This is a genomic window from Nocardia sp. NPDC005978 (genome assembly GCF_040614455.1).
Taxonomy (GTDB): Bacteria; Actinomycetota; Actinomycetes; order Mycobacteriales; family Mycobacteriaceae; genus Nocardia.
Window position 1 is genome coordinate 1 of the sequence record NZ_JBEXUS010000015.1, and the last position, 57671, is coordinate 57671.

Consider the following 57671-nt stretch of genomic DNA (forward strand, 5'->3'; position numbering starts at 1 on the left):
TCGGCGAGGCGCTGCCCGCCGCGGTGGCCCAGCGCTTCCGGCGGGCACATCCGCGCGCGGCGCTGTTCAACCTGTACGGCCCGACCGAGGCCGCGGTCTCGATCACCAATCACCATGTGACCGGGGCGGATCGGGTGTCGGTGCCGATCGGCTCGCCGGAGTGGAACAGCCGGGTCTACGTGCTGGACGCGCGCTTGCGCCCGGTCCCGGCCGGGGTGTCCGGTGAGTTGTACCTGGCCGGTGCGCAGCTGGCGCGCGGTTACTTCGGCCGGGCCGACCTGACCTCGGATCGCTTCGTGGCCAACCCGTTCGAACCGGGGCAGCGCATGTACCGCACCGGCGACCTGGTGGCCTGGCGGACCGACGGCGAGCTGGAGTACCGGGGCCGCACCGACTTCCAGGTGAAGATCCGCGGTTTCCGCATCGAGCTCGGCGAGATCGAGGCGGCGCTGCTGGCACAGCCCGAGATCACCCGGGCCGCGGTGCTGGCCAAGTCGGACGGCGCGGCCGGATCCGATCGCCTGGTGGCGTACGTGGTCGGCGCGACCGAGCAGGACATCGAGCTCGATCCGGCTCGCGTCCGCGCGGCGCTGGCCGAGCGCCTGCCGTCGTACATGGTGCCGTCCGCGTTCGTGGTGCTCGAGGAACTGCCGCTCAACGCCAACGGCAAGCTGGACCGTCCCGCGCTGCCCGAGCCCGAATTCGCGCCCCGCGAATTCCGGGCCCCGGCCGCGGAGCTGGAGGTCGCGGTGTGCGCGGTCTTCGCCGAGGTGCTGGACCGGGATCCGGTCGGGCTCGACGACAACTTCTTCGAGCTCGGCGGCAACTCGCTGATCGCGGTGCGCCTGGCGGCCGAACTGGGCGCCGCCCTGGGACGCAAGATCCCGGTGGTGCTGCTGTTCACCGCTCCGACCCCGGCCGACATCGTCGCCGAATTGTCCAGGAGCACCGGGGATCTCGACGCCGGCGCGGCGTTCGAGGTGTTGTTGCCGCTGCGTCCGCAGGGCGCGGGCGCGCCGCTGTTCTGCATCCATCCGGTGGGCGGTGTCGCCTGGTCCTTCGCCGCGCTGGCCGCCGAGCTGGACGAGGACCGGCCCATCTACGGTCTGCAGTCCCCGACGCTGGGATCGGATGCGCCGCTGCCGGATTCGATCGAGAGCTGGGCTCGCCGGTACGTCGAGGAGATCCGCGCGGTGCAGCCGGAGGGCCCGTACCACCTGCTGGGCTGGTCGCTGGGCGGCGTGCTCGCGCACGCCATGGCGGTCCAGTTGCAGGAGCAGGGTCAGGAGGTCGCGACGCTGGCCATGCTGGACAGCTCGCTGGAAGCGGACGTGCAGGGGCCGGTGCGGCTGCCGGTCGCCGAACTGCTCGGCGGACTGCTCGGTGCGGACTCCGGCGCGGAGTCGGCCGAGCCGGACCCGGTGGCACTGGCCGAACGCCTGTCGGCGCTGCCGGAGCCGTTCGCCTCGGTCACCGCCGAGCGGGTGGAGCGCATCATCGACTCGGGTCTGGCCTCGCTGGGCCTGATCGGCGCCTACGAGCCCCGCAGCTTCAAGGGCAGCCTGCTCTACTTCGCCGCGGCCCTGGACGATCCGAGCGGCGCGCTCGGGGTCTCGGGCTGGCGCGATGTCATCGACGGCATCGTGCACAGCTACGCGGTCGAGGCCACGCACTGGCAGATGGCCTCGCCCGAGGCCCTGGCGCGCGTCGCCCGGGTGCTCAATGCCCTGCGCAGGCAGGTGGATCACCGGTAATTCCACAGTTCGAAGATTCAGGTGCGTCGAACTGACGCCTGATGTACATTCTGAAATGCATCGTTTTCACAGCTTGCTGTGTCGGTGAAGAAAGGCAGTTCGTTGAGCAATCCCTTCGATGATGAGAACGCTCAGTTCTATGTTTTGGTGAACGAGGAGGCCCAGCACTCGCTGTGGCCGGTCTTCGCCGCCATTCCGAGCGGATGGACCATCGCCTTCGGACCCGCACGGCGCGCGGACTCCCTGGAATACGTGGAGTCGCACTGGACCGACATGCGGCCGGCCTCGCTCGTCGAAGCGATGTCGGAATCCGAATAACAACGATTGAAAGGAGACGTCATGGAAGGCGTCGACATCACCGCCGTGCTGGCTCAGATCCTGACGTTCCTCGGAACGGGCTCGAAAATCGGGTACGACCCGAAGCTGGCCTGATCCAGTCCCCTTCTAGAACCTCTGTGCTGTAAAGGAATAACCACATGGACCTCGGAAGCGCCGGCTTCACCAGCCTCCTGCAGGCTATCGCCCACCTGATCAGCTCGGGCTCGGATCTGTCCGTCACCCCGGGCACCCCGCCCGTGACCCCGCCCGTCGTCTAGGCCTCGTCATGACCGGCAGTGCTGTAGACAATTTCCTCGGCGTACTGGCGAAGATGCTGGGTACCGGCTCTACGTTCGAGATCCCGCCGATCACCTTCCCCGCGAACTAGTCGTTCGCGCCGGTCCGATCCCGCGCTCGGGCCGAACCGTCGGGTCAAAGCTTCCAGCCGCCAGGGCATTCCGCCCTGGCGGCTAGGTTCGTTGGCGGGTGACGCCCCGATTTCCCTGGGTAACCGGACGATTCGGACATGGCAATGCGTCCGTCGCCGAAAATTGTTGCGGCGAATCGCCGCAACTCTCGGACAATGTGCAACTCGCCCAGCGCGCTTACTTAGGGGGCGAATGATTGGCAAATATATTGAAGTGGTAGTTGAGCTGTAACCACCGCGAAAGTGCTTGTAGGCGCTGCGGTGTATCTCTTCGCGCACTCGCTGGCCGTTAGCTACGAAGTGGGAAGGAAGAGCAGTGGGGATGAACAGCATGAGCCACGACGAAATGCTCGAGCCGAGCGCCGTAGGTCTGTACTGGGACCGCGACGGTGACATCTGGCAGCGCGAGGACGCCGGTTGGCGACTGATTCTGCAAAGCGGCGTTGCCGTGGACCCGATCTCACTCTGGGATTGGGATAATGGACATGTGTGCGATTACGCGCCCTTCACTCCCGTGTCGGTACTCGCGGCCACTTGAGTTTCCCGGATCGCGGCGCCGCCTGATCGGCTCGAGCCGATCGGGCGGGCGTCACCGCGGCCTCAGGCCCGCCGGCCCGGCACCGCGCCGAAGAGGGTGACCTCCATGAGCCGAATCACGCGCTCCTGCGGGCACACTCGCTGATCGTCACCGAAGACCCGCCCCAGATCGACCACCAGGCCGAATCCGGCGTGCACCAGGATCCTGGCCTCGCCGTCGGACAGTTCGGGCCGGACCGCCACCAGCAGGCGCACCCATTCGGCCACGATGAGCCGCTGGACGTTGCGCAGCATGGTGCGCTCCTCGGCCGAGACGTGCCCGAACTCCGCGTAGTAGACGAAGGTCAGCTCGCGCTCGGCGAAGGAACCCGCGACGTAGAGGTCCACGAGTTTGGTCAGCGCCTCGGCGGGCCCGGCCGAGGAGGCCACCGCGGGGCCGATGGCGCCGGACACCCGATCGGCCGCGCGCCGGAACGCCGCGGCCAGCAGATCGCCCTTGCTGCGGTAGTAGCGGTACACCGCCGAGGCCGCGGACAGATCGGCCGCCGAGGCGATGTCCTCCACGCTCACATTCGGATAACCCCGCTGGTGGAAGAGCTCGACCGCCTTCTTCAGCAGCAGTTCGTGCTTGAACGACTGTGGAATCTCGGTCGCGCGCGGCGCGCTGGTGGTGATGCCGGGCGGCGGCAGTTCCGCGGTCACCAGGGACAGCGCCGTCGAATGCAGCAGCGCGCTCAGCGGTTTCACCGGCAGCGCGGCGTGATGATCCCCGATGCTGCTGACCACGCTGAAGACCGCGACCGCCCGGACCGCGCAGTCGGCGTCGTCGAGATCGGGCCGTATGTCGGCGATGAGCCCGCGCAGGGTGGACAGCGCCGCGGCGAACTGCTCGGCCAGCGTCCGATGATCGGTCTCGTCGAGGTAGCGCTGTTCCCAGCGCACCAGCGTGACGGTGGCGCGGTTGCCGACGGTTTCGGCGATGACCCGGTCCAGTACGACGCTCAGGCGTTCGAGCGGGGTCAGCTCGCCGGTGTCCGGCGGCGGGGTGACCGAATCGACGGTGAGTTGCCCGAGCCGCAGCAACTCCTCGCGGAACAGCGCGTACTTGCTCGGATAGTGCCGATACAGCGCGGCGGAGGAGATCCCCAGGCGTGCGGCGATGTCCTCCATGCTGACCCCGTGATAGCCGAGCGAGCCGAAGGCGGCCGCCGAGGTGGCGGCGATCTGGGCACGCCGATTCTTCGGGCGGCGGCGAATAACGCGCTGCTCCTCGACATTCATATCGGCAATGGTAGTCACCAGGTCTTTTGCAGCCCTGCCGGGTTCGGCCCGACGGCCCCGCCGTGGCCCGCTCGGCAGCGAAAGACCAAGGCGCTCACCCGAATCGAGCCGCCGGATTCGAGTATTCGCAGCGTTTCCTTCGCGGCCGGGCCCCCGGATCCCCTAGGCTGCCCAGAGATCCGAGCAGAGCAGAACGGAGCCGGCATGCGCACGGTCGATGTTGAGCGCACCCTCCGAGCCCCCCTGCCCGACGTTTTCGACTGGATGACCGACGCCACCAATTTCCAGCGCGTCCCGATGTGCCGCCGCGTCACCCTGGTCCGTCCCGGCAACACCAACGGTCACGGCGTCGGCGCGGTGCGTCTCATCGTCACCCCCCTCATCCGTCTCACCGAGGAGATAGTCGAGTACAACCCACCCGAACTCGTGCGCTACCGGCTCCTGAAATCGGTTCCGCCCCTGCGACATCAGGAAGGCTTCATCGCTTTCAAGGCCGTCCCGCACGGCACCCAGGTCCGCTGGTTCTCGACCTTCGAGATAGCGTCGCCGATCCTGCCCGGCCTCTGGACCGCGATGTTCCTGCCGGTCATCCGCACGGGCTTCCACATGGTCCTGCGCACGGCCGAGAGCGAACTCCGCGGTATCTGAGCCGGGCCGGCCGTGTGCGGCGGCAAGGAGCGTTCCGGTGTTCTGCTTCAGCGCATTTCGCGGCGACGCGGGTGGACGCCGCCTATGGCCGCAGCGCGGCCGAGGCCATGCGGCGCAGGATCGGCCGCGCGCGGGTCGCCGGCGGCGCGCTGTGCGGGGTGGAGTTCATCAGGCCGAAAGTGGCGTGGGCCTGGACGCGTGCGGTCGCCTCGGGCAGTTCGGGGTGCAGGTCGCGCAGGACGGCGACCCAGACCTCGACGTACTGGCGCTGGGTGCGGCGTACCTGGCGGCGCGCGCCCTCGGGCAGATTCTCGAGATCGCGATCCTGGATGCGGATCAGCTCGGGCTCCCCGAGGGTGAAGTCGAGGTGGAAGTCGATGAGGGCGTCCAGGGCCGCGGCGGGGGAGTCCGCTGCCGCCGACACCGCGCGGCCGCCCTCCAGCAGGCGCTGACTGATGCCGACCAGGAGTTCGACGAGCAGGGCCTCCTTGTTGGGGAAGTGCCGATAGACCGCCGGCCCGCTGATGCCGGCCGCCGCGCCCAGATCGTCGAGCCGCATGCCGAGGAACCCGCGATCCGCGATCAGGCGCGCGCCCGCCTCCAGCAATTGCTGTCTGCGCTGTGCCTTGAGCTGTTCGCGACGCGTCGGGGCGACGGTATCGCTGCTGGTCACCGCTGCTCCCTTCGCCGGTCCTGGACAACTCAGTTAGTGAAGATTATCTTATTTTCGAGTTAGTGGGGATTAACCGAGCGTCAGGATCAACCCCGTGGAGAGGTACAGCGCATGACGGTCACCGAACAAGTGCGAACCGGTAATCGGGCCGCGCATCTCGCGCTGGTGCGAGAACTGCGGGAACGGCTGGCGGTCAGCGCGCTGGGCGGACCCGAGAAGTCCCGTGAACGCCACCTGGCCCGCGGCAAGCTGCTGCCCCGCCAGCGCGTGGACCAGCTGCTGGATCCGGGATCGCCCTTCCTGGAGCTCTCGCCGCTCGCGGCCAACGGTCTCTACGACGACGAATGCCCGGGTGCGGGCGTCATCGGCGGCATCGGCCGCGTCGCCGGGCGCGAATGCGTGATCATCGCCAACGACGCCACGGTCAAGGGCGGCACCTACTACCCGATGACGGTGAAGAAGCACCTGCGCGCGCAGGAGATCGCGCTGCAGAACAACCTGCCGTGCATCTACCTGGTCGACTCCGGCGGCGCGTTCCTGCCCCGCCAGGACGAGGTCTTCCCCGACCGCGAGCACTTCGGCCGCATCTTCTTCAACCAGGCGAACATGAGCGCCAAGGGCATCGCGCAGATCTCGGCGGTCATGGGCTCGTGCACCGCGGGCGGCGCGTACGTCCCGGCCATGAGCGACGAGACCGTCATCGTGCGCGATCAGGCCACCATCTTCCTGGGCGGCCCGCCGCTGGTGAAGGCCGCCACCGGCGAGGTGGTCACCGCCGAGGAACTCGGCGGCGGTGATCTGCACGCGCGCACCTCCGGCGTGGTCGACCATCTGGCGGACAGCGATCAGGACGCGCTGCGCATCGTGCGCAACATCATCGCCACCCTGGGCCCGAAGACCCCCGTGCCGTGGGACGTGGCGCCCACCGTGGATCCCATCGCACCCCAGGACGAGCTGTACGACGTGGTGCCGGTGGACCTGCGCACCCCGTACGACGTGCGCGAGGTCATCACCCGCGTGGTCGACGGCGGCGAATTCACCGAATTCAAAGCCGAATACGGCCGCACCCTGGTCACCGGCTTCGCGCGCATCCACGGCCATCCGGTCGGCATCGTCGCCAACAACGGCGTGCTGTTCGCCGAATCCGCCATGAAGGGCGCGCATTTCATCGAACTGTGCGACCAGCGCAAGATCCCGCTGCTGTTCCTGCAGAACATCACCGGCTTCATGGTCGGCCGCGACTACGAGGCCGGCGGCATCGCCAAGCACGGCGCGAAGATGGTCACCGCCGTCGCGTGCGCGCGAGTGCCGAAGCTGACCGTGGTCATCGGCGGCTCCTACGGAGCGGGCAACTACTCCATGTGCGGGCGCGCGTATTCCCCGCGCTTCCTGTGGATGTGGCCCAACGCCCGTATCTCGGTCATGGGCGGCGAGCAGGCCGCCTCCGTGCTGGCCACCGTGCGCGGCGACCAGCTCGACGGCAACGGCAAGCCCTGGTCGGAGGCGGATCAGGAGGCCTTCAAGGCCCCCATCCGCGATCAGTACGAGGCGCAGGGCAATCCCTACTACTCCACCGCGCGCCTCTGGGACGACGGCGTCATCGACCCCGCGGATACCAGAACCATTGTCGGCCTGGCGCTTTCGGCGTGTGCGCAAGCACCGCTGGAAGACGTCTCCTACGGCGTCTTCCGGATGTGATCGAGATGATGAACAAAGCCCACCCCGTCGGGTTCGACACGGTGCTGGTCGCCAATCGCGGCGAGATCGCGGTCCGCGTCATTCGCACGCTGCGCACCATGGGAATTCGCTCGGTCGCGGTGTACAGCGACGCCGACGCCGATGCCCGCCACGTGCACGAGGCCGATGTTGCCGTGCGCCTGGGCCCGGCCGCGGCCCGCGAGTCGTACCTGGACATCGCCAAGGTCGTCGACGCCGCCGTGCGCTCGGGCGCGCAGGGCGTGCACCCCGGATACGGCTTCCTGTCCGAGAATTCGGCCTTCGCGGCCGCGCTGGACGAGGCGGGCATCGCCTTCCTCGGACCGCCCGCGCGCGCCATCGAGGTCATGGGCGACAAGATCGCCGCCAAGAACGCCGTCGCGGCCTACGGCGTGCCGGTGGTGCCGGGTATCGCCCGCCCGGGCCTGACGGACGACGAATTGATCGCCGCCGCAACCGATATCGGCTACCCGGTGCTGGTCAAGCCGTCCGCGGGCGGTGGCGGCAAGGGCATGCGCCGCGTCGACGACCCGGCCCTGCTCCCGGACGCGCTGATCAGCGCCCGCCGCGAAGCCGGCGCGGCCTTCGGTGACGACACCCTGTTCCTGGAGCGATTCGTCAACCGCCCCAGGCATATCGAGGTGCAGATCCTGGCCGACGAGTTCGGCCACGTGCTGCACCTGGGCGAACGCGAATGCAGTCTGCAGCGCCGCCACCAGAAGGTGATCGAGGAGGCCCCGTCCCCGCTGCTGGACGCCGAGACCCGGGCCCGCATCGGCGCCGCCGCCTGCAATACCGCGCGCAGCGTGGACTACGTGGGCGCGGGCACCGTCGAATTCATCGTCTCCGCCGACAATCCCGGTGAGTTCTTCTTCATGGAGATGAACACCCGCCTGCAGGTCGAGCACCCGGTCACCGAACTCGTCACCGGCGTGGACCTGGTGGAATGCCAGGTTCGGATCGCCGCCGGGCAGAAGCTGTCCGTGCAGCAGTCCGACATCCGCCTCACCGGCCACGCCGTCGAGGCGCGGGTGTACGCCGAGGATCCGGGCCGCGGCTTCCTGCCCACCGGCGGCACCGTGCTGGACCTGTCCGAGCCCGAAGGCGATGGCGTGCGCGTGGATTCGGGCCTGCGCGTGGGCACCGTGGTCGGCACCGACTACGACCCCATGCTCTCCAAGGTCATCGCCTACGCCCCCGACCGGACCCGGGCGCTGGCGAAACTCGATACCGCGCTGCGGAATACCCGCATCATGGGTGTGCGCGCCAATATCGACTTCCTGCGCTTCCTGATCGCCGACCCCGATGTCCGCGCCGGACATCTGGACACCGGTCTCCTGGACCGCCGCGCGGGCGACTTCACGCCCGCCCCGGTCACCGACGAGCAGTTCATCGCCGCGGCCGTCCGGCTGTGGCTGCGGCGCTGGCCGAGCACCCCGGGCGACCTGTGGGCGACCCCGACCGGCTGGCGGGTCGGCGCACCCGCGCCCACCACCTTCCGGCTGGTCGGCGGCGATCGCACCGAACACGTGCACCTCACCGGCGCCCCCGGCGACGCGCAGGTGTGGCTGGAGGACGGTGCGAAGCGTTCCCTCACCGCCACCTCGACGGACGGCGAGCTGATCCTCACCCTGGACGGTCTGCGCACCCGGGTGGGCGTCGCCGCGCTGGACGAACAGCTCTGGGTCGCCGACGCCACCGGCGTCGCGCTGCTGCGCGAGGTCGCCGAGGCCGATATCCGCAGTGCCGGAGCGCATGTGGGCGATGCCGAGATCACCAGCCCCATGCCCGGATCGGTCATCGCCACCCCGGTCGCCACCGGTGACGAGGTCGCCGCCGGAACCGCCGTCGTCGTGGTCGAAGCCATGAAGATGGAGCACGCGCTCACCGCTCCGGTCGCGGGCCGGGTCGAACTTCTCGTCGCACCGGGTGCGCAGGTCCGCCTGGATCAGCCGCTCGCCCGCATCATCACCGCCGAAAACCAGGAGCACACGCCCTCATGACCGACTTCCTGTCCACCGGCACGCTGCCGGACGAGTACCGCGAACTGGCCCTCACCGTGCGCGATTTCGCCAACCAGGTGGTGGCGCCGGTCGCCGCGAAGCACGATGCCGAGCACAGCTTCCCGTACGAAGTGATCGCGGGCATGGCGGACGTGGGCCTGTTCGGCCTGCCGTTCCCGGAGGAATTCGGCGGCATGGGCGGCGACTACTTCGCCCTGTGCCTGGCGCTCGAGGAACTCGGCAAGGTCGACCAGAGCGTGGCCATCACCCTGGAAGCCGGTGTCTCACTGGGCGCCATGCCGATCTACCGCTTCGGCAACGAGAAGCAGCAGCGGGAATGGCTGCCGCAGTTGACCTCCGGACGTGCCCTGGCCGCCTTCGGCCTCACCGAACCCGGCGCGGGCAGCGACGCGGGCGGCACCCGCACCACCGCGGTGCTGGACGGCGACACCTGGGTCATCAACGGCAGCAAGCAGTTCATCACCAACTCCGGCACCGACATCACCCGCCTGGTGACCGTCACCGCCGTCACCGGAACCACCGACGGCAAGAAGCAGATCTCCACCATCCTGGTCCCCACGGACACACCGGGATTCGTGGCCGAGCCCGCGTACAACAAGGTCGGCTGGAACGCCTCGGACACCCATCCGCTGAGCTTCACCGACGTCCGGGTGTCCGCGGAGAACCTGCTCGGCGAGCAGGGGCGCGGCTACGCCAACTTCCTGCGGATCCTGGACGAGGGCCGCATCGCCATCGCCGCCCTCTCGGTCGGCGCGGCCCAGGGCTGCGTGGACGAGAGCGTCAAGTACGCGAAGGAGCGCGAGGCGTTCGGCCGGCCGATCGGCAGCAACCAGGCCATCGCCTTCAAGATCGCCCGCATGGAGGTGCGCGCCCATATGGCCCGCACCGCCTACTACGACGCGGCCGCGCTCATGCTCTCGGGCAAGCCGTTCAAGAAGCAGGCGTCCATCGCCAAACTGGTCGCCAGCGAAGCCGCCATGGACAACGCCCGCGACGCCACCCAGATCTTCGGCGGCTACGGTTTCATGAACGACTACGCTGTGGCGCGGCACTATCGCGACAGCAAGATCCTGGAAATCGGTGAGGGCACCACGGAGGTGCAGTTGATGCTGATCGGGCGGGAGCTGGGCCTGTGACCGACAACGGGACCCGGCGGCGAGTCGTGCAGCGCGGATTGTGGTTCGAGGAATTCGAACTCGGCGTGGTGTACGAGCACCGGCCCGGGCGCACCATCACCGAGGCGGACAACGTCCTGTTCACCACGCTGACCATGAACACCCAGGCGCTGCATCTGGACGCGGCCTTCGCCGAGACCCAGGAGCCGTTCAACCAGCGCCTGGTGAACTCGATGTTCACGCTCTCGACCCTGGTCGGACTCTCCGTCGCGCAGCTCACCCAGGGCACCATCGTCGCCAATCTCGGTTTCTCCGACATCGCATTCCCGAAGCCGCTGTTCCACGGTGACACGCTGTACGCGGAAACCGAGATCGCGGACCTGCGGGAATCCAAGAGCAGGCCCGGGGAGGGCATCGTGACATTCGCGCACACCGGACGCAATCAACACGGGGACGTGGTGGCCACCGCCCATCGCAAGACGCTCGTGCGAAAGCGGCCGGCATGAGCTGGGACATGCCGGGACCGGCGTGGCTGTTCTGTCCCGCCGACCGGCCCGAGCGCTACGGCAAGGCCCTGGCCGCGGCCGATGTGGTGATCATCGACCTGGAGGACGGGGTCGCCGACATCGACAAGGCGGCCGCCCGCACCGCGCTCATCGAGCACCCGCAGGACCCCGAACGTACCGTTGTCCGGGTGAACGCGGCGGGCACGCTCGAGCACATGCTCGACCTGGATGCGCTGGCGCGCACCGACTATCGGCGCATCATGCTGCCCAAATGCGAATCGGCCGAACAGATCACCCAACTCGGGGACCACGAGGTCATCGCGCTGATCGAATCCCCGCTGGGTGCCATGGCGGTGGGCCGGGCGCTCATGGCGCGCAACGCCATCGGCGTGATGTGGGGCGCGGAGGATCTCATCGCGGCGCTGGGCGGCAACGCATCGCGGCACGCGGACGGGAGCTACCGGGACGTGTGCCGGCACGTGCGCTCGCAATCGCTGCTGGCGGCCAAGGCGTACGGCAAACTCGCGCTCGATTCGGTGTACCTGGACATCCCGGATCTGGACGGGCTGGCGGCGGAAGCGCAGGACGCGATCGCCATCGGTTTCGATGCCAAGGTCGCCATTCATCCGAGTCAGATACCGGTCATCCGCCGCGCCTACGCGCCCGCGCCCGCCGAGGTCGACTGGGCGCGCAGGCTACTGGCGGAAGTGCCGAATCAGCCCGGGGTCTTCACCTTCGAAGGCCGCATGGTGGACATGCCGGTCATCCGGCAGGCCGAGCGGATCGTGCAGCGGGCGCAGACCGCCGAATCCGCGTCGTAGGCAGCGCAGCGTAGGAGGATTGACGGTGGAACCACAGTGGGTGCCGAGCACGGCGGATATCGCCGGTGCGCGGGTCACCGATTTCGCGGATTTCGTGCGGCGGCGAACCGGGGTACAGGCGCCGGACTATCGATCGCTGTGGCAGTGGTCGGTCGCCGATCTGCCCGGTTTCTGGGGTGCGCTCTGGGACTACTTCGACGTCGGCGAGCGCGGGGACGAAGTGCTCGAATCGGCGGAAATGCCGGGCGCGCGGTGGTTTCCGGGCACCGAGCTGAACTACGCCGATCACGTGCTGCGCCGGGCGCGCACCGATCGGCCGGCCATTCTCGGAGTGGACGAGGACGGTAGCGTCACCGAACTGTCCTGGGCCGACATGATCGGTGCGACGGCGGCTTTCGCGGCGGTACTGCGTGAGCACGGCGTGACCGCCGGGGATCGCGTCGCGGGCTATCTGCCGAACATCCCGGAAGCGGTCATCGCGTTCCTCGCCACCGCGAGCATCGGCGCGGTGTGGAGCGCGTGCGGGCAGGACTACTCCGCCCAGGCCGCGCTGGATCGGCTCGGGCAGCTGGAGCCGAAGGTACTGATCACCGCGGACGGGTATCGATTCGGCGGGAAGACGCACGACAAGACCGCCGACATCGCGGCGCTGCGCGCGGGATTGCCGTCCCTGGCCGCCACGGTGGTGGTGTCGCGGTTCGGCGGAAACGTGCCGGATGCGCTGTCCTGGGCGGACATCGAGCGCGCGGGGGGTTCGGCGACGCTGGTCGCCGAACCCGTCGCCTTCGATCATCCGCTGTGGGTGCTGTTCTCCTCCGGCACCACCGGCAAGCCCAAGGGCATCGTGCACGGGCACGGCGGAGTCGTGCTCGAGCATCTGAAAGCGGTTGCGCTGCAGTCGGATATCGGTCCGGACGATACGTTCTTCTGGTACACCAGCCCGAGCTGGATGATGTGGAACTTCCAGGTCGCCGGACTCCTGGTGGGCGCGACCATCGTCTGCTACGACGGCAGTCCGTCGGCGCCCACCCCGGATGCGCTGTGGGCCATCGCGTCTCGCGTGGGAGCGACCGTCGTCGGCACCAGCCCCGGCTACGTGCTGGCGTGCGCGAAGGCCGGATCGGTGCCCCGCGCTGATCATGATCTGTCCGCGCTGCGCCTGGTCGGTATCACCGGATCATCGCTGCCGCCGTCCTCGTCACTGTGGTTGCGCGACAATGTCGGTGACCGCGTGCCGGTGGCCTCGATCAGCGGTGGCACCGACGTGGTGTCGGCCTTCATCGGTGGCGTGCGCACCGTTCCGGTGTGGCCCGGTGAACTCTCCGCACCGTATCTCGGTGTAGCCCTGGAGGCTTGGGACGAATCCGGCAAACCGGTGCACGGGGAGGTCGGGGAACTGGTGATCACCGCGCCCATGCCGTCCATGCCGGTGGCATTCTGGGACGACGCGGACGGATCCCGCTACCGCGACGCGTATTTCGACATGTACCCCGGCGTCTGGCGGCACGGCGATTGGATCACGCTCACCGAGCACGACAGCGTCATCGTGCACGGCCGCTCGGATTCCACCCTGAACCGGCACGGCATTCGCATGGGCAGCGCCGACATCTACCAGGCGGTGGAACGACTGCCCGAAATCGCCGAGGCCTTGGTCATCGGAGCGGAACAGCCCGACGGCGGCTACTGGATGCCGCTGTTCGTAACCCTGGCTCCCGGTGCGGAATTCACCGACGAGCTGAAATCCCGCATCAATGCCGCCATTCGCACCGAGGTCTCGCCCCGGCACGTGCCCGATCACATTCTCGAGGCCCCGGGCATCCCGCACACGCGCACGGGCAAGAAGCTCGAGGTACCCATCAAGAAGATCTTCCAGGGTGCGGATCCGGCGAAGGTGGTAGCGCCCACCGCGGTGGACGCTCCCGAACTCCTCGACTGGTACGCCACGCTGCGCCCGCCGGCGAAGTAGCCGCCGCGGACTCAGTGTGTACCGGGTAACCGGCGGCGGCCGGTGCAGACTTCCGAGGCCAAATCCTCGTAGCCCACGGCCAATTCGGCGAGGTTCTCCCAGACTATGGCGAGATCCTTGCCGGTGGCGTGTGCCAGTGCGGCATAGGCGCTGGCGGTCAATTGCGCCAGCCGATCGATGACGGCCCCCATGGTTTCGGTGTGCACCCTGGCCGCGCCGTGCGAGGGCGGTAATTGCGCCGTCACCCAGCAGTCGATGACTCGCACCAAATCGGTTCGCATCAGCTCCAATTCGGCTAGATGCTCCGGAAGCGCGGCTAATCGCCGTTCGTGGATCTCGGTGAGATCGTGGGCAGCGCGTAGCACCGGGTGGCCGGGGGAGTGGGTGCCTCGGCAGGCGCGAAGCACCTGGGTCTTGCTCGGAAGTGTGTCCGTCATTGTGACGACTCCTCTACCGCGAACTGCGAATTCCGAAAAGACTAACCAGTGGATGTGACGGGAACATGACCTGCTTTCCAACAGGGAGATGTTGTTGTGGTGAGGACGAACCGGCGATTAACACCCCCGAAATCCACCGCTCGATGACGCCCGCGGTTCGACCCCGGCCTGCGTCGCCGCCAGGCGGCAGGCGCGACGAAACCCCCAGGTGTACCGGGGGTTTCGGTGTCTTCCGGCATGTGAACGATTATGGTCGTCCATATCCCTCAGAGGGTGAATTCGCCGCCTTCGACACCGGAGATGAACGCGTTCCATTCGCCCGGGGTGAAGACCAGCGCCGGGCCGCCGGGGTTCTTGCTGTCACGGACGCCCACTCTTCCGCCGGAAAGGCGTGCCACCTCGACGCACTCTCCAGAAGGCTGGCTGAAGCTGCTCTTCTTCCAGACGGCGGTGTTCAGTTCATCGTTCACGGTCCTGCACCTAGTCGAACTCGCCAGCGCGAACGCCAGCCGTGAACGCGGCCCACTCGCTGGGGCTGTAGACGATGACGTGACCGCCTGGAACCTTGGAATGTCTTACCGCAACGTCGCCGCCGGGGAGCTTGGCGACCTCGACACAGTTGGCATTTCCGCCGCTGGCGCTGGACTTGACGAAGTCGGCACCTTGGACCGCGGGGTCGATGCCGGACAGGTTGTACATGCGATTGGCTATGCCTTCTTGCTGATCTGCCGCAGTAGCGCACGGCTGCTGAAGTCGTCCATTACCATGCGTTCGTCCGCGGTGTGGGGTAACCACCCACCGGGCGCCCCGACGGCGTGTATCGGAAGCTCGAAGCGAGCTATATCCGAAGGGAGGCAAGTAAACTCGCCGCGCCAGGATCAACAATCACTCGACGTCGAAGGTCCGCCATGAAGTTCTATCCGGTCGAACCCGAATGCCCAGCCGACTTCGGAGGGGTCGAGTGGGATGAGAGCTTCGACCCGCCCCGCCAGGTATCGGCGCACCTGACTTTCGAAGTGCCGTTGTTCTCGGACCTCGTAACCTCGTACGGGGGAGCGTTCGCGGTCACCGAGCCGCTGGCGGCCGCCCTCGAGGAAACCGACTTGACCGGCTTCGAGTTCGGGCCGCTCACCGGCGAAGTCAGCGACAAGGGCTACTACGATATCCCCCCGTTCGAGATCCCGCCCCTGCGCGGTCTGATCGTCACCGGCCGTGCCTGCGCTGATGACTTCGGTTTGGCGAGGAAGGGCCGGCTGGTGTTATCCGAGCGAGCTGTCGACTTCCTGACCACGCGAGATGCAGCGTTCCGGGACTACGTCTTCAGCGCGCTGTAGACGCCGTCGCCCCACAACGACGGGATTGATCAGCCGACGGTTGTGCGGCTGCCCCCGCATTCATCGCCACGCTCCACGATTGCGACCAAGGGGAAGACACCGTCGCGGCCCTCGAAGAAATCGGCGAGCGCTGCATGGCGCTCGAGCATGTACTGATCTCCATGGATCTCGACGCCGACGGCTACGCTCTGACGGCCATCAACATCGGCCGCCTCCCCTACCTGCTGGATCTCACCGCCGAAGCCGGCCGAAAGTTCCGTGTGATCCGCCGAGGTTGTTGGAATCCCTGAAGGCCAAGGGTGCCCTCCCTCTTGGTAAGACCACGCAGCGGTTGCTTGCTGAGCGCTGCTGCAGTGCGATTCGAAATGGCGACGAAAGCTCTGTAATCCGCAAAAGCGGATACTCGCGCGCCGAGGTGTTGCGGTGTGATCCACGCCTGGCCGGTTCGAACACCGCGGCACAGGACGTGATCTCTACCAGCAAGGGCCGGCTCAATAGCGGGCTCCGCCTCGGGCGGGCCGAGCGCCTCGCCCAGGAGTGATGACCGCCGCCGGAGCAGAATGAGCGCGTGGACACCCGCGCAATCGCTCCTGACTCGACGTCCCCGCCCGAGGCGCAGCTCAGTGCGTTACTCGGACCCCTGCGACGCGCTGTGCTGCGGCGAACACGCTCGGCGGAAGGACTGCCGGACCTACCGGAAGCCCAGATCGAGCTGCTCCGGCTGCTCGTCGCGACCGGCGGCCTCGCTCCGAGTCGAGCCGCCACCGAACTCAAAGTGGCACAGTCCACTATCAGCAACCTCGTTCGGACCATGTCCGCCGCCGACCTCGTAGAGCGCCGACCACTGCCGTCCGACGGGCGCGGGGCGCTACTCGTGGCTTCGACTCGAGCGCGGCAGCTTCTGGACCGGTACGACCGGGCAAGTGCCACCGTCTTGCGCGACACTATGCGCGAGTTGCCTGCCGCGGACCGTCACGCACTGCAGGCAGCCCTCCCGTCTCTGCGACTGTTGCTCGTCGCTTTGAGCGAATGATCTCGCACAGCCGGCATTCGGCGAAATCGAGCAAAGCGGCACGGTGGCGTCACCGCCCACTTAACATCCTTTTGTCTCAAAAGTATTTGATAGTGGGAGTTGCACATGCGGTTCACCGGCACCGCCGTCGAGCGCCACCGATATCCGGCGCGGTTGTTGTCTCTAGCAGGCATTATCGGCCTTATCGCCGCATTCTCGCCGACTGGCGCAGCGCCTGGCGACGTCCCTTCCGATCCCGCCGTGACGGTCTCCGCGGGCACCATCCGCGGCATCCACGCCGACGGCATACAGAAATATCTCGGAGTGCCTTTCGCGGCCTCGACAGCAGACACCGGCAGGTTCGCGCCACCCCGACCTGCACCATCGTGGACCGGTATCCGTTCGGCGCTCGCGCACGGCCCGCAATGTCCGCAATCGCCGCCGTTACCCAATCTGCCTGCGCTGCAACCTTCCAGCGAAGACTGCCTGACCATCGATCTCTACGTCCCCGAACACACCGACGGCGAAGTACTGCCGGTTATGGTGTGGCTCTACGGCGGTGCGTTCGTCCTGGGATCCAATGCCCAATACAATTCTCCCGCTCGGCTCGTCCGCGAGGGCCGGGTTATCGTCGCGATCCCAAACTACCGGGTAGGGCCCTTCGGATTTCTCGCGTTACCCGAACTGGCCGCCGAGAATAGTGGAATCACCGGAACCTGGGGCACTCTCGATCAACAAGCGGCACTGCGCTGGATCCGAGACAATGCGCCCGCCTTCGGCGGAGATCCGGAGAACGTCACCCTGTTCGGTGAGTCCGCCGGGGGTATGAGCGTATGCACCCAATTGGCCTCTCCCACCGCACGCGGTCTGTACGCGAAAGCTATCGTCGAAAGCGGTTCCTGCGCTCGTAGCCCGCTGGTTCCCCCCACCGAGGAGGTCGCCTATGAGCGAGCGGCCGATTACGCCGCAGACCTCGGCTGCGGTGAACCCGCGACGCGGTTGCGATGCCTGCGAGAGCTACCCGTCGATCAGCTGTTGAGCTCCCCCACAACGACATTGAGCACGATGAACGTCGGATGGACCCCGGTACGAGACGGCGTGGTGATAACCACCAGCCCAGAAGAGGCCCTGTCGAACGGCGCCGCGCAGGATGTTCCGCTGATCGTCGGCAGCAATGCCGAGGAGGGCGCGACCTTCATCGCGCTGCTCGACTACGCACGAGCCACCATGCCCACCGCCGAAAGCTACGCCGCTTGGGCGCAGAATCTGTTCCAGGACAACAGCACTCGCATCCTCGACCGATATCCCTTGTCCGACTTCGCATCCCCCGCTGCGGCCAAGGCCCAGGTGATTACCGACGGTGTCTTCGCCTGTCCCGCATTGTTCACCACCGAGGCGGCGCGCCGCGGTGGCGCGCAGGTTTGGCAGTACCAGTTCAATGACGCACCGCTAGGCTCCAATCCTCTTCTGCCAGGAGCGTTTCACGGCGCGGAGATCCCCTATGTCTTCTCCGCGCTGATGGGTGTCCCCATCCCGCTCCCACCGGCCGGTGACCAACTGTCCCAGCGCATCCAGCAGAGTTGGGCACAATTCGCACACACCGGCGACCCCCGGACCCCCGCCTTCCCACCATGGTCACCCACCGCATCGGATACCACCCTTGAACTCGGCAGTGACCGCATCGTGCTCGGCAACTCATTCTCCCCGCAACACCGCTGCGACCTCTGGTCGGCTATCGACCACATCGGATAGCGAAGAAACACCCGCCGCAAGCCCGCTCGGCCCACCCGGCAGGTTATCCGATTCGTAGCACGTTGCCTCCGTGCAGTGCCCGCGCATCAGCATGAACGAATTCTGCAGACGACCAACGGCGCACGGCCCGTTGATCTTCCCCCGTACCGCGCCGGCCCGTTCGAACCGCGCGGCACGCGGCATGACAGGACGTCACTCGTGGCTGTCGCACGATCCGATGCCGACTGCGCCAGGCAGTAGCAGGGGACCGATTCTCGCCACAGAGAAGTCGGTCGCGCTTGCTCAGCGCGACCGACCGAAAAGCACTCCGACGAACGCTCTTCACCCCAGTACGGGCATCATGCCACCGGGACGATCTTCCACATCTGACCGTAAGTGGTTATCTCGGTGGCCAGCACGATATGGGCCCCGTTGGCGGTGCTGTCGCCCACCACGCCCAAATACAGCTTGGGGGCCAGAGCAGCTTGGATCCTCGACCCGCCCTTGCCGGTGTCGATAATCTTCCAGCGCTGGAAGGTTCCTTCTGAACAGGAGAGCGGGCTTCCTCGCACTGGAGACTGATTCGAGCGCGATCCAGATACCGCAGACGAGAAAAGCCCTGAGCGGTCTGTACCCAAATACCGAGCAGCGGTGCCCGCGCCGGCCCCGGACTTCCCCTGGTTCGGTAACGACGAGCCTCCCCGCGGGGAGCGTGTCGAACAGGCTCAATCATCCACTCGCACACGATGAGTCGTGGAGCGTTCACGAGCCTGGCACAGCCCGTCACACGGCTGGCACGAAGTGGTGCATATCCGTCATCGAGGGGTGCCAGACGCTCTTGGCACGTTGATCTCCCGTGCTGCTCGCAACGCGCGGGTCGCGGCATGAGAGTGCGTACCGCCATAGGCTCGGCGGCGGCGTTCGATTGCGCTCGGAGTCCGCCGAGTGATTTCACCTGAGCATTCGGAAGTCAGTCGGGGTGATCGGCTTTAGCGCGTAGGTACCGTTGTTCGACCGTGTTGCTGGTGAGGTCGGCTGCTCGGCGGAAAAGCTGGGCCGCGGCGGCCTGGTCGCCGATTTGCTGGAGAAGATGCGCGCGAACAGCGTGTTCGCGCTGCCGGGTGAGCGGATTGCGATCCAGATGGTGGTGTCGATCAAGGTGATCGAGCAGTGCTAGTCCGCGCGCGGGGCCGTAAGCGCGGGCGACGGCCACGACCCGCGCGAGTTGAACGGGCGGGGTCGGGGTAAGTCGTTCGAGCCACAGGTAGAGCAGCGCGATCTGGTGCCAATCGGTTTCGCCCGGCTCGCCCGCTGCGTGCAGTGCGGCGATGGCGGCCTGGATTTGGTAGGGGCCCGCCGGTCCGTGGTTCCAGACACTGTCGATCAGGGCGGTGCCCTCCTCGATCAGGCTGTGGTTCCAGCGGGCGGGATCCTGCTCGTCGAGGGGCACCAGTTCTCCGGCACGCGTGCGGGCCGCGCGGCGAGATTCGGTGAGCAGCATCAGCGCGAGCAAGCCGGTCACCTCGGCGTCGCCTGGGGCGGTCTCACGCAGCATCCTGGTCAGCCGGACAGCTTCGGCGGTGAGGTCTACCCGGACGAGTTCGCCGCCGGCGGTGGCGGTGTAGCCCTCGTTGAAGATGAGATAGAGAGCGCGCAGGACCGCGGCCAGGCGCTGATCACGGTCGGCGTCGGTCGGTGGTGTGAAGCGCGCTCCGGCCTTGGCGAGTTGGTGTTTGGCGCGACTGATCCGAGTGCCCATGGTGGCTTCGGACGTGCCGTATGCGTGCGCGATCTCGGCTGTGGTGAGTCCACCGACCGCGCGCAACGTCAGGGCGACCTGTGCGGTGTGGCCCAGTGCGGGGTGACAACACAGCAGCAGCAGGGTCAAGCTGTCGTCGATATCGGAGTGGTGTGCGGTTCGCAGTGGCTCGGCCCTTGCCGCCGCGTCGATTTCGCGGCGGTGGCGCGCCTGATCGGCCCGCAGCATATCGATCATTCGCCGGTAGGCGATGCGGATGAGACGGCTGCGCGGATTGTCCGGGATGCCGTCCACCGGCCACGACCGAGATGCGCTCAGCAATGCTTCCTGTGTCGCGTCCTCGGCGATCTCGAAGTGCCCGAAGCGGCGCACCAGAGCCCCGAGGACTTGTGGCGCTTCGGCGCGCAGCAGGTCCTCGATCGAGGGGGTCACGCGGTGAAGTCCGCACCCATGATCGGGCGGATCTCGATCGGTTCGCCGAGCGCTTCGACGATTCGTGCGGTGATCTCGACGGCGCGTTCGTGGCCAACGACATCAATGACGGCGAAGCTGGCCAGGACCTCCTTCAGCTCGGCGAAGGGGCCGTCGGTGGCGATCACACCGTCGGCGGTTTTACGCAGGGTGGTGCTCACCGCCGGATGACCCAGGCCCTCGGTGCTGACCAGTTCGCCGGAGGCGATCAGTTCTTGCTCGAGTTGCTGATAGGTGGCGAAAGCGGCCAAAGCTTCCGCCGACGGGATATCGGCAGTTTCGGCGTCCCAGTCGGTCGCGGGGGTGTAACCGAGCAGTAGATACTTCATGGTCCGGCCTCTCGGTGGGTGGTTGTTGTGACGGTATCGCGGGGTCGATCTGTCAGGCGGCGCGACGCTGGGAGACCGCAAGGGCGGTGGTCCAGGTGAATGCGACCAACCCGTTGACCGCGATCTGGATGCTCATGTGCTCAGGCGATATCGGTATCAGCAGCACGAGCCCGGCCACCGCGCTCGCCACCGCGGGCAACACCGCCCGGCGACGAGCGCACCGCACGCTCAGCACGATTGCCGCGATGGCCAGCGCGGTGAAAGCTACTGCAGCCGATGCCGAATGGGCGATGCTGTGCCAGGACATCTGCGCAACCGGCTCGTCCGGAGTCCCGGCCGGGAATCCTTTTTCCGGGTCCATGGTGAAGACGCCGGCTGCGATCATCCCCCCCGAATAATCCCACCAGAACCGGCAATGCCCGGCGGCCGGGGCCGGCCGCCAAGGTGCGGCCGAGGCCCACCGCGAGCGCCGACGCGCACACGCCGGCGGTCACGAAGGTCGCGATCTGGATCCACCCGAGGTCTCCGGTGGCGAGTTGGCTGATCGGATGCCGGGTGATGTCGAAGCCGTCGCGGGTGAGCATCTGGGTGATCGCCGAAGCGAAGAACAGCGGCCCAGCGGCAGCACCGGCCAACAGTAAACGGCCGGACAACCGGCCTGGGGCGTGGCGGGCAAGGGAAGCGCCAGCAGTGAGAGTCATCGTTGTTTCCTTCCTCGATCTGGGGTCTTCGCCGCTACCTCGGAGCCGGCCGCGATATCTCGACACCATCTGGGAATGATTCAGATCACATAGATTTGGTGTCGAGAACCGCTTGGCGGCTCCGAGGTAGCGGCGAATGAACACCCCTACCGAGGAGAACGAGATGATCGAGACCCAGCCGCAGCCCACTCCCGAACTACGGGTGTTGGATCGCTTGGTCGGCACATGGCGAGTCAGCGGTGGTGCCCAAGGCACGGTCCGGTACGAATGGATGCCGGGCAGGTTCTTTCTGCTCCAGCACATCGATCTGGCCCAAGACGGCCAAGCCGTCACCGGCATGGAAGTCATCGGAAATTTGCGCCCGTTCGGTGAACCGACCGGGCCAGATGTTGTTTCCCGCTACTACGACTCCGTCGGACGCAGCTTCGATTACGTCTACGAGTTGACCGGGGACACCCTCACCATCTGGGCCGGCGCCAAAGACAGTCCCGCCTACTACCGCGGCACCTTCGATTCGACCGGGGTCACCGTCACCGGCGAATGGGTATATCCCGGTGGCGGCGGATACTCCTCCACGATGACCCGAGTGTGATCCCGCGTCTCCGAGCCGGGTCACCCCGGCTCGGAAACGGCCGCACCACACGCAACTCGGCATTACAGTGCATCCAGGACTGACGCGCAGTTATCCGCGTTGATGTCAGCGACGGTGAGTACGTTGCAAAATATGGAATGTGAGCTGCCCAATCCCGCACTGATCTGGGCAAGAACGATCGTCTCCAGCCTGACATTGTTGAATATCGCGGATGTCAGCGACGTGCGGCGGGCACTGCGGGAGCTGACAGAGTACGTCCATGTGCACGCACGAGCGAAACCACCAGCGCCGAAAGTGAATTCGTTGTCAGCATCGTGATCCCCGCAGCCTAAGATGACCTTGTGAAAATGAGAAAGATCGTCGCCACAGCCGCGCTCACCATCGGCGCCATGGCGATCACGGGGGGCACATCGTATGCGGCGCCGGAATTGAACGCACAGGATGTGCAGGCTGTTTCGCAGCTGTCCGGAGACCAGGACGGCATCCACTACGACGTGGTTCGCTCCGATACGGACCAGACCGTCACCACCACCCTGACCGGGGGCACGTTCCAGCTCACCGACGCCGCGGTGAACCTCCTCGACGGAAACGGCATCGTCACTTCCACGATGCCGCTCTCGGTGACCTTCGCCGGCACCGATCAGGTGCTCTCGTTGAACCCCAGCATCGCTGACGACGGCGCCGCACTGGTCGTACACCCGACCGCCACCGCCGTAGCGGAGGGCACCGCCGGAACCGGCAGCGCCAACGCGGCGGCCGGCGCGCTCATCGGGGGCATCTTCGGTCTCGTGCTCACCGTCATCAGCCTCGGTTTCGGGTTCATGGCGATACCCGCCGGGATCCTGCTCGGCGCGATGATCGGCGGCCTCAGCGGCTCCGGCGCGCCGAGCAGCACCCGGCCGTGCTACGTCATCCCGAACACCAACCTGGCGCGCTGCTACTGACCGCTGAGAGCCGTAAACCCCACTTCGCCATCGCTTTCGAGCCGGTGCCGGCTTCCGCTGGCACCGGCTCGAGCCGCTTTTCATATCCCGCGAGCCGAAATCTCCCGAATCCCGGCCAGCATCTCGCCGAACTCCCCATCCTCATCCGGCTCCGCCGGCACGTCCAGCGCGATCCCGTGACACCGATCCCCGTACCAGGAATCCAGCACCGCGGGCAGTTCCCCGTACGTCCCCTGCGGCACCAGCGTCGCGACCATGTCGTCGGTCAGCAACCCCGGCAGCGCGCCCCACTCCTTGGCCGCCGCACCGGCCGAGAGCTGATCGGCGATGTCGCCCAGCCCGAGCCGGTCCAGCGTGCCCCGGTACGCGGGCGTCGAGTACAGGAAGGCGAGTTCGGAGCGGCGCTCGTGCCGCAGCGCGGTCAGGGCCGATTCGTCGCGGCCGGTGATCACCTTGGGCACCACGATGATTCGCGGCCCGCCGTCGGCGCGGCCCGCCCGCTCGCCGCCGGTGCCGAGGGTCGGCAGCACATGGTTCTCCAGCGAGAGCGGATGCGACCCGGTCGGGTGCGCGACGAAGCCGTCGGCCAGCGCCCCGGCCAGCTCGCACATGCGGCGGTTCACCGCGCCCATATAGATGGGCGGCACCGGGACATCGAGCGGTCCCGGATTGAAAAACGGTTGTAGGCGGGTGAATTCGTAGTGGCTGCCGTGGTGGTCCAGGGGCGTTCCGTGCTGGAACGCCGCGAAGATCGCGCGCAGCGCGGTGACGTAGTCGCCGAGCTGCGCCACCGGGTCGGTCCACGGGGTGGAGAAGCGGCCCACGATGTTGCCGCGCACCTGGGATGCCACCCCCAACTGGAACCGGCCGCCGGAGAACCCGGCCAGGTCCCAGGCCGCCAGGGCGGTCACCATCGGGCTGCGGGGGAAGGCCACGACCATCGACGTGCGGATGGTCAGGCGGGTGCTGTGTTCCACGGCCAGCGCGCAGACGGCGAACGGGTCGTGGATCGTCTCGGAGACGTGGACGGTATCGAAGCCGAGCGCCTCGATGCGGCGGATCCGGGCGGCCACCTGTGACAGCGGGGTGTCCGCGGGCAGCGACGTCACAACTTCCACGGCGAGCCTTTTCGTTCTCGTGCTCGCCGGGAACGGCAAGCGGGTGCTTGCCGATAGTCGCACGCCGGTTATGCGGCGATTGTCGCGGTACTCCCGAGGGTCAGCACGCCGTCGACCATCCGGTGCACGGTGTCCATCCGGTGCAGGTGGGCGCGGTCGTGGGTCACCAGCAGGGTCGCGGCGTTGTGTTCGCGGACGATGCGCACGATCAGCTCGATGATCGCCGCGCCCCGCTCCTGATCCAGGGCGCTGGTGGGTTCGTCGATCACCAGCAGGGCGGGCTCGTTCATGAGGGCGCGGGCGATGTTCACCCGCTGGCGCTGGCCGCCGGACAGCTGCGCGGGGCGCTTGTTCTCGTGGCCGGACAGACCCACCGCGTCGAGCAGCTCGCGGGCGTGCGCCCGGGTCGCGCGGCGGCGGGCGGGCGAGACCAGCAGGGACTGGCCGAGGTGGGCCATGGCTTCGAGCTGTTCCAGGGCGGTGAGGGCGGGAATCAGGTTCGACTGCTGGAACACGATCCCGATCGTGTTGCGGCGCATGGCGGTTGCCGCGCGGCGTGACAGCGCGGCCAGGTCGACCGGGCCGCCATCGGTGTCCAGCTCGATGCGGCCCGAGTCGGGGCGGACCAGGGTCGACACAGCCGCCAGCAGGGTGGATTTACCGGAGCCGGAGGGGCCGGTGATGGCGGCTATCTCGCCGCCGCCCACCCGCAGATTCACCTTGTCGAGCGCGGTCACGCGCTCGTTGCCGTCGGGGAAGGTGAGGGTCAGGTCGGTGACGGTCAGGGTGTTGGTCATGGCGAATCTCCTGGGGGACAAGGCTTGTCAGCGGGCCTGGTTCAGGGCGGTGAGCGGATCGGTGGTGGCCAGGAAGCGCAGGGCGAACGCCGCGCCGAGCAGACCGAGCAGGACCAGGGCCGTCGCGGGCAGCAGCGTGGTGCTCAGCGTGAGGGTGAAAGGCATTGCGTCGCCGATGAACACGCCCGCCAGCACCGTGCCGCCCAAACCCGCTCCCACGCCGGCCACCAGGACCACCAGGGCCTGGCCCAGCGCATCGCGGACCAGCGAACCGGTGGTCGCGCCGAGCGCCTTCAGGGTCGCGACGTCGGGCATGCGCTGCACCGTCCACACCGTGAAGAACGCGCCGATGACCAGTGCCGAGATCGCGAACAACATGACCGTCATCAGGGTGAGCGAACCGTTCTCGGCCTGATAGGAGCTCATGGCGGACAGCGAATCCGCGGCGGAGGTATCGGTGGTGCGCGCCTTCGCGTTCACCGCCGCCATGTCGCCGACCCCGGAGACCGCCAGCACCGTCGCCGCCCCGGACCGCGGGTTGAGCGCCTGCCAGTCGGACAGCGTCATCCACACCACCGGCGTGTGCGCGTACCAGTCGTCGCCGGTCACGCCCTGCACGATGAAATTGCCGCTGCCCAGCCCCACGGTGTCGCCGGCCACGGCGTCCAGGTCCTTGGCGGCCGCGCTGCTGAGGATCACCCGGCCGGGTTCGGTTGCCGTGCGATTGCCGAAAGGCGTTCCTTCGACGCCGAACAGCGCCACCTGGGTCGCCCCGGCCCCGTCCGCGGTAGCGCGGGCACGGCTGATGCCCACGGGATCCACCGTGCCGCCCGCCTCCTGCCACACGCGCACCTGGTCCGGGCCGAGGCTGGAGGCGTCGAAGGACGGGCCGGAACCGGTGTCGGCGAAGACCACCGACTCGGCGGTCAGCGACTCCACCGCCGAGATGTTCTGGTGCGCGAGCCCGGCGGTGAGCCCGCTCAAGAAGGTGACGAGCAGCGCGACCAGGGTCACCACCAGGGTGATGAGCAGGAAACGGCCGCGGGCGGCCCGCAGATCTCGGAGTGCGACGAACATGACTCCAGCCTGTCGCGGCGGCGGCCGGAAACCATCGCGCCGCCGGAGGAATCCGGGGGCTGCCATCGGTGGGTCGGCGTTTCCTACTTTCGATGGATGCCGCCCGAGTTGCCCGGCATAAGCTGGTCGGCGTGCACCGTTCGCCCCTGACCCCCGTCTTCTCCGGCCTCCAGGTCGGCCTGCACGTGCTGGTGGTCGCCCTGACGGCGGTGGTGGTCGGGCGGGCGTTCGTGGCCGACTCGCACCCCTACGCGGTGCTGGTGCTCGCGGGCGCGTTCCTGGGCGTGTACTTCACCGGCGGGCTGTTCCGCCGACGGCTCACCGCGGCCCGGGTGTGGCTGCTCGCGCTGACCGTCATGTGGCTCGGACTGGTGATCGTCGAACCCATCGCGGTGTACCTGGTCTTCGGGCTGTTCTTCCTGTATCTGCATCTGCTGCCGCGCAATTGGGGTCTGCTCGCGGTGCTGGCGGCGACGGTGCTCTCGGTGTTCGGGTTCGCCTGGCACCGGGGCTGGTCGATGGGCGGGGTGATCGGGCCGCTGCTGGGCGCCCTGGTGGCCGTGGCCATCGGGCTCGGGTACGAGGCGCTGTTCCGCGAGGCCGCCGAGCGGCAGCGGCTCATCGACGAATTGCTGGCCACCCGAAACACTTTGGCCGAGCAGGAGCGCACGGCGGGCAAGATGGCCGAGCGCGAACGCCTGGCACAGGAGATCCACGACACCGTGGCCCAGGGGCTGAGCAGCATTCAGTTGCTGCTGCACGCGGTCGAGCGCGCCGCCCCGGATCATCCGGCGCTGGAGAAGATTCGGCTGGCCCGCGAGACGGCCGCCGACAGTCTCGTCGAAACCCGCCAGCTCATCGCCGAACTCACCCCGGCCGCGCTGGAAGGGCAGTCGCTCGCGAGTGCGCTCACCCGGATCACCCAGCGGGCCGCCGCCCCGGGGCTCGACGCGCAGATGCTCGTGGAAGGTGAACCGCACGCGCTGCCCATGTCGGTGGAGGCCGCGCTGGTCCGCATCGCCCAGAGCGCGGTGTCGAACGTGGTGCGGCACGCGGGCGCTGGGCGGATGCGGGTCACCCTGACCTACGCCGGGGACGCGGTGCACCTGGACGTGGTGGACGATGGGGTGGGCATCGCACCGGCGGTGCTCGCGCAATCGCCCTCGGGCAGTTTCGGTCTCACCGCCATGCGCAGCCGGGTGGAACAGCAGGGCGGCACCATGAACGTGGAGTCCGAACCCGGCCACACCGCGGTCACCGTGTCGTTCCCCGTGGAGGAGCCATGATTCGCATTCTGCTCGCCGACGATCACGCCATCGTGCGCGCGGGCCTGCGCGCGCTGCTGGATTCCGGTGTGGCCGAAAGCGATTCCGGCGCGGACATCGAGGTGGTGGGGGAGGCGGCGACCGCCGAGGACGCGGTGGCGTTCTGCGCGACCACCGGCGTCGACCTGGTCCTGATGGATCTGCGCTTCGGGCCGGGCAGCTCGGGCGCCGACGCCACCGCCGCGCTGCGCGAATTGCCTTCGCCCCCCAACGTTCTGGTGGTCACCAACTACGACACCGACGCCGACATCCTCGGCGCGATCGAGGCGGGCGCGTGCGGCTACATCCTCAAGGACACCCCGCCCGCGGAACTGCTGGCCGCGGTCAGCTCGGCCGCGGCGGGCGAGAGCGTGCTGTCGCCGTCGGTCGCGTCGCGGCTGATGACCCGGGTCCGCAAGCCGGATACGACCCTGAGCCCGCGCGAGATCGAGGTGCTGCGGCTGGTGGCCGACGGGCATTCCAATCGGGAGATCGGCCGCCGGCTGTTCCTGAGCGAGACCACGGTCAAATCCCATCTCGTGCACATCTACGCCAAACTCGGGGTGAAATCCCGGACCTCGGCGGTGGCCCGGGCCCGCGAACGCGGCGCGATCTGAGCGGACCCCGCCTGGTTCATCCGGTTCGCGAGGGTCGCGGCCTACGGTGTTCCCATGGCCTCACTCTCTGATCCGACAGTGCGCGCATTCCTCGAAGAAGGCACCCGGACCGGCAAGGTCGCGTTCGTCGCGGCGGACGGCCGGCCGCTGGTCACCCCGATCTGGTTCGTCCTGGAGGACGACGCCGTCGTCTTCAACACCGGCGCGAACACCGCCAAGGGCAAGGCCATCGCGCGGGATCCCCGCCTGTGCCTGGTGGTGGACCTGGAGACGCCGCCGTACGCCTTCGTGCAGGTGCAGGGGGTCGCGGAGATCTCCGAGGACCTGGACGATCTGGTTGCCACGGCCACCCGCATCGGCGCGCGGTACATGGGCGCCGATCGCGGCGCGGAATTCGGCCGGCGCAACGGCGTGCCCGGTGAGCTGGTGGTGCGGTTGCGGCCGGACAAGGTGCAGGCCCACTTCGACGTCTCGGCCTGACCTGCCAGACTCGCTCGTATGACAGTGCACTTCATCGGGGCCGGACCGGGCGCGGCCGATCTGCTGACCGTGCGCGCGGTGAACCTGCTGCGGTCCGCCCCGGTGTGCCTGTACGCGGGGACCTACCTCGACCCCGAGGTGCTCGCGCACTGCGCGCCCGGGGCCGAGCTCATCGACACCCAGGGCCTGGATCTGGATCAGATCATCGCGCACTGCGTGCGGGCGCACGCCGAGGGCAAGGACGTGGCCCGGTTGTGCTCGGGCGATCCGTCCGTCTATTCGGCGCTCTCGGAGCAGAAGGCCCGGCTGGACGCGGCGTGCATCCCGTGGGACGTCACCCCCGGCGTTCCGGCCTACGCGGCCGCGGCGGCCATCCTCGGGGCGGAGCTGACCGTGCCCGAGCAGGTGCAATCGGTGGTCCTGACCCGCACGCACGCGCGGTCCACGGCGATGCCCGAGACCGAGGCGCTGGCGAACTTCGCGCGCACCCGCGCCACCCTGATATTGCATCTGGCTATAACTCGTGTTCGCGTGCTGGCGGCCGAGTTGGCGGGTGAGTACGGCGCGCACTGTCCGGTGGCCGTGGTCTACCGGGCCAGCCAGCCCGAGCAGCTCGTGCTGCGCGGCACCCTGGCCGATATCGCCGATCGCGTGGAGGCGGCCGAATTGCGCCAGGCGGCAGTGATTCTGGTGGGCCCGGCGCTGGCCGAAAGTGTCGATTGCGCTCAGTCGCATCTCTACGACCCGAGCCGCGACAGGACGCATATCACTCGCTGAGACCACGAAATGCGGCGATAGCGCAGGGCTATGGCCCTTCGTGGTTGCGTGGGCGCGCCGGACGGTAGATTGGTTCGGGTGTTCAGCAGCAGGACTAGGAAAACGGCGTGGCGATGGCCGGTGGGTACGGGCTCGCCGCTGTAACAAGATCGGCTGCCTGAAGAGATAGCCCAAAGTACATCTTTGTCTGATTGTTACGTGAAGTGAGCCTCGAGCATCGGACGCCACGCTGGTCGGTGTGGCGTCCTGTTGGGGTTTTCGGTGGGGAGCGCTGCGTGGTGTTCCGGAAACGAGGTTTGGGTTGGACCGGCTAGATTTCGGCGGCAACGACGAAGCTGGCAGCGAAATCGCGCCGGGATCGGGCGAGGCTTTCCCGCTGTCGCCCGCTCAGCTGGGCATCTGGTACGCCCAGCACCTCGACCCGCAGGTGCCGATCAATATCGCGCAGTTCGTCGAACTGCGCGGCGAGATCGACGTCCCGCTGCTCGAAGCCGCCATGGTCGAAGCCTCCCTCGAGGTCGGTTCCGGCTTCCTGCGCATCGTCGAACGGGACGGCGAGCCGCTGCAGGTCGTCGATCCCAGCCTGGATCGCACCATTCATCGCGCCGACTTCCGGTCCGAAGCGGATCCGCGTGCGGCCGCCCTGGCCTGGATGCGCGCCGATTACAGCCGTCCGATGGACATCACCGCCGATCGCCTGATTCGCGGCGCGGTGCTGCACGTGGGCGAGGACCTCTACTACTGGTACGCCCGCGTCCACCACATCGTGCTCGACGGCTTCGGCGCCATGACCTACATGAACCGGGTCGCCGAGGTCTACACCGCCCGTTTCCACGGCACCGAACTCGCGCCCAGCAAGGCCACCGACCTGAGCACGCTGGTCGAGCAGGAGTTCGCCTACCGCGACAGCACCCGTTTCCAGGGCGACAAGCAGTACTGGACCGAGCGCGTCGCCGGTCTGGAGGACGGCACCAGTCTGTCCGGGCGCTCCGCCCCGCCGGCGGCCATCAACGGCATCGCCACGGCCGCGCTCACCGACGATCAGACCGCCCTGCTGGACGACGCGGTCGCGCGGCACGAGAACTCGCCCGCCGGTCTGCTGATCGCGGGCTTCGCGGCGTACCTGGCGCAGTGGACCGGGTCCGAGGACGTCATCCTCAGCCTGCCGGTGACCGCGCGCACCACCGCCGCCATGCGCCGCTCCGGCGGCGCGGTGTCGAACATCGTGCCGCTGCGCCTGCGCGTGGGCTACGGCACCACGGTGAGCGAACTGCTCAAGGCCGTCACCGTCGAGGTGTCCGGCGCGCTGCGTCATCAGCGCTACCGGCACGAGGACATTCGCCGCGACAGCGCGGGCGAGGGCGTGGTGACCCGGGAGTTCTTCGGTCCCTGGGTCAACATCATGATGTTCCACAACGAGGTGACCCTCGGTGACGTGACCGGTGAGCTGAGCGTGCTCTCCACCGGCTCCATCGAGGATCTCGGCGTCAACCTGTACCAGTCCCGGGGCGGCGCGCGGAACCACATCGACTTCGAGACCAACCCCAACCTGTACTCCGAATCCGAGACGGCGCAGCATCATTCGCGCTTCCTCGAGTTCTTCGACCGCTTCCTCGAGGCGGGCGCCGAGCAGCCGGTGTGGGGTCTGCCCATCACCACCGCCGCCGAGCGCACCCGCAGCCTGCTGGAGTGGAACGAGTCCGGCCACGAGGTCCCGGACACCACGCTGCCCGCGCTGCTGGACGCCCAGATCCCGCTGACGCCGGACAATATCGCCCTCGAGTTCGAGGGCGAGACGCTGACCTACGCCGAGTTCGGCGCGCGCGTCAACCGGCTGGCCCGCTTCCTGATCGCCGACGGCGTCGGCCCGGAATCGCTTGTCGCACTGGGCATGCGGCGCTCGCTCGACCTGGTGATCGGCATGCACGCGGTGCTGCGCGCCGGTGGCGCGTACGTCCCGATCGATCCGGATCACCCGGCCGATCGCACCGCCTACATCCTCGAGTCCGCGGCACCGGTCTGCGTGCTGACCACCGCGCGCGACGAGCTCGAACTGCCGGAGTCCGTGCGGCGCTTGGAGATCGACACCCTCGATGTGTCGGACCACCCCGACGCCCCGGTGACCGACGCGGATCGCCTGGCCCCCCTGCGGCCGTTCAACACCGCGTACGTCATCTACACCTCGGGTTCGACCGGCCGCCCCAAGGGCGTCGCGGTCACCCACCACGCCATCGTCAATCAAGAACTGTGGATGCTCGACGAGTACGGGCTCACCGCGGACGATGTGTACCTGCAGAAGACCGCCACCACCTTCGACGTCTCGCTGTGGGGTTACTTCCTGCCGCTCATGGTGGGCGCGAAGCTGATCATCGCCACGCCGGACGGGCATCGCGACCCGCTGTACGTGGCCGAGACCATCCACCGGCACGGGGTCACCGTCACCGACTTCGTGCCGTCCATGCTGACGGTCTTCGTCGCGCACGCCACCGCGGCCCAATGCGCCACGCTGAAGAGCGTTTTCGTCATCGGCGAGGCGCTGCCGCCCGAGACCGGCGCGAGCTTCCGCGCCATCAGCGGCGCGGGTCTGCACAACCTGTACGGCCCGACCGAGGCCGCGGTCTCGGTGACCTACTGGGAGAACACCGCCGCCGACGCCGTCACGGTGCCCATCGGCGTGCCCGAATGGAATGTCGAAGTCTACGTGCTGGATTCGCGGCTGCGCCCGGCCGCGATCGGCGCGGCCGGCGAGCTGTACCTGGGCGGGCGGCAGCTCGCGCGCGGGTACAAGGGCCGCCCGGATCTGACCTCGGATCGGTTCGTGGCGAACCCGCTGTCCGATGGCGGCGAGCGCATGTACCGCACCGGCGACCTGGTGCGCTGGACCATCGCGAGTGACGAGTCCGGCACGTTCGGCGCGCTGGAGTACATCGGCCGCACCGACTTCCAGGTGAAGTTCCGCGGTCAGCGCATCGAGCTCGGCGAGATCGAGACCGATCTGCTCGCGCATCCGACCGTGAGCCAGGCCGCGGTGCTGGTCATGGACACCGCCACCGGTCAGCAGCTGGTGGCCTACGTGGTTCCGGTGCCGGGCCAGAGCATCGATCCGGCCGCGCTGACCCGCTTCGCGGCGGAGAAGCTGCCGACCTACATGGTCCCGGCCTCGATCATGGTGCTGGAAGCCTTCCCGCTCAACACCTCCGGCAAGCTGGACCGCAAGGGCCTGCCCGAGCCGGTGTTCAGCGCGGACGCCGCCGGTTACCGCGCCCCACGCACCGCCGCCGAGGAGATCGTGGCGGGCGTGTTCGCCGACGTGCTCGGGCACGACCGGGTCGGCGTGGACGACAACTTCTTCGATCTGGGCGGCAACTCGCTGGTCGCCACCCAGGTGGTGGCCCGTGTCTCGGCCGCCTTCAGCACCCGGATCGGCGTGCGCGCGCTGTTCGAGACCCCGACCGTGGCCGGGCTGGCCGCGCGGGTGGAAGCCGAAGGCCCGTCCGATGTTTCGGCGCGGCCCCCGCTGGTGGCCCAGCAGCGCCCGGCGCGGGTGCCGCTGTCGCTGGCGCAGCAGCGCCTGTGGTTCATCAACCAGTTCGATCCCACCTCGCCCACCTACAACCTGCCGTTCGTGGTGAGTCTGCGCGGCCGGGTCGATCTGCCCGCGCTGACCGCCGCGCTCATGGACGTGGTGGAGCGCCAGGAGGCCCTGCGCACCATCTTCCCCGAGTCCGGTGACGGCGGCTTCCAGCAGCTGGTGCCCGCCGACGAGGTGGACCTCGGCATCGCCGTGCGCACCATCGCCGCCGACGAATTGCCCGGCGTGCTCACCGAATTCGCGGCCACCGGCTTCGACGTGACCACCGAGCTGCCCATCCGGGTGCGCGTGTACGAGATCGCGAACGACGGCTCGGACCCCGAGTACGCCGTCGCCTTCGTCGTGCATCACATCGCCGCGGACGGTGTGTCGTTCGGGCCGCTGGCGCGCGACATGATCGCCGCCTACCTGGCCCGCGTCGGCGGGGTCGAGCCCGGCTGGGCGCCGCTGGCGGTCCAGTACCAGGACTACAGCATCTGGCAGCGCGAGCTGCTCGGCGCGGAGTCCGATCCCGAGTCCATGGCCGCGCGCCAGATCGCCTACTGGCGTTCGACTCTCGCCGGTCTGCCCGATCAGCTCGACCTGCCCTCGGATCGGCCGCGCCCGGCCGAACCGAGTTTCGGCGGCGGCCGGGTGCGCTTCGACATCGACGCGGAGCTGCACCGCTCGCTCACCGACCTGGCGCGCGCCCAGGGCGTCAGCCTGTTCATGGTCATGCACGCCGCCATCTCGGTGCTGCTGGCCCGGTCCAGCGGCACCGGCGACATCGCCGTGGGCACCCCGATCGCCGGTCGCGGCGAGCAGGCGCTGGACGACCTGATCGGCATGTTCGTCAACACCCTCGTGCTGCGGTCGGAGGTGGACGGCGGCGAGCGGTTCAGCGACTTCCTCGCGCGCACCCGCGAGTCGGACCTGTCCGCGTTCGCGCACGCCGACGTGCCGTTCGAGCGCCTGGTCGAGGTGCTCAACCCGGCGCGCTCGCAGGCGCGTCATCCGCTGTTCCAGGTGATGCTCTCCTTCCAGGAGATGTCGCACGCCACGGTCGAGCTGCCGGAGCTGGCGGTCACCGCCGAAGAGCTCGAAGTCGACATCGCCAAGTTCGATCTGCAGTGGACGCTCACCGAAAGGCGCGGCGGCGCGGGCGAACCGCAGGGCATCGAGGCGGTGGCGCAGTACGCCACCGACCTGTTCGACGAAGCCACCATCGTCACCTTCACCACCCGGCTGCGGCGCATCCTGGAGACGGTCACCGCCGCCCCCGACAGCCTCATCGGCGATATCGACCTGCTCGAATCCGCCGAACGCGCGCTGGTCACCGGCGAATGGACCTCCGCGGGACCCGATGTCGCGCGCGAATCCACGCTGCTGGAGCTGTTCGACGCCACCGTGCGCACCCATCGCGATCGCACCGCGGTCGTCTTCGAGGGCGAGCGCCTGACCTACGCCGAACTCGACGAGCGCGCTAATCAGCTGGCGCGCGCGCTGATCGGCGCGGGCGTGCGGCCCGACACCCTGGTCGCGGTGGCGCTGCCGCGCTCGACCGAACTGGTCGTCGCCCTGCTCGCCGTGCTCAAGGCCGGCGGCGGCTATCTGCCGGTCGATCCGACCTACCCGGCCGAGCGCATCGAGTTCATGCTCTCGGACGCCGAGCCGATCTGCGTCGTCAGCACCCTGCGGCACGAGATGTCGCTGCCCGCGGCGGTTCCCGTGCTCGCGGTGGACGATCCCGAACTGGCACTGGTGGATTCGGCTCCGATCTCGGACGCCGAGCGCCCGGTCGCGCTGCGCCCGGAGAACATCGCCTACGTCATCTACACCTCGGGCTCGACCGGCCGTCCCAAGGGCGTGCTGATCCCGCACCGGAACGTGGTGCGGCTGTTCGACAACACCGACGCCTGGTTCGATTTCGACGAGAACGACGTGTGGACCATGTTCCACTCGTACGCCTTCGACTTCTCGGTCTGGGAACTCTGGGGCCCGCTGCTGTACGGCGGCACCCTGGTCGTGGTCGACTACTTCACCTCGCGGTCCCCGGAGCAGTTCCTGGAACTGCTGCAGGAGGAGCGGGTCACGGTCCTGAACCAGACCCCATCCGCGTTCTACCAGCTGGCGGAGATGGATCGCGCCGGGCGCGGCACCGCCCCGCTGGCGCTGCGCTATGTCGTGTACGGCGGTGAGGCGCTGGAACTCCGGCGTCTGAACGAGTGGTACACGCGGCATCCCGACGACGCGCCGCGCCTGATCAACATGTACGGCATCACCGAGACCACGGTGCATGTCACGTACCGCCCGCTCGATCGCGCCGCGGTCGCCGCGGCCAACGGCAGCCTCATCGGCCAGGCGATCCCGGGCCTGCGGGTGTACCTGCTGGACCGCCGACTGCGGCCGGTGCCGGTGGGCGTGCCGGGCGAGATCTACGTCGCCGGTGAGCAATTGGCGCGCGGCTACCTGGGCCGGGCGGACCTGTCCGCGGGCCGGTTCGTCGCGAGCCCGTTCGGGGATCCCGGCGCGCGGCTGTACCGCTCGGGCGACGTCGCCAAGTGGAGCGCCGACGGCGACCTGGTGTACCTGGGCCGTGCCGACGATCAGGTCAAGGTGCGCGGCTTCCGCATCGAGCTCGGCGAGATCGAGGCGGCGGTGCTGGCGCACCCGCAGGTCAGCCAGGCCGCGGTCATCGTGCGGCCGGACGACCGGCTCGGCGATCAGATCGTGGCCTACCTGGTGCCCGCGGTGGGCGTCATGGACCTGGACGCGGTCAAGGCCGGACTGCAGCGCAATCTCCCGCCGTACATGGTGCCCTCGGCCTTCGTGCTGCTGCGTGAGATCCCGCTGACCCCCAACGGCAAGCTCGATCGCCGCGCCCTGCCCGCGCCCACCTTCGAGGTGCGCGAATTCCAGGCTCCGGCAACGCCGATCGAGGAGATCGTCGCCCAGATCTTCGCCGAGGTGCTCGATCTCGGGCCCGGCGCCCGGGTCGGCGCGCACGACGACTTCTTCGAGCTCGGCGGCAACTCGCTGATCGCCACGCAGGTGGCGGCCCGCCTGGGCACCGCGCTGGACACCAAGGTGCCGGTGCGCATGCTGTTCGAGGCGTCCGGGGTGGCCGCGCTGGCCGCCCGGGTGGAGTCGCAGGTCGGCGCGGGCGCGCGCAAGGCGCTGGTGGCCCGCGAACGTCCCGCCGACATCCCGCTTTCCCTTGCGCAGCAGCGCATGTGGTTCCTGAACCGGTTCGACACCGCTTCCGCGGTGAACAACATCCCGGTCGCCATCCGGCTGTCCGGTGATCTGGACGTCGCGGCCCTGCAGGTCGCGGTCATCGACGTCATCGACCGGCACGAGTCGCTGCGGACGGTCTTCCCCGAGACCCCGTACGGCCCGGTGCAGCAGGTCCTGGACGCCGCCCAGATCGTGCCCGACCTGACCCCGGTGCTGGTCACCGAGGACAACCTGGTCGATCACCTGGTCGAGCTGGCCACCATGGCCTTCGACGTGACCGGCGAAGTGCCGATGCACGCGGCGCTGTTCGAGATCAGCGAGACCGAGTACATCCTCGGCATGGTGGTGCACCACATCAGCGCCGACGGCTGGTCCATGGGCCCGCTGGCCCGCGACGTCATGGTCGCCTACGCCGCGCGCACCTCGTGGGAGGCCCCGGCCTGGTCCGAACTGCCGGTGCAGTACGCGGACTACTCGCTGTGGCAGCGCGAGGTGCTGGGTTCGGAGGACGATCCGGATTCGCTGATCGCCAAGCAGATTCGCTACTGGGCCGACACCCTGGCGGCGCTGCCGGACGAGCTGGTGCTGCCCTCCGATCGCCCGCGCCCCGCGGTGGCGAGCTACCGCGGCGGCACCTACCCGTTCGCCATCTCGGCGCAGACCCAGCAGCACCTGGTGGAGCTGGGCCGCCGGCACAACGCCTCGCTGTTCATGGTGTTGCACAGCGCCCTCGCGGTGCTGCTGGCCCGGTTGTCCGGGACGCAGGACATCGTCATCGGCACGCCGGTGCACGGCCGCGGTGAGGCCGCGCTGGACGACCTGGTCGGCATGTTCGTCAACACCCTGGTGCTGCGCACCGAGGTGGAGTCGGGCCGGACCTTCGCCGATCTGCTGGCCCAGGCCCGCGACACCGACCTGCACGCCTTCGCGCACGCGGACGTGCCGTTCGAGCGCCTGGTCGAGGTGCTGAACCCGGCCCGCTCGCAGTCGCGGCATCCGCTGTTCCAGGTCATGCTGACCTTCCAGAACACCCGCCAGGCCAGCCTGGAACTGCCCGGGCTGTCGGTCAACGGCGTGGACTACGACGCCGAACTGGCCAAGTTCGATCTGCAGCTGACCCTGCAGGAAGCGCAGGGCCCGGACGGCGAGAACGCGGGCATGTCCGCCGAGTTCTCCTACGCGCGTGACCTTTTCGACGAGGACACCATCGCGGCCTTCGCGCGGCGGCTGGATCTGATCCTGGCCGCCGTGGTGGCTGATCCGGAACGGCCGCTCGGCGACATCGATCTGCTCGCCGACGATGAGCGCGAACAGGTGCTCGCGGGCTGGAACGACACCGCGTACGACCTCGCCCGCGCGCTGCCGGTCGGCATGCGACCGGAGGCCGCGACGCTGGTGTCGCTGTTCCAGGAACAGGCGCTGAGCAGCCCGGATTCGATCGCCGTCGAATTCGAGGGGACAGCTCTGTCCTACGCCGAGTTCGCCGCGCGGGTGCACCGGCTGGCGCGCAAGCTCATCGCGTCCGGCGTCGGCCCGGAATCGCCGGTGGCCCTTGCCATCCGGCGCTCGACCGACCTGGTCGTGGCCATGTACGCCGTGCTCGAGGCCGGCGGCGCGTACGTGCCGCTGGATCCCGATCAGCCGGACGAGCGCATCGATTACGTGCTGGACACCGCCCGCCCGGCCGCGATCCTGACCACCGGCCGGGACGATTTCGTGACGGGGCGCAACGTGCCCGTGCTCGAGATCGACACGCTGAACCTGGACGGGTACTCGGCCGCTCCGGTCACCGATGCCGAACGCGGACAGGCGATCTCGCCAGAGAACACCGCGTACGTCATCTTCACCTCCGGCTCCACCGGCCGCCCCAAGGGCGTCGCGGTCGAGCACCGCGCCATCGTGAACCGCCTGCTGTGGATGCAGCACGAGTACCCGATCGACGCGAGCGACGCCGTCCTGCAGAAGACCCCGGCCACCTTCGACGTGTCGGTGTGGGAGTTCTTCTGGCCCCTGCAGACCGGCGCGCGCCTGGTCGTGGCCAAGCCGGACGGCCACCGCGATCCTGCGTACCTCGCGCACCTCATCGCCGAGGCCGGAATCACCACCGCCCACTTCGTGCCCTCCATGCTCGCGGTCTTCACCGCGGCCCTCGAAGGGCAAACTCTCGATGGGCAATCCCGCGATGGGCAATCCCCGCCTGTTCGCGGCGCGTCTCGTTCTGGACTGAGTGGAGCGGGGGAGCGAAGCGGAGGAGCGGAGGGAGGGAAGAACGAGACCTCCAGCGCCGCGAACCCGCCGGAGCGAAGCGGAGGCCAAGAACTCCGTCTCCGCCAAGTTTTCGCTTCGGGTGAGGCGTTGCCCGCGCCGACCGCGCAGAAACTGCGCGAGCTGACCGGTGCGCGCCTGCACAACCTCTACGGCCCCACCGAGGCCGCGGTCGACGTCACGTACCACGAGGTCGTGGACGCCGACACCGTCGCGGTGCCGATCGGCCGGCCCGTCTGGAACACCCGGACCTACGTCCTCGACGCGCGCCTGAACCCGGTCGCCCCGGGTATCGCGGGTGAGCTCTATCTGGCGGGCGATCAGCTCGCGCGGGGCTACCTGGGCCGCCCGGACCTGTCCGCCGATCGCTTCGTGGCCGACCCGTTCGGCGACTCGGGTTCGCGCATGTACCGCACCGGCGACCTCGTCACCTGGACCACGGCCGGTGAGCTGAACTACCTGGGCCGCACCGACTTCCAGGTGAAGCTGCGCGGTCTGCGCATCGAACTCGGCGAGATCGAGGCCGCGCTGCTGGCCGAACCCGGTGTCGCCCAGTCCGTGGTGGTGGTGCGGACCGACGCGCACGCCGGCGATCAGCTGGTGGGCTACGTGGTTCCCGACGCGGAGTCCGTCGTCGACGCCGACGCGGTCAAGGCCGCGCTGGGCCGGTCGCTGCCGGCCTACATGGTGCCCGCGGCCCTGGTCGTGCTGGACGCCTTCCCGGTCAACGCCTCGGGCAAGCTGGACCGCCGGGCCTTGCCCGCGCCGGTCTTCGAGACCAAGCGCTTCCGCGCGCCCTCCACGCCCATCGAGGAGATCGTCGCGCAGATCTTCGCCGATCTGCTCGGCGCCGACCGCATCGGCGTGGACGACGACTTCTTCGAGCTCGGTGGCAACTCCCTGGTCGCGACGCAGGTCGTGGCCCGGCTCTCGGGTGCGCTGAAGGCCGAGATCGGCGTGCGCGCGCTGTTCGAGGCCCCGACCGTGGCGGCCCTGGCCGCGCGGGTCGAGTCGCACGCCGGAACCGGTGTGCGCCAGGCGCTCACCGCCCGCACCCGCCCCGAGTACCCGCCGCTATCGCTCGCCCAGCAGCGCATGTGGTTCCTGAACCGCTTCGACACCGATTCGGCCGCGAACAACATCCCGGCGGCCGTGCGGCTCTCGGGCGCACTGGATCTGGACGCGATGCGGGCCGCGGTCGCGGACGTGGTCGCGCGGCACGAGTCGCTGCGCACGATCTACCCCTCGCACGAGGGCCGCGCGTACCAGCGGGTGCTGCCCACCGCCCGCGCGGTGCCGCAGCTCGACGTGACCGAGGTGGCCGCTGCCGAACTGCTCACCGCGGTACGGGGTTTCGCCGGGCGCGGATTCGACGTGACGGCGGAACCGCCGGTGCGCGTGCGCGCTTTCCGGACCGCCGCCGACGAGCACGTGCTCGTGCTGGTCGCCCATCACATCGCCGCCGACGGCTTCTCGATGAACCCGCTGGTGCGCGATCTCATGACCGCCTACGTGGCGCGCAGCGGCGGCGAGGCGCCCGGCTGGGCCGAATTGCCGGTGCAGTACGCCGATTACGCGCTGTGGCAGCGCGAAACCCTGGGCGCGGAGGACGATCCGCGTTCGCTGAGCACCGAACAGCTCGACTACTGGCGCGAGACCCTGGCCGGGCTGCCGGACGAACTGCGCCTGTCCGTCCGGCCGCGCCCGGCGGTGGCCACCTACGCCGCGGGCACGCACCGGTTCCAGGTGCCCGGCGAGCTCATCGGCGGGCTGACGCGGGTCGCGCAGCAGCACGGCACCACGCTGTTCATGGTGGTGCACAGCGCTTTCGCGGCGCTGCTGGCGCGCTCCAGCGGCACCGACGACATCGCCGTCGGCATCCCGGTGGCCGGTCGTGGCGAGCAGGCGCTCGACGACCTGGTCGGCATGTTCGTCAACACCCTGGTGCTGCGTTCGCCGGTGGACACCGCCGCGAGCTTCGCCGATCTGCTCGGCACGGTGCGCGAGCGCGACCTGCAGGCGTTCGCGCATGCCGATCTGCCGTTCGAGCGTCTGGTCGAGGTGCTCAACCCGGCCCGTTCGCAGGCGCGCCATCCGCTGTTCCAGGTCATGCTCTCCTTCCAGAACCTGGGCCGGACCGCGCTGGAACTGCCGGGCCTGCGGGTCGCCGAACTCGAGATCGACCAGCAGACGGCCAAGTTCGATCTGCAGCTGACGCTGAGCGAGGTCGCCGACGCCGCGGTGGACCGTGCGCCCGCCGCCGGTGACGCCGCCGCCATGGAGGCCGAACTCGTCTACGCCACCGACCTTTTCGACGCCGCGTTCGCGGATGCGTTCGCGCAGCGTTTCGTGCGCATGTTGACCGCGGTGGTGGCCGATCCGGCCGTGCGCGTCGGCGATGTGGAACTGCTGCTGGATCACGAGCGCCAGCGGGTCCTGCACGGCTGGAACGACACCGCGTTCGAGCTGGACGCCGCGCTGCCGGACGTCGCCGAGGGCGCGGCCCAGACCCTGGTCGCGCTGTTCGAGGCGCAGGTCGCGCAGACCCCCGAGGCGACCGCGGTCACCTTCGAGGGGACGAGTCTGTCCTACGCCGAGTTCGCCGCCCGGGTGCGCAAACTCGCGCGCCGGCTCATCGCCGCGGGCGTCGGCCCGGAAACCTATGTGGCGCTGGGCATGCGCCGCTCGATCGATCTGGTGGCGGGCATGTACGCCGTCACGGTCGCCGGCGGCGCGTACGTGCCGCTGGATCCGGATCATCCGGCCGAGCGCACGCAGTACATCCTGGACACCGCCCGCCCGGTGTGCGTGCTGACCTCCGGAGCGGACCTGGAAGGCATCGCGGCACAGCAGGTTCGCATCGACGAGCTGGATCTGTCCGGCTTCGCCGACACCCCGCTGAGCGACGCCGAGCGCCGGACCCCGCTGCGCCCGGGCAACACCGCCTACGTCATCTTCACCTCGGGTTCGACCGGCCGCCCCAAGGGCGTGGCGGTTTCGCACGCCGCGATCGTCAACCGCCTGGTGTGGATGCACGCCCAGTACGGGCTGGCCGGCCACGACGTGGTGCTGCAGAAGACCCCGGCCACCTTCGACGTGTCGGTGTGGGAGTTCTTCTGGCCGCTGCAGGTCGGCGCCCGCCTGGTGATCGCCAAGCCGGACGGCCACCGCGATCCCGCCTACCTGCTGGGCGTCATCGACGAAGAGGGCATCACCACCGCCCACTTCGTACCGTCGATGCTCGCGGTCTTCGTCGCGGCCCTGGACCCGGCGCAGCGGAGCGGAGGCAAGAACTCCAACCTGCTCAACGTGTTCGCCTCCGGTGAAGGGCTGCCCGCCACCACCGCGCAGCAGTTGCGCGCACTGACCGGTGCGCGCCTGCACAACCTGTACGGCCCGACCGAGGCCGCGGTCGACGTCACCTTCCACGAGGTCGTCGACGCCGACACGGTGAGCGTGCCGATCGGCGCACCGGTCTTCAATACCCAGGTGTACGTGCTGGATTCGCGGTTGCGGCCGGTTCCGGTGGGTGTCGCGGGTGAGCTCTACCTGGCGGGCGATCAGCTCGCGACGGCCTACGTGGCGCGCCCGGACATCACCGCGGATCGCTTCGTGGCCAACCCCTTCGCGGCGAACCAGCGCATGTACCGCACGGGTGACCTGGTGGTGTGGACCGGTACCGGAGAACTGGAGTACCTCGGCCGCACCGACTTCCAGGTGAAGCTGCGCGGTCTGCGCATCGAGCTCGGCGAGATCGAGGCCGCCGTGGCGGCGCTGCCCGCGGTCGCCCAGTCGGTGGTCGTGGTGCGAGCCGACGAGCGCACCGGCGATCAGCTGGTGGCCTACCTGGTGCCCGCCGACGGCGCGATCGACACCGAGAGCGTCAAGAACGAACTGTCGCAGCGGCTTCCGGCCTACATGGTGCCCGCGGCCTACGTGGTGCTGGACGCCTTCCCGCTCAACGCCTCGGGCAAGCTGGATCGCAAGGCGCTGCCCGCCCCGGCCTTCGCGGCCAAGGTGTACCGCGCCCCGGTGACGCCGGTGGAGCAGACCGTGGCGGGCGTGTTCGCCGACGTGCTCGGCGGCGAGCGCGTGGGCCTGGACGACGATTTCTTCGAGCTCGGCGGCAACTCGCTCGTGGCCACCCAGGTGATCTCGCGACTGTCCGCCGCGCTGGATGCCGACATCCCGTTGCGCGCGCTGTTCGAGACCGCCACGGTGGCCGGGCTGGCGGCGCAGCTGGAGTCGCGCGTCGGCACCGGCAGCCGGGCGCCGCTGGTACCGCAGGAGCGGCCCGCGCCCACCACCCTGCCCACCGGGGAGACGGTGGCGCTGGCGCCGCTGTCGCCGGCGCAGCAGCGCATGTGGTTCCTCAACCGGTTCGACAACCGGACCGCGGTGAACAACATCCCGGTGGCGCTGAAGCTGACCGGCGCCATCGACCTCGACGCGCTCGGGGCGGCCGTCGGCGACGTGCTGGCCCGGCACGAGGCACTGCGCACGGTGTATCCCGAGGTCGCCGGCGACGGCTTCCAGCGGGTGCTCGATCCCGCCGAACTCGACTTCCAGGTGCGGTCCGAGACGGTCACCGCGAGCGAATTGGTCTCGCGCATCACCGAACTCGCCACCGTGTACTTCGACGTCACCCGCGAGCTGCCCTTCCGCGCGACGGTGCTGAGCCTGAATCCCGGCGAGCACGTGCTGGTGCTGGTGCTGCACCACATCAGCGCGGACGGCTTCTCGCTGCGGCCGCTGCTGCGCGACGTGGTGGGGGCGTACCTCGCCCGTGGCGGCGGGCAGGCGCCGGACTGGGCGCCGCTGCCGGTGCAGTACGCCGATTACGCGCTGTGGCAGCGCACGGTGCTCGGCGTCGAGAGCGACCCGGAATCCATCGCGGCCCAGCAGGTGTCCTACTGGTCCGAGCAGCTGCGCGATCTGCCCGAGCAGATCGAACTGCCCGCGGACCGCCCGCGTCCCGAGGTCGCCAGCAACGCCGGCGGCACCTACGAGTTCGCGGTCGACGCCGAACTGCACCGGGCGCTGACCGCGCTCGCGCGCGAACACGACGTCACGCTGTTCATGGTGCTGCACGCCGCGCTGGCGACGTGGTCCGCGCGCCTGTCCCGTTCGATCGACGTCGCGGTCGGCACGCCCATCGCGGGGCGCGGTGAGCGCGCGCTGGACGACCTCGTCGGCATGTTCGTCAACACCCTGGTGCTGCGCACCCCGGTGTTGCCGGACAACACCTTCCGGGAATTGCTCGCCGAGGTGCGGCGCACCGACCTGGCCGCCTTCGCGCACGCGGACGTGCCGTTCGAGCGGCTGGTCGACGTGCTGAGCCCGGTGCGCTCGCAGGCCCACCATCCGCTGTTCCAGGTCGCGCTGACCTTCGAGGCGGCGTCCGCCGCGGGCCGCGAATTCGGCGCCGCCAAGGACTCGATCGCCCTCGAACTGCCCGAACTCGCGGTCGAGCCGGTCGAATTCGACGCCGGCACCGCGAAGTTCGACGTACAGCTGACCGTGGGGGAGCGGGCCGACGGTTCGCTCGGCCTGTCCTGGAACTACGCCACCGATCTGTTCGATCCCGAGACCGTGGCCTCGTTCGCCGAGCGCCTCGTCCGAATCCTGCACGCGGTCACCGAGGATCCGGCCGTCCTGCTCGGCGACATCGATCTGCTCGGCGAGAGCGAGCGCCTGGACGTCTCCGAGCGCTGGGTCTCGGCGGGCGCGGACATCGTCGCGCTGGCCGACGCCGCGCGCCTGACGGCCGCGGCCACCACCGGCGCGGTCACCCGCAGCATCGCCGAGAGCGTGTTCGGCTCGGACACCGGTCTTTTCGCCGATCCGGTCGGTGCGCTGACCGGTCCGTTCGCGGCGTCCGAGGCGACCCTGTCCGGACTCTTCGATCGGGCCGTGTCCGCGCATCCGCAGCGGATCGCCGTGCGCTTCGGCGCGGACGAGCTGACCTACTCCGATCTGGACCGGCGCGCGAACGTGGTCGCGCGCAGGCTGATCGAGGACGGTGCGGGCCCGGAGTCGCTGGTCGCGGTGCTGCTGCCGCGCTCGCTGGACCTGGTCGTCGCGCTGCTCGCGGTCATCAAGACCGGCGCGGGCTACGTGCCGGTCGATCCGAGCTACCCGGCCGATCGCATCGCCTTCGTGCTCGAGGACGCCCGGCCCACCAGCGTGGTGCTCGATTCCACCGTGCAGGTGCGGGTGCCGGCCGGACTGCCCACCGTGCTGCTGGACGGCTACGGCGTGGAAGCCGGCGACATCGAGGACGCCGAGGACGGGCCGATCACCGACGCCGATCGGATCGCCCCGCTGCACCCCGATCACGTCGCGTACGTGATCTACACCTCCGGTTCCACCGGCCGCCCCAAGGGCGTCGCGGTGGCGCACCGGAACGTGGTGCGGCTCATGGCCAATACCGATCGGGAGTTCGGTTTCGGACCGGACGACGTGTGGACGCTGTTCCACTCCTACGCCTTCGACTTCTCGGTCTGGGAGCTGTGGGGACCGCTGCTGTACGGCGGCACCCTCGTGGTGGTCGACTACTACGTCTCGCGCTCGCCGGAGCAGTTCCTGGAACTGCTGCGCCGCGAACGGGTCACCGTGCTCAACCAGACGCCGTCGGCGTTCTACCAGCTGGCCGAGGCCGATCGCATCGCGGGCGGCGGAACCGGCCCGGACGCGCTGGCGCTGCGCTACGTGATCTTCGGCGGCGAGGCCCTCGAACTGCGCCGGCTCTCGGATTGGGTTGCCCGGCACGGTGACTCGACCCCGTACCTGGTGAACATGTACGGCATCACCGAGACCACGGTGCACGTCTCGCACCGTGTGCTCGACGCCGACACCATCGCCGCCGCCACCGGCAGTGTGGTCGGCCGCGCCATCGCCGGCCTGCGGGTGTACGTGCTCGACGAGCGCCTGCATCCGGTGCCGGTGGGCGTCGCGGGCGAGATGTACGTCGCCGGTGCGCAATTGGCGCGCGGCTACCTGGGCCGCCCGGACCTGACCGCGGCCCGGTTCGTAGCCGCTCCCTTCGGTACCGACGGCAGCCGCCTCTACCGCTCGGGCGACGTCGCGCGCTGGAACCGCTTCGGCGAGCTCGAATACCTCGGGCGCGCGGACGATCAGGTCAAGGTGCGCGGTTTCCGCATCGAGCTCGGCGAGATCGAGGCCGCCGTCCTGGCGCAGACGGGCGTGGCCCAGGCCGCGGTCATCGTGCGCGAGGATCAGCCGGGCGATCAGCGCATCGTGGCGTACGTGGTGCCCGAGACCGGCGAAACCGTCTCCGAGACCTGGCTGCTCGCGGTGCGCGACGGTGCGGGGGATCGACTGCCCTCCTACATGGTGCCCGCCGCGGTGGTCACCCTCGACGCCATTCCGCTGACCGTCAACGGCAAGCTCGATCGCCGTGCCCTGCCCGCCCCGGCGGTGCAGGCGCGCGCGTTCCGCGCGCCGGAGACCCCGACGCAGGAGACGGTCGCCGCCGTCTTCGCGGAGGTCCTGGACCTGCCGCGGGTCGGCCTGGACGACGACTTCTTCGACCTGGGCGGCAACTCGCTCATCGCCACCCGGGTGGTCTCGCGCATCGGCGCGGCTCTGGACACCACGGTCGCGGTGCGCACGCTCTTCGAGGCGACCACGGTCGAATCCCTCGCCGCGCGTATCGAATCGCACGCCGACGGCGCGTCGCGCGCCAAGCTCGTGGCGCGCCCGCGCGTGCCCGGCGCGCCCGCGCCGCTGTCGTTCGCGCAGCAGCGCATGTGGTTCCTGAACCAGTACGACACCTCCTCGGCGGCCTACAACCTGCCGCTGGCGATTCGCCTCACCGGCGAACTCGACACCGCCGCACTGGAACTGGCCGTCGCCGACGTGGTTCGCAGGCACGAGTCGCTGCGCACCCGCTACCCCGAGCACGGCGGCACGCCGATGCAGGTGGTCGTGCCCGCCGAGCAGATCGCCCTGGATCTGCGCCCGGTCACGGTCGCCCCGGCGGCGCTGATCGACACGGTGACCGCCTTCGCCACCGTCGGATTCGATGTGGCGGACCAGGTTCCGCTGCGTGCCCGGCTGTTCCGGGTGGGCGCGCCCGCCGCCGAGGGCGAGCCCGAGGCCGGTGGCCGCGAGCACGTCCTGGTGGTCGTGGTGCACCACATCGCCGGTGACGGCTTCTCCATGGCCCCGCTGTCCCGCGACGTGATGGTGGCCTACTCCGCGCGCACCCAGGGTGCGGTGCCCGGCTGGGCTCCGCTCGCGGTGCAGTACGCCGACTTCGCCGTCTGGCAGCGCGAAGTGCTCGGCTCGGAGGAGGATTCGGGCTCGATCATGGCCCGCCAGGTCGGATACTGGCAGCGGGTGCTGGCCGGTGCGCCGGAGGAGCTGGCGCTCCCGACCGATCGCCCACGGCCCGCGGTGGCCACCCACCGCGGCGCGACCGTGCAGCGGGCGCTGAGCCCCGAGCTGATCGGCGCGCTGGAGGAACTCGCCCGCGGGCGCGGCTCCTCGCTGTTCATGGTCATGCACTCCGCGCTGGCGGTGCTGCTGGCCCGGCTGTCGGGCGGTGACGACATCTCGGTCGGCACCCCGGTCGCCGGCCGCGGCGAGGCCGCGCTGGACGACCTGGTCGGCATGTTCGTCAACACCCTGGTGCTGCGCACCGGGATCGATCCGGCGGAGTCGTTCTCCGACCTGCTCGATCGCGCCCGGCACGCCGACCTGGACGCCTTCGGCAACGCCGACGTGCCGTTCGAGCGGCTGGTCGAACTGCTGGCCCCCGAGCGGTCGCAGGCGCGCAATCCGCTGTTCCAGGTCATGCTGGCCTTCCAGAACCTGGATCGCGCCGCCCTCGAGCTGCCGGGCCTGAGCGTCGCCGCGCTCGACCTGGACGAGAACATCTCCCGGTTCGATCTGCAATTCACGCTGTCCGAACAGGATTCGGGCATGGCGCTGGCGCTGACCTACGCCGCCGACCTGTTCGACGCGGACACCGCCGCCGGTTTCGCGCAGCGCTGGCTGCGGGTGCTCGAGGCCGTCGCCGCGAACCCGGAGATCCCGGTCGGCGCGATCGACATCCTCGATCGGGACGAGCGCGCCGATCTGGTCGCGCGGCACGGGCTGCCCGCGATCCCGGCAGCGACCCTGCCCGACCTGCTGGCCGCGGCCGTCGCGCGCGATCCGCGCGGAACCGCCGTCCGCTTCCAGGGGACAGGTCTGTCCTACGCCGAGCTTGACTCTCGCTCGAATCGCCTGGCGCGCTTGCTCATCGACCGCGGCATCGGCACCGAGAACCTGGTCGCCATCGCGGTGCCGCGCTCGGACGATTCGTACTTCGCCGAATGGGCCGTCACCAAGACCGGCGCGGCGTTCGTGCCGGTCGACCCGAACTACCCGGCCGACCGCATCGCGCACATGGTCACCGACTCGGGCTCCCCGGTCGGCCTGACCGTCGCGTCCGTGCGCGCGGATCTGCCCGATTCGGTGGAATGGCTGGTCCTGGAGGATCTGGACCTCGACGGCGTCGCCGCCGAAGCGATTTCCGACGCGGACCGGGTGCGCCCGCTGCGCCCGGAGCATCCGGCGTACGTCATCTACACCTCCGGCTCCACCGGCCTGCCCAAGGGCGTGGTGGTCACGCACGCCGGTCTTGCCAACTTCAGCGTCGAGCAGGCCGAGCGCTACGCGCTCGATTCCTCCTCGCGCGCACTGCATTTCGCATCGCCGTCGTTCGACGCGTCGATTCTCGAGTTCCTGCTGGCGATCGGCGCGGGCGGCACGCTCGTCGTCGTCCCGCCGGGCGTGTACGGCGGTGACGAGCTCTCGGAGCTGATCCGCTCCGAAGGCGTCACGCACGCGTTCATCACCCCGGCCGCACTGGCGACCTTCGATCCCACCGGCCTGGACTCGCTGCGGGTGCTGGTCGCCGGCGGCGAGGCCGTCCCGGCGGATCTGGTCGCCAAGTGGGCGGTCCCGCTGGCGGACGGCACGATTCGCGCCTTCCACAACGGGTACGGCCCGACCGAGACCACGATCATGACCAACATCAGCGACGCGCTGGTGGCGGGTGATCCGGTCACCATCGGCGGTCCCACCCGCGGCATGCAGTCGCTGATCCTGGACAACCGGCTGCGCCCGGTTCCGGTCGGCGTCGCGGGCGAGCTCTACATCTCCGGCATCCAGCTGGCGCGCGGCTACCACGCCCGCCCGGCCCTGACCGCGGATCGCTTCGTCGCCAACCCGGCCGTGCCGGGCGCGCGCATGTACCGCACCGGTGACGTGGTCCGCTGGACCCGCACCGGCGAGGTCGAGTACGTGGGCCGCTCGGACTTCCAGGTCAAGGTGCGTGGTTTCCGCATCGAACTCGGCGAGATCGACGCGGCGCTGGCCGCGCACGACAGCGTGGACTTCGCGGTCACCGTCGGCCACAAGAACGCCGCCGGCGCGACCTCGCTGGTGTCGTATGTCGTTGCCGCGCCGGGACAGTCGATCGACATCGCCGCGGTGACCGCGTTCGTGGAGCAGCGCCTGCCCGCCTACATGGTGCCGTCCGCGGTCATGGTCATCGACCGGGTGCCGCTGACCCCGGTCGGCAAGCTGGATCGCAGGGCGCTGCCCGAACCGGTCTTCGCCACCGAGGTCGTCTTCCGGGCGTCGCGGAACGCGCTGGAGCACACCATCTCCGAGGTGTTCGCCGAGGTGCTGGGACTGGAGCGGGTCGGCATCGACGACTCCTTCTTCGCGCTGGGCGGCGATTCCATCGTCTCGATCCAGCTGGTGTCGCGGGCGAAGGCGCGCGGGGTGGTCTTCAGCCCGCGCGACGTGTTCGAACAGCGCACCGTCGCCGGGCTGGCCGCCGTCGCCGAAACCGCGGACGCCCAGGGTGATTCGGCGCCGAAGCTGCTGGAACTGCCCGGCGGGGGCGTCGGCGTCATGCCGCTCACCCCGGTGGTGCGGTTCATGGTCGAGCGCCCCGGCGCGTTCGGGCGCTTCAACCAGACCATGGCCCTGGAGCTGCCGGTCGGCATCGACCGCGCGGGCATCGCCGCCACCGTCGGCGCGGTCATCGACCGCCACGACATGCTGCGGGCGCGCCTGCGCCGGGTGCCGGGCGCGGACTGGATCGTGGAGACGGCCGCGGCCGGGGCCGTCGATGTGGACGCGCTCATCGACCGCACCGAGTTCGACGCCGCCGCGAGCGACGCCGAACTGGTCGAGATCGCCTCCGCCGCACTCGATGCCACCCTCGACCGGCTCGACCCCACCGCGGGTGTGGTGATCCGGTTCGTGTGGCTGGTCCCGAGCGACGGCTCGCGCGCGGGCCGCCTGATCGTGGCCGCGCACCACCTGGTCGTGGACGGCGTCACCTGGCGCGTCCTGGTGCCCGATTTCGTCACCGCCTGGGGACAGCTGGCCGCCGGGCAGTCGCCCGAGCTGGTCGCGCCCGAGACCAGCATGCGCACCTGGGCGCACGCGCTCGAACGCGAGGCCGCCACCGAATCGCGGGTGGCCGAACTCGAGTTCTGGCGCGGCGTCGTCGACGGTCCGGATCCGCTGCTCACCGCGCGGCCGCTGGACCCTGCGGTCGACGTCACCGCGGTGCTGGACAAGCACCGGGTCGAGCTGTCCGCCGAGGTCACCAGGTCGCTGCTGACCACCGTGCCCGCGCTGTTCCACGGCGGCGTCAACGACGGTCTGCTGACCGCGCTGGCGCTGGCCGTCGCGAAGTGGCGCTCCGGCCGGGGCGTCGCCGCGGGGGACGACTCCGCGCTCATCCGGCTGGAAGGCCACGGCCGTGAGGAAGAGGTCGTGCCCGGCGCGGACCTGTCCCGCACCGTCGGCTGGTTCACCGCCATCTTCCCGGTCCGCTTCGAGCTGTCGCGGATCGACGTGGACGCCGCGCTGGCCGGCGGCCCGGCCATGGGCCACGCCATCAAGGCGATCAAGGAGCAGCTGCTCGCGGTGCCGGACAAGGGCATCGGCTACGGCCTGCTGCGCTACCTGAACCAGGCCACCGCCGATCAGCTGCCGGCGCGGCTGCCCGGCCAGATCAGCTTCAACTACCTGGGCCGGGTCAACACCGCCGAGGTGCCCGAGGCGCTGCGCGGCTTCGGCTGGATCCCGGCCGCCGAGCTGGCCGATCTGGGCGGCGCGTACGACGCCGACATGCCGGCCATGGCCCCGCTCGACATCAACGCCATCGTGGTCGGCGATCACCTGACCGCCAATATCGGCTACCCGAGCACGCTGCTGGACGCGGCCGACGTCGCCGAGTTCGGCGCGCTGTGGGTCGCCGCGCTGGAAGCCGTTGCGCGGCATGCGGAATCGGCGCAGGCCGGTGGGCATACGCCGTCCGACTTCGGGCTGGTGCGCATCGCCCAGCGCGACATCGACGGCTGGGAACAGCGTTTCGGCGTCATCGACCAGGTGTGGCCGCTGTCGGCGCTGCAGTCGGGTCTGCTCTTCCACGCCCAGCTGGCGGCCACCTCGGTGGACGTCTACACCGCGCAGGTGGTGCTGACCCTGACCGGGCGCGTGGACGCGGACCGCCTGCGCGCGGCCGCGCAGGCGCTGCTGGACCGGCACGAGATCCTGCGCACCGCCTACGTTTCCGACGCCGCCGGTGTGCCGGTGCAGGTCGTGCTGGACAAGGTGCACGCGGCCTGGGCACAGCACGATCGCACCGAGACCGGGTACGCCGGTGACATTCTCGAAGCCGATCGCGTGCAGCGTTTCGACCTCACCGAACCGCCGCTGATCCGCTTCACCCTGGTGCAGACCGCCGCCGACGAGTGGCAGCTGGCGGTGGCGAACCACCACATCCTGCTCGACGGCTGGTCCATGCCGCTGCTCATGCAGGACCTGCTGGTGCTGTACGCCACGCATGCCGACGCCGCGGTGCTGCCGCCCGTGCGCTCCTACCGCTACTTCCTGGAATGGGTTGCGCAGCAGGACCGTACGGCTTCCCTCGACGCCTGGAAGCACTCCCTGCGCGGGGTCTCCGAGCCGACCCTGCTCACCCGGCCCGACGCCGGGCGGGAGATCACCGCGCTGTCCGGCGAGTACTTCTTCGAGCTGGACGAGACCGCCACCGCACGCCTGACCGCGCTGGCCGCGGACATCGGCGTCACCCCGAACACCGTGCTCCAGGTCGCCTGGGGTCTGCTGCTCGGCCGGCTCACCGGCCGCGAGGACGTCCTGTTCGGCACCACCGTCTCCGGGCGTCCCGCCCAGCTCACGGGCGTGGAATCCATGGTGGGCCTGTTCATCAACACCGTGCCGGTGCGGGTCGCCTTCGATCCGTCCGAGTCGGCGCGCGCGCTGCTCACCCGCACCCAGGGCGAGCAGGCCGACCTGCTGGACCACCACTACGTCGGCCTGGCCGACATCCAGTCGGCGGCGCGCATCGGCGGGCTGTTCGACACCCTGGTGGTGTTCGAGTCCTATCCGGTCGACGCCGAGGGGATCCGGGCGCAGGCCGCCGACATCGACGGCATGGGGGTCACCAACCTCGAGGCCGCCGACGCCACCCACTACCCGCTGACGCTCATCGCCCAGCTGGACACCCGCCTGCGCGTGCGCGCGGGCTACCTGCGGGATCTGTTCGACGAGGCCACCGTGCGCCGGATCGCGGATCGCCTGATCCGGGTGCTCACCGCCATCACCGCGAATCCGGCCGCCGCGGTGGGCGACATCGAGCTGCTCGACATCTTCGAGCGCGAGCAGGTGGTGTCCGAATGGAACGACACCGCCTACGACGTGGACACCGTGCTGGCCGTGCTCACCGGCGGCGGGACGGCCGAGGACGACGCCGAGGGCGGCGTGCGCGCCGCCTCCGGTGATACCGCGGCCACCCTGGTCGCGCTGTTCGAGGCGCAGGCCGAGCGGACCCCGGACGCGACCGCGCTCGTCTTCGAGGGGACGAGTCTGTCCTACGGCGAGCTGGCCGGGCGGGTGCACCGCCTGGCACGCTGGCTCATCGAGCGCGGCGTCGGCGCGGAATCCTTTGTCGCGCTGGGCATGCGCCGCTCCATCGACCTGGTCGTGGGCATGTACGCGGTGTCGGCCGCCGGTGCGGCCTACGTGCCGCTCGACCCCGACCACCCGGCCGAGCGCACCGAATACATCCTGGCCACCGCCGACCCGGTGACCGTGCTGACCGCGGGCGAGGATCTGCCGGTGGACACCGCGCAGGTCCGCATCGATCTGCTGGATCTGGCCGGGTACTCGGCCGCGCCGCTCACCGACGCGGATCGCCTCGCGCCGCTGCGGGCTTCGAACACCGCCTACGTCATCTTCACCTCGGGTTCGACCGGCCGCCCCAAGGGCGTTGCCGTGCCGCACGCGGCCATCGTGAACCGCCTGGTGTGGATGCAGTCCGAATACGGGCTCGCCGCCGACGACGTCGTGCTGCAGAAGACCCCGGCGACCTTCGACGTGTCGGTGTGGGAGTTCTTCTGGCCCTTGCAGATCGGCGCGACGCTGGTCATCGCCAAGCCGGACGGCCATCGCGACCCGGCGTACCTGGCCGACCTCATCGCCCGGGCCGGGGTGACGGTCACCCACTTCGTGCCGTCCATGCTCGCGGTCTTCGTGGCCGAGCCCGCCGCCGTGCGCTGCGAGAGCCTGCGCCTGGTGTTCGCCTCCGGTGAGGCCCTGTCCCCCAAGCCCGCCCAGCGCCTGCGCGAGATCACCGGCGCCGAGCTGCACAACCTGTACGGCCCCACCGAGGCCGCGGTCGACGTCACCTACCACCGGGTCGACGTGGCCGACATCGACACCGTGCCGATCGGCCGCCCGGTGTTCAACACCCAGGTGTACGTGCTGGATTCGCGGCTGCGGCCGGTTCCGGTGGGTGTCGCGGGTGAGCTCTACCTCGCGGGTGATCAGCTCGCGACGGCCTACGTGGCGCGCCCGGACATCACCGCGGATCGCTTCGTGGCCAACCCCTTCGGGTCCGGCGACCGCATGTACCGCACCGGCGACCTGGTCATGTGGACCGGCGGCGGCGAGATCGAGTACCTGGGCCGCACCGACTTCCAGGTGAAGCTGCGCGGTCTGCGCATCGAGCTCGGCGAGATCGAATCCGCGCTCACCGCACTGGATTCGATCGCTCAGTCGGTGGTCGTGGTGCGCGGCGACGTGCACACCGGCGACCAGCTGGTCGCCTACGTCATCGCGGCCGCCGGCCGCGCCGTGGACGTGGAAGCCGTGCGCGCGGAGCTGGCCGATCGCCTGCCCGCGTACATGGTGCCGTCCATCCTGCTGGTGCTGGAGGAGTTCCCGCTCAACGCCTCGGGCAAGCTGGACCGCAAGGCGCTGCCCGCGCCGGTGTTCGAGGCCGCGGTCTTCCGCGCCCCGGTCACGCCGGTCGAACAGATCGTGGCGGGCATCTTCGAGGAGATCCTCGGCCTCGAGCGCGTCGGCCTGGACGACGATTTCTTCGCGCTCGGCGGCAACTCGCTGATCGCCACCCAGGTCGCGGCCCGCCTGTCGGCGGCGCTGGACACCGAACTGGGCGTGCGCGAGATCTTCGAGGCGTCCTCGGTCGCGGCGCTGGCCGCGCGCGCCGAGGTGCACTCGGGTTCGGGCCGCAGGCAGGCCCTGGTGGCACGCGAGCGTCCCGAGCGACTGCCGCTCTCGCTGGCGCAGCAGCGCATGTGGTTCCTGAACCGCTTCGACACCGAGTCGGCCGTGGAGAACATCCCGGCCGCGGTGCGGCTGTCGGGTCTGGTGGATCGTCAGGCGCTGCAGATCGCGGTCGCCGACGTGCTGGCGCGCCACGAGTCCCTGCGCACCCGTTACCCCGAGATCGACGGCGTCGCGTACCAGGAGATCGTTCCCACCGGACAGGTCATCCCGGACCTGACCCCGGTCGAGGTGGCCGACGCCGACATGCCGCGCGCCCTCTCGGAATTCCTGCTGCGCGGTTTCGACGTCACCGCCGAGGTGCCGTTCCGCGCCCGCCTGTTCGAGGTCAGCCCGACCGAGCACATCCTCGCGCTGGTGGTGCACCACATCTCCGCCGACGGCGTGTCGATGGGCCCGCTGACCCGCGATGTCATGACCGCCTACGGCGCGCGCGTCGAGGGCGGCGAGCCGGGCTGGAAGCCGCTCGCGGTCCAGTACGCGGACTACGCCCTGTGGCAGCGCGAAGTGCTCGGCGACGAGGCCGACGCGGAATCGGTTATCGCCCAGCAGATCTCGTACTGGGGCGAGACCCTGCGCGGGCTGCCCGAGCAGCTGGATCTGCCGTCCGATCGCCCGCGCCCGGCGGCCGCCAGCGGTCGCGGCGCGACGCACGTGTTCACCATCGACGCCGAAACCCACGGCAAGCTGGCCGAATTGGCCCGCTCGCGGGGCGCGACGCTGTTCATGGTCGCGCACGCCGCGCTGGCCGCGCTGCTCTCGCGCCTGTCCGGCGAGGCCGACATCGCCATCGGCACCCCGGTCGCCGGCCGCGGTGAACGCGCCCTGGACGACCTGATCGGCATGTTCGTCAACACCCTGGTGCTGCGCACGCCGGTCGACACCGGCGCGGACTTCACCGCGCTGCTGGAGTCGGTGCGCGCCACCGACATCGGGGCCTTCGGGCACGCTGACCTGCCGTTCGAGCGCCTGGTCGAGATCCTCAACCCGGCTCGCGCGCAGAACCGCCACCCGCTGTTCCAGGTCATGCTGGCATTCCAGAACCACGCCGCGGCCGTGCTGGAACTGCCCGGCCTCACCGTCAGCGGCGTCGATCTGCCGCTGGACACCGCCAAGTTCGACCTGCAACTGGTGCTCACCGAACAGGCTGCCGCACAAGATGTCTCGGGTAACGGCGCCGCCGCCCCGACCGGCCTGACCGCCGAACTCATCTACGCCACCGACCTGTTCGACGCCGCCACCATGGAGCTGTTCGGCGAGCGCTTCGGACTGCTGCTGCGGTCCATCGCGGATCGGCCCGAGCTCGCCATCGGCGACATCGAGCTGCTGGAGCAGGCCGAGCGCGGCCGGATCCTGGTGGACTGGAACGACACCGGGCACGCGCTGCACGCGGGTGCGAGCCGGGACGGCGGCGACGCCTACACCCTGACCTCGGGCTTCGTGGCGCAGGCCGCGGCGACCCCGGACGCGACGGCCGTCGTGTTCGAGGGGACGAGTCTGTCCTACGGCGAGTTCGCCGAGCGGGTGAACAGGCTGGCCCGCCGCCTGATCGCGGCCGGGGTCGGACCGGAATCGCTGGTGGCCCTGGGCATCCGGCGTTCGCTGGATCTCGTGGTGGCGATGTACGCGGTGCTCGAGGCCGGTGGCGCGTACGTGCCGCTGGACCCCGACCATCCGGCCGAACGCATCGGGCACGTGCTCGACACCGCCCAGCCGGTCGCCGTACTGTCCACCAGCCGTGACGATTTCGACGCCGGTGATCGTGCCGTGCTGGAGATCGACGTCGAGGACCTGTCCGGCTACCCGGGCACGCCCATCGCGAGCGCCGAACGACTGGGACCGGTGCGGTCGTCCAACACCGCGTACGTCATCTTCACCTCGGGCTCGACCGGTCGCCCCAAGGGTGTCGCGGTCACGCACGCGGCCATCGACAATCAGATCGAGTGGATGCTGGCCGAGTACCCGATGGGTGCTGCGGACGTGTACTTCCAGAAGACCGCGACCACGTTCGACGTGTCGCTGTGGGGCTACTTCATGCCGCTGCGCGTCGGGTCGACCCTGGTGGTCGCCACGCACGACGGGCATCGCGACCCCGCGTACATCGCCGACGTCATCGCCGCGCAGGGCGTGACGGTCACCGACTTCGTGCCGTCCATGCTCACGGTGTTCGCCGCGCACACTCCCGCGGGTTCGCTGCCGACGCTGCGCGACGTGTTCGTGATCGGTGAGGCGTTGCCGCCGGAGACCGCGGCTGCCGTCCGTGAACTCGGCGACATCGCGGTGCACAACCTCTACGGTCCGACCGAGGCCGCGGTGTCGATCACCTACTGGCAGGTGACCGCGGCCGATACCCGGACCGCGCCGATCGGTATCCCGCAGTGGAACAGCCGTGTCTACGTACTGGATTCGCGTTTGCGGCCTACCCCGGTGGGCGTCGCGGGTGAGCTGTACCTGGCGGGCGATCAGCTGGCGCGCGGCTACGTCGCCCGCCCGGATCTGTCCTCGGATCGCTTCGTGGCCAACCCCTTCGAGCCGGGGCAGCGTATGTACCGCACCGGTGATCTGGTGGTGTGGCGCGAGCCGGCCGGGGAGTCACAGCGGCTGGAGTACATCGGCCGCACCGATTTCCAGGTGAAGTTCCGTGGTCAGCGCATCGAGCTCGGCGAGATCGAGACCGCGCTGCTGGCCCAGCCTTCGGTCAGCCAGGCCGCGGTGCTGGTGGTGCCCACCCCGACCGGCGATCAGCTGGTGGCCTACACGGTGCCCGCGCCGGGATACGAGATCGAGCCGCGCGAGCTGCTCGCCCAGGCCGGGCAGTCGCTGCCCGTCTACATGATTCCGGCCGCCGTGGTGGCGCTGGACGCTTTCCCGCTCAACACCAGCGGCAAGCTGGATCGCAAGGCGCTGCCCGAACCGGTCTTCGAGGCGCGCGAATTCCGCGCGCCGTCCACCCCGGCCGAATCGGCGGTCGCCGCGGTCTTCGCCGAGGTCCTCGGACTGGAGCAGCCCGTCGGCGCGGACGACGACTTCTTCGAGCTCGGCGGCAACTCGCTCATCGCCACCCAGGTCGTGGCCCGCCTCGGCGCGGCCCTGGACACCCGGGTGCCGGTCCGCGCGCTCTTCGACGCCCCGACCGTCGCGGCCCTGGCCGCCCGCGTCGCGGTGCAGGCGGGCACCGGCGCGCGCCGGGAACTCGTGGCCCAGCAGCGCCCGGACGAGATTCCGCTGTCGCTGGCGCAGCAGCGCATGTGGTTCCTGAACCGCTTCGACACCGCCTCCGCGGTGAACAACATCCCGCTCGCGGTCCGCCTCACCGGCGAACTCGACGTGGCGGCGCTGCGGGCCGCGGTCGGCGACGTGCTCGAGCGGCACGAGGTGCTGCGCACGTACTACCCGGAGAACGCCGAAGGCCGTGGCGTGCAGGTGGTGCTGCCCGCCGACCAGGTCGCCGTGGACTCCGCGCCCGTGGACGTCACCGAGGCCGAGCTGCGGGACCGGGTCGCCGAACTGGTGCTCACCGGCTTCGACGTGACCGTGACCGCGCCGGTGCGCGCGGGGCTGTTCCGCGTCTCCGATGCCGAGCAGCCCACGTACGTCCTGGTTTTCGTGGTGCACCACATCTCCGGTGACGGCTGGTCGGTGCGCCCGCTGGCGCGCGACGTCATGCTCGCCTACGCCTCG

At 69.4% G+C, this 57671-nt stretch carries 33 protein-coding genes and 1 pseudogene (1 of these 34 running past the window's edge); 22 read left to right on the forward strand and 12 right to left on the reverse strand.

The window, feature by feature from the left end; translation table 11 throughout:
- The 3 genes from ABZ319_RS09520 to ABZ319_RS09530 all read left to right on the forward strand — a co-directional run.
- Window positions 1-1754: alpha/beta fold hydrolase (locus tag ABZ319_RS09520; RefSeq protein WP_354985896.1), on the forward strand; the 1754-nt coding region annotated here is incomplete at its 5' end.
- Between the two features lie 102 nt (window positions 1755-1856).
- On the forward strand, window positions 1857-2072 hold the full coding sequence (locus ABZ319_RS09525) for an MbtH family NRPS accessory protein (RefSeq protein ID WP_354985897.1): 216 nt from the start codon (window positions 1857-1859) through the stop codon (window positions 2070-2072).
- Between the two features lie 749 nt (window positions 2073-2821).
- Window positions 2822-3037, forward strand: a complete 216-nt coding sequence (locus ABZ319_RS09530; protein WP_354985898.1) for a hypothetical protein — start codon at window positions 2822-2824, stop codon at window positions 3035-3037.
- Between the two features lie 62 nt (window positions 3038-3099).
- Here ABZ319_RS09530 and ABZ319_RS09535 read toward each other — a convergent pair whose 3' ends face one another.
- Window positions 3100-4317: a TetR family transcriptional regulator gene (locus ABZ319_RS09535; RefSeq protein WP_354985899.1), complete on the reverse strand. Its 1218-nt coding sequence runs from the start codon at window positions 4315-4317 to the stop codon at window positions 3100-3102.
- A gap of 204 nt (window positions 4318-4521) precedes the next feature.
- Between ABZ319_RS09535 and ABZ319_RS09540 the strand changes: the two genes are divergently transcribed.
- Window positions 4522-4965: an SRPBCC family protein gene (locus ABZ319_RS09540; RefSeq protein WP_354985900.1), complete on the forward strand. Its 444-nt coding sequence runs from the start codon at window positions 4522-4524 to the stop codon at window positions 4963-4965.
- An 82-nt stretch (window positions 4966-5047) separates the two neighbouring features.
- On the opposite strand, the gene ABZ319_RS09545 is transcribed toward ABZ319_RS09540, so the two are convergent.
- Window positions 5048-5638, reverse strand: coding sequence for a TetR/AcrR family transcriptional regulator (locus ABZ319_RS09545; protein ID WP_354985901.1), 591 nt, complete (start codon window positions 5636-5638; stop codon window positions 5048-5050).
- Between the two features lie 111 nt (window positions 5639-5749).
- On the opposite strand from ABZ319_RS09545, the gene ABZ319_RS09550 reads away from it, so the two are divergent.
- Genes ABZ319_RS09550 through ABZ319_RS09575 form a run of 6 tightly spaced genes read left to right on the forward strand, consistent with a single transcriptional unit; the run spans window position 5750 to window position 13786 of the window.
- Window positions 5750-7336, forward strand: a complete 1587-nt coding sequence (locus tag ABZ319_RS09550; protein WP_354985902.1) for a carboxyl transferase domain-containing protein — start codon at window positions 5750-5752, stop codon at window positions 7334-7336.
- 5 nt (window positions 7337-7341) lie between these two features.
- Window positions 7342-9357: an acetyl/propionyl/methylcrotonyl-CoA carboxylase subunit alpha gene (locus ABZ319_RS09555; RefSeq protein ID WP_354985903.1), complete on the forward strand. Its 2016-nt coding sequence runs from the start codon at window positions 7342-7344 to the stop codon at window positions 9355-9357.
- A complete protein-coding gene (locus tag ABZ319_RS09560; protein ID WP_354985904.1) occupies window positions 9354-10514 on the forward strand; it encodes an acyl-CoA dehydrogenase family protein in 1161 nt (386 codons plus the stop codon). Before ABZ319_RS09555 ends, ABZ319_RS09560 begins: the two co-directional genes overlap by 4 nt.
- Window positions 10511-10999 carry a MaoC family dehydratase gene (locus ABZ319_RS09565; RefSeq protein WP_354985905.1) on the forward strand — a complete coding sequence of 163 codons (489 nt, stop codon included), beginning with the start codon at window positions 10511-10513 and terminating at the stop codon, window positions 10997-10999. The genes ABZ319_RS09560 and ABZ319_RS09565 overlap by 4 nt, the downstream gene beginning before the upstream one ends.
- Window positions 10996-11820, forward strand: coding sequence for a CoA ester lyase (locus ABZ319_RS09570; RefSeq protein ID WP_354985906.1), 825 nt, complete (start codon window positions 10996-10998; stop codon window positions 11818-11820). Before ABZ319_RS09565 ends, ABZ319_RS09570 begins: the two co-directional genes overlap by 4 nt.
- 25 nt (window positions 11821-11845) lie before the next feature.
- Window positions 11846-13786: an acetoacetate--CoA ligase gene (locus tag ABZ319_RS09575; RefSeq protein WP_354985907.1), complete on the forward strand. Its 1941-nt coding sequence runs from the start codon at window positions 11846-11848 to the stop codon at window positions 13784-13786.
- An 11-nt stretch (window positions 13787-13797) separates the two neighbouring features.
- Here the strand turns inward: ABZ319_RS09575 and ABZ319_RS09580 are convergent, their stop codons facing one another.
- The 3 genes from ABZ319_RS09580 to ABZ319_RS09590 form a co-directional block, all read right to left on the reverse strand.
- Entirely contained in the window at window positions 13798-14223 is a 426-nt protein-coding gene (locus tag ABZ319_RS09580; RefSeq protein WP_354985908.1) for a DUF4254 domain-containing protein, read from the reverse strand.
- Between the two features lie 266 nt (window positions 14224-14489).
- Window positions 14490-14693 carry a DUF397 domain-containing protein gene (locus tag ABZ319_RS09585; protein WP_354985909.1) on the reverse strand — a complete coding sequence of 68 codons (204 nt, stop codon included), beginning with the start codon at window positions 14691-14693 and terminating at the stop codon, window positions 14490-14492.
- Window positions 14694-14703: 10 nt separating this feature from the next.
- Window positions 14704-14922 (reverse strand): DUF397 domain-containing protein, encoded by a 219-nt coding sequence (locus ABZ319_RS09590; protein WP_354985910.1) that lies wholly within the window; start codon window positions 14920-14922, stop codon window positions 14704-14706.
- A gap of 209 nt (window positions 14923-15131) precedes the next feature.
- Here ABZ319_RS09590 and ABZ319_RS09595 point away from each other — a divergent pair, with 209 nt between their 5' ends.
- From ABZ319_RS09595 to ABZ319_RS09610, 4 genes are all read left to right on the forward strand, one after another.
- Window positions 15132-15557: a hypothetical protein gene (locus ABZ319_RS09595; RefSeq protein ID WP_354985911.1), complete on the forward strand. Its 426-nt coding sequence runs from the start codon at window positions 15132-15134 to the stop codon at window positions 15555-15557.
- 134 nt (window positions 15558-15691) lie between these two features.
- A complete protein-coding gene (locus ABZ319_RS09600; RefSeq protein ID WP_354985912.1) occupies window positions 15692-15847 on the forward strand; it encodes a hypothetical protein in 156 nt (51 codons plus the stop codon).
- A gap of 362 nt (window positions 15848-16209) precedes the next feature.
- Window positions 16210-16590, forward strand: coding sequence for a MarR family transcriptional regulator (locus tag ABZ319_RS09605; protein WP_354985959.1), 381 nt, complete (start codon window positions 16210-16212; stop codon window positions 16588-16590).
- A 105-nt stretch (window positions 16591-16695) separates the two neighbouring features.
- A complete protein-coding gene (locus ABZ319_RS09610) occupies window positions 16696-18321 on the forward strand; it encodes a carboxylesterase family protein (protein WP_354985913.1) in 1626 nt (541 codons plus the stop codon).
- A 338-nt stretch (window positions 18322-18659) separates the two neighbouring features.
- Here the strand turns inward: ABZ319_RS09610 and ABZ319_RS09615 are convergent, their stop codons facing one another.
- The 4 genes and pseudogenes from ABZ319_RS09615 to ABZ319_RS09630 form a co-directional block, all read right to left on the reverse strand.
- Window positions 18660-18938 carry an RICIN domain-containing protein gene (locus tag ABZ319_RS09615; protein WP_354985914.1) on the reverse strand — a complete coding sequence of 93 codons (279 nt, stop codon included), beginning with the start codon at window positions 18936-18938 and terminating at the stop codon, window positions 18660-18662.
- A 332-nt stretch (window positions 18939-19270) separates the two neighbouring features.
- A complete protein-coding gene (locus tag ABZ319_RS09620; protein WP_354985915.1) occupies window positions 19271-20491 on the reverse strand; it encodes a DUF6596 domain-containing protein in 1221 nt (406 codons plus the stop codon).
- Entirely contained in the window at window positions 20488-20859 is a 372-nt protein-coding gene (locus tag ABZ319_RS09625; RefSeq protein ID WP_354985916.1) for a YciI family protein, read from the reverse strand. Before ABZ319_RS09625 ends, ABZ319_RS09620 begins: the two co-directional genes overlap by 4 nt.
- Before the next feature lie 52 nt (window positions 20860-20911).
- Window positions 20912-21629, reverse strand: a pseudogene (locus ABZ319_RS09630) (DUF998 domain-containing protein).
- A gap of 67 nt (window positions 21630-21696) precedes the next feature.
- On the opposite strand from ABZ319_RS09630, the gene ABZ319_RS09635 reads away from it, so the two are divergent.
- The 3 genes from ABZ319_RS09635 to ABZ319_RS09645 all read left to right on the forward strand — a co-directional run bounded on the left by ABZ319_RS09635 (window position 21697) and on the right by ABZ319_RS09645 (window position 23096).
- Window positions 21697-22152, forward strand: coding sequence for a hypothetical protein (locus tag ABZ319_RS09635; RefSeq protein WP_354985917.1), 456 nt, complete (start codon window positions 21697-21699; stop codon window positions 22150-22152).
- A 132-nt stretch (window positions 22153-22284) separates the two neighbouring features.
- Complete coding sequence (locus tag ABZ319_RS09640; protein ID WP_354985918.1) at window positions 22285-22470, forward strand: hypothetical protein; 186 nt, start codon at window positions 22285-22287, stop codon at window positions 22468-22470.
- A gap of 29 nt (window positions 22471-22499) precedes the next feature.
- Window positions 22500-23096, forward strand: coding sequence for a hypothetical protein (locus ABZ319_RS09645; protein WP_354985919.1), 597 nt, complete (start codon window positions 22500-22502; stop codon window positions 23094-23096).
- Between the two features lie 80 nt (window positions 23097-23176).
- Here the strand turns inward: ABZ319_RS09645 and ABZ319_RS09650 are convergent, their stop codons facing one another.
- The 3 genes from ABZ319_RS09650 to ABZ319_RS09660 all read right to left on the reverse strand — a co-directional run bounded on the left by ABZ319_RS09650 (window position 23177) and on the right by ABZ319_RS09660 (window position 26088).
- Complete coding sequence (locus ABZ319_RS09650; protein WP_354985920.1) at window positions 23177-24214, reverse strand: TIGR03617 family F420-dependent LLM class oxidoreductase; 1038 nt, start codon at window positions 24212-24214, stop codon at window positions 23177-23179.
- Between the two features lie 68 nt (window positions 24215-24282).
- Complete coding sequence (locus tag ABZ319_RS09655) at window positions 24283-25011, reverse strand: ABC transporter ATP-binding protein (protein WP_354985921.1); 729 nt, start codon at window positions 25009-25011, stop codon at window positions 24283-24285.
- A gap of 27 nt (window positions 25012-25038) precedes the next feature.
- Entirely contained in the window at window positions 25039-26088 is a 1050-nt protein-coding gene (locus ABZ319_RS09660; RefSeq protein ID WP_354985922.1) for an ABC transporter permease, read from the reverse strand.
- Window positions 26089-26219: 131 nt separating this feature from the next.
- On the opposite strand from ABZ319_RS09660, the gene ABZ319_RS09665 reads away from it, so the two are divergent.
- The 5 genes from ABZ319_RS09665 to ABZ319_RS09685 all read left to right on the forward strand — a co-directional run.
- The gene (locus tag ABZ319_RS09665; protein ID WP_354985923.1) at window positions 26220-27374 is read left to right on the forward strand and encodes a sensor histidine kinase; all 1155 of its coding nucleotides are present in this window, start codon (window positions 26220-26222) and stop codon (window positions 27372-27374) included.
- The gene (locus ABZ319_RS09670; protein WP_354985924.1) at window positions 27371-28009 is read left to right on the forward strand and encodes a response regulator transcription factor; all 639 of its coding nucleotides are present in this window, start codon (window positions 27371-27373) and stop codon (window positions 28007-28009) included. The genes ABZ319_RS09665 and ABZ319_RS09670 overlap by 4 nt, the downstream gene beginning before the upstream one ends.
- Before the next feature lie 54 nt (window positions 28010-28063).
- Complete coding sequence (locus ABZ319_RS09675; RefSeq protein ID WP_354985925.1) at window positions 28064-28489, forward strand: PPOX class F420-dependent oxidoreductase; 426 nt, start codon at window positions 28064-28066, stop codon at window positions 28487-28489.
- An 18-nt stretch (window positions 28490-28507) separates the two neighbouring features.
- Window positions 28508-29266 (forward strand): precorrin-4 C(11)-methyltransferase, encoded by a 759-nt coding sequence (gene cobM, locus ABZ319_RS09680; protein WP_354985926.1) that lies wholly within the window; start codon window positions 28508-28510, stop codon window positions 29264-29266.
- Between the two features lie 301 nt (window positions 29267-29567).
- A protein-coding gene (locus tag ABZ319_RS09685) for a non-ribosomal peptide synthase/polyketide synthase (protein WP_354985927.1) crosses the window boundary here: on the forward strand, window positions 29568-57671 show its 5' portion. 16158 nt of this gene lie beyond the right edge of the window; the window shows 28104 of its 44262 coding nt (coding positions 1-28104); the start codon lies at window positions 29568-29570; the stop codon falls past the right edge of the window.

Coding starts and splice junctions, on each gene's coding strand:
- ABZ319_RS09530 (WP_354985898.1), top strand. CDS start 2,822: ATGAACAGCATGAGCCACGACGAAATGCTCGAGCCGAGCGCCGTAGGT.
- ABZ319_RS09580 (WP_354985908.1), bottom strand. CDS start 14,223: ATGACGGACACACTTCCGAGCAAGACCCAGGTGCTTCGCGCCTGCCGA.
- ABZ319_RS09560 (WP_354985904.1), top strand. CDS start 9,354: ATGACCGACTTCCTGTCCACCGGCACGCTGCCGGACGAGTACCGCGAA.
- ABZ319_RS09625 (WP_354985916.1), bottom strand. CDS start 20,859: ATGAAGTATCTACTGCTCGGTTACACCCCCGCGACCGACTGGGACGCC.
- cobM (WP_354985926.1), top strand. CDS start 28,508: ATGACAGTGCACTTCATCGGGGCCGGACCGGGCGCGGCCGATCTGCTG.
- ABZ319_RS09555 (WP_354985903.1), top strand. CDS start 7,342: ATGATGAACAAAGCCCACCCCGTCGGGTTCGACACGGTGCTGGTCGCC.
- ABZ319_RS09535 (WP_354985899.1), bottom strand. CDS start 4,317: ATGAATGTCGAGGAGCAGCGCGTTATTCGCCGCCGCCCGAAGAATCGG.
- ABZ319_RS09640 (WP_354985918.1), top strand. CDS start 22,285: ATGGAATGTGAGCTGCCCAATCCCGCACTGATCTGGGCAAGAACGATC.
- ABZ319_RS09660 (WP_354985922.1), bottom strand. CDS start 26,088: ATGTTCGTCGCACTCCGAGATCTGCGGGCCGCCCGCGGCCGTTTCCTG.
- ABZ319_RS09570 (WP_354985906.1), top strand. CDS start 10,996: ATGAGCTGGGACATGCCGGGACCGGCGTGGCTGTTCTGTCCCGCCGAC.
- ABZ319_RS09610 (WP_354985913.1), top strand. CDS start 16,696: ATGCGGTTCACCGGCACCGCCGTCGAGCGCCACCGATATCCGGCGCGG.
- ABZ319_RS09645 (WP_354985919.1), top strand. CDS start 22,500: ATGAGAAAGATCGTCGCCACAGCCGCGCTCACCATCGGCGCCATGGCG.
- ABZ319_RS09590 (WP_354985910.1), bottom strand. CDS start 14,922: ATGTACAACCTGTCCGGCATCGACCCCGCGGTCCAAGGTGCCGACTTC.
- ABZ319_RS09595 (WP_354985911.1), top strand. CDS start 15,132: ATGAAGTTCTATCCGGTCGAACCCGAATGCCCAGCCGACTTCGGAGGG.
- ABZ319_RS09675 (WP_354985925.1), top strand. CDS start 28,064: ATGGCCTCACTCTCTGATCCGACAGTGCGCGCATTCCTCGAAGAAGGC.
- ABZ319_RS09540 (WP_354985900.1), top strand. CDS start 4,522: ATGCGCACGGTCGATGTTGAGCGCACCCTCCGAGCCCCCCTGCCCGAC.
- ABZ319_RS09600 (WP_354985912.1), top strand. CDS start 15,692: ATGGCGCTCGAGCATGTACTGATCTCCATGGATCTCGACGCCGACGGC.
- ABZ319_RS09635 (WP_354985917.1), top strand. CDS start 21,697: ATGAACACCCCTACCGAGGAGAACGAGATGATCGAGACCCAGCCGCAG.
- ABZ319_RS09670 (WP_354985924.1), top strand. CDS start 27,371: ATGATTCGCATTCTGCTCGCCGACGATCACGCCATCGTGCGCGCGGGC.
- ABZ319_RS09655 (WP_354985921.1), bottom strand. CDS start 25,011: ATGACCAACACCCTGACCGTCACCGACCTGACCCTCACCTTCCCCGAC.
- ABZ319_RS09550 (WP_354985902.1), top strand. CDS start 5,750: ATGACGGTCACCGAACAAGTGCGAACCGGTAATCGGGCCGCGCATCTC.